Origin of the sequence: Bacillus sp. FSL W8-0770 (assembly GCF_038008705.1) — a bacterium.
GTDB classification, from domain to species: domain Bacteria; phylum Bacillota; class Bacilli; order Bacillales; family Bacillaceae_G; genus Bacillus_A; species Bacillus_A cereus.
The window spans coordinates 3,366,610-3,424,280 of record NZ_JBBOZR010000001.1 but is presented as its reverse complement, the minus strand read 5'-3'; the positions used below and the strand labels follow the sequence as shown (position 1 = coordinate 3,424,280).

Genomic DNA, 57,671 nt, shown 5'->3' with positions numbered 1-57,671 from the left:
TCTTTTTATAAATACGGTTTAAACGGTTCAGTTGAAAAAATACAATTAGCTGGTGATGATTTATACTTACCTAATGGCCCAAACGGGCAACGTGTATATTATTATAATCCTAATAAAAAAGATCTACAGAGTTTGAGTAATACTCTTAGAACACATCTAGGATTAAGTGAAAAGCAAATTGAGGAGAATTAAAGCAGACGAAATGTCTGCTTTTTTATTTTTGTAGAAAAGATGTTTTTAGATATATGCATTATTTATTAGCAATAATTAACAAGTATTCAAGCGGTAAATGAGATCGAAGTGATTAAAACAACGAATGTGTATGAATGCAAAATAAGGTTTGAACAACATATGGAATTTTTATGAATATTACTGTAAAAAAATAATTTTTTAAAAATTTTCAATAATAATACTTTACAAAAATTAAAAAATTAGTAGAATAAGAATTAGTAAGAATCGTCTGATAAATATATAGAGAAAAACAGAATTATCAGAAAATTCTTTAATAGCTATCGTTAAGAATTAGGGAGGGTACAAAATGAAAAAGAAACAAATGAAAAAACTAACAGCAGTTGTAGCACCGGTTTTAGCAATGAGCATGGCGTTAACAGCATGTTCTACATCAGGTGGAGATAAGAAGACAAGCACAAATTCTAACTCTAGTGGAGATAGTAAGTCAGGGGAAAAATTAGCAGCAAAACAAGTGCTAAACCGCACAGAAACAAATGAGATCCCAACAATGGATACTTCAAAAAATACAGATAATTTAGGTTCTCAAATTTTAGGAAACACAATGGAAGGTTTATATCGATTAGATAAAGATAATAAACCAATCCCAGCTGCAGCAGAATCTAGTACGAAAAGTGAAGATGGTAAAAAATATACATTTAAACTACGTAAAGATGCAAAATGGTCAAATGGTGATCCTGTAACAGCAAAAGACTTTGCTTATGCATGGCAACGATTATTAGATCCAAAAACAACTGCAGAATATGCGTTTATCGCATTCCCAATTAAAAATGCAGAGGCGATTAATAAAGGTGAAAAACCAGTAACTGAACTAGGAGTTAAGGCGGTAGATGACTATACATTAGAAGTTGAATTAGAACAAGCGGTACCATACTTCTTAAACTTAGTAGCGTTCCCATCGTACTATCCATTAAATGAGAAGTTCGTAAAAGAAAAAGGTGATAAATACGGTTTAGAGTCTGATACAACAGTATATAACGGACCATTCGTTCTTACTGATTGGAAGCATGAGCAAGGCTGGAAACTAAAGAAAAATGATCAATATTGGGATAAAAAGACTGTAAAATTAGATGAAATTAACTATAGTGTAGTAAAAGAAATAAATACAAGGGTAAACTTATTTGATACAGGTGCAATTGATTTCGCACTTCTATCAGGTGAATTCGTTGACAAATATAGAAATAACAAAGAGGAGTTTGGCACATACTCACAAGTAAGTACATTCTTCTTACGTATGAATCAAAAACGTGGTGGACAAGATACACCATTAAAGAGTCAGAAATTACGTGAAGCAATCGCGCTTTCTATCGATAAGAAAAATCTAGCAAACGTTATTTTAAATGACGGATCTAAACCAGCAGACTTCTTAGTACCGAAAGGGTTAGCGACTGGACCAGACGGAAAAGACTTCCAAGAAACATTTAAAAATGGTATCAAACCAGATGCGAAAAAAGCTGCTGCAGCCTGGGAAGAAGCGAAAAAAGAACTTGGAAAAGACCAAGTTACAATTGAGCTATTAAACTATGATACTGGTAATGCGAAAAAAGTTGGGGAATATGTAAAAGATCAAATTGAGAAGAACTTAAAAGGTGTAACTGTTAATATTAAACTTCAACCATTCAAACAAAAACTGAAATTAGAAACAGAGCAAGATTATGATTTATCATATGCTGGTTGGGGACCTGACTATGCTGACCCAATGACATTCTTAGATATGTTCCAGTCTAAACATTCTCATAACCAAATGAGCTTCGCTGATCCAAAGTATGATGATATGATCAAAAAAGCTGGCACTGAATTAATGGGTGACGCGAAGAAACGTTGGGAAGAGTTAGGGAAAGCTGAGAAATTACTTCTTGAGCAAGATGTAGCACTTGTACCTTTATACCAACGTGGTGATGCATATGTTCTAAAACAAAATATTAAAGGTATTGTAAAACATAATATCAGTCCGGAATATAGCTTTAAATGGGCGTATGTAACTGAAAAATAATAGAGTAAAAAAAGCATTTCAAAGTAGCTTAGCTACCTTGAAATGCTTTTTTGTATATTGCAAATTAAAATGTAAACTTGTAGTATAGCAAAATAAAGAAGAATAAGGAGCAAAGTATGCACATATGGTAGATGGGGGATAAGCTCTACCAAATTACAAAAAGTTAAAACCAGAATATTTAAAATAAAACTATTTACAAATACGAAAAAAAGAGTAGAATAACATTAGTTGTAATTTTCTGAAAAATAATTCTTTAGTAAGGGGTCTCTCAAGGGTTGGTAATGTACATATAATTAGGGAGGGTACAAAAATGAAGAGAAAAAAGATGAAAAAGTTAACGGCAGTTGTAGTACCAGTTTTAGCGATGAGTGTTGCATTGACAGCATGTTCTGGGTCAGGTGGGGAAAAGAAAACGACTACTACATCAAATAGTGGGGAAGAAAAAAAATCTGATATTAAATATGCAGCGAAACAAGTATTAAATCGTACGGAAAACCAAGAAATTCCGACGATGGATACTTCTAAATCTACTGATACATTAGGTTCGCAAATTTTAGGGAACACGATGGAAGGCCTATATCGCCTTGATAAAGATAATAAGCCAATTCCTGCTGCGGCAGAGTCTAGTACGAAAAGTGAAGATGGTAAAAAGTATACGTTTAAACTGCGAAAAGATGCAAAATGGTCAAATGGTGATCCTGTAACAGCGAAAGATTTCGTTTTTGCGTGGAAGCGCTTACTCGATAAGAATACTGCGGCAGAATATGCATTTATTGCTTACTATATTAAAAATGCAGAAGCGATTAACAAAGGAGAAAAACCTGTAACTGAATTAGGAGCGAAGGCGGTAGATGATTACACGCTAGAAGTAGAATTAGAAAAACCGGTACCGTATTTCTTAAATTTATTAGCATTCCCATCATACTATCCATTAAATGAAAAATTCGTAAAAGAAAAAGGTGATAAGTACGGTTTAGAAGCAGATACAACTGTGTATAACGGTCCATTCGTTATGTCTTCATGGAAACATGAACAAGGTTGGCAGCTAAAGAAAAATGATAAGTACTGGGATAAAAAGACTGTGAAATTAGAAGAAATTAACTACAGTGTAGTAAAAGAGGTTGCAACGAAAGTAAACTTATATGATACAGGATCAATTGATTTTACATTACTATCAGGAGAGTTTGTAGATAAATATAAATCGAACAAAGAAGAATATGGTGAGTATGCGGAATCAAGTACATTCTTCTTACGTTTAAATCAAAAACGTAACGGACAAGATACGCCTTTAAAGAGCAAAAAACTTCGTGAAGCAATTGCATTATCAGTTGATAAAAAAGGATTGGCGAATGTAATTTTAAATAATGGATCAAAAGCAACAGATCAATTGGTTCCAAAAGGACTTGCGACAGGGCCAGATGGTAAAGATTATCAAGATACATTTAAAAATGGTCTGAAATATAATCCGAAAAAAGGAGTAGCGGCGTGGGAAGAAGCGAAAAAAGAACTTGGAAAAGATCAAGTTACAATTGAATTGCTAAGCTATGATGATGGAACTGCGAAAAAGATTGCTGACTATGTAAAAGATCAAATTGAGAAAAATTTAAAAGGTGTAACGATTAATACGAAAATTCAGCCGTTCAAACAAAAATTAAAATTAGAAACTGCGCAAGATTATGAAATTTCTTATGCAGGTTGGAGTCCAGACTATGCGGATCCAATGACATTTATTGATATGTTTGAATCGAAGAGCCCGTACAATCAAATGAGTTATTCAAACCCAAAATACGATGAAATGGTAGGAAAAGCAGGTAATGAATTAATGAGTGATGCGAAAAAACGCTGGGAAACGTTAGGAAAAGCTGAAAAATTATTCCTTGAAGAAGATGCAGGGTTAGTACCTTTATATCAAACAGGAAGATCGTACGTAATGAAACCGAATGTAAAAGGAATTGTGAAACATAACATCAGTCCAGAATATAGCTTTAAATGGGCGTATGTAACTGAGGATGGCGGAAAAAAATAAAGTGAAAGCATTTCAAAAGTGGCTGAGCTGCTTTTGAAATGCTTTTTAGTATGTATAAGGGAATAAATCTCGTTAGTCTATTGAGAATCGGGTAGGTAATTAGGAAGGTTCTATCGGAGGAATTTAGAGAGGTCAGTAAGTAGTAAGACAGATGATAGTAAGAGACCTCATGCTAATAAGAAAAATATAGAACGTAGTAATAGAGTGGAATAAGGGGAGGGATGTTTACATATAGTAGACGGGGGATAATTCATATAGTAGTTAAAACAACAAGTTACTATAATAAAAAAATAAATATTTAGAAAATTTACAAAAATACTTTACAAAATTTAAAAAAACAGTAGAATATTAATTAATAAGAATTTTCTGATAACGAAAGTTAGTAGAGAATTTCTAAATGTTAATATCGTACATATAATTGGGGAGGGTACAAAAAAATGAAGAGAAAAAAGATGAAAAAATTGACAGCGGTCGTAGCACCAGTTTTAGTAATGAGTATGGCATTAACAGCTTGCTCTGGATCAGGAGATAAAGAGAAGGCAAGCACACCACCAAAAAGCGGTGAAAAAGAAGGTGGAAAGCTAGCGGCGAAGCAAGTGCTTAATTTAACAGAGTCTCAAGAGATTCCATCTATGGACTCTGCTAAAGCGACAGACCAAGTATCGTTTCTAGCTTTAAACAACGTAATGGAAGGTTTATATCGACTTGATAAAGATAATAAAGCAACACCAGGAGTTGCTGAATCATATAAAAAGAGTGATGATGGTAAAAAGTATACATTTACATTAAATAAAAATGCAAAATGGTCAAATGGAGAGCCTGTAACAGCGAAAGATTTCGTGTTTGCTTGGAAACGTGCGGTAGATAAAAATACAGCAGCAGAATATGCATACATTATGTTTGATTTGAAAAATGCACAAGCGATTAATGAAGGAAAAGCTGAACTAGATACGTTAGGAGTAAAAGCTGTAGATGACTATACGTTAGAAGTAGAATTAGAAAATCCAGTTCCTTACTTTGTAGAATTAACTTCATTTGGAACATTTTATCCATTAAACGAGAAATTTGTAAAAGAAAAAGGTGAAAAGTACGGTTTAGAATCAGATACGACGTTATACAACGGACCGTTTACATTGACAGACTGGAAACATGAAGAAGGTTGGAAGTTAAAGAAAAATGCACAATATTGGGATAATAAAACAGTTAAGTTAGATGAAATCAACTTTAACGTAGTAAAAGATAGCGGTACACGTGTTAACTTATATGAAAGTGGACAAATCGATCGTTCAGGACTTACATCTGAATTTGTTGACAAATATAAATCAAACCCCGACTTCTTTACACAAAAAACACCGTCAACGTACTTCTTACGCTTAAACCAAAAACGTGGTGGGCAAGATACGGTGTTAAAGAGCAAAGATCTACGTTTAGCGATTGCAAAAGCGTATGATAAAAAAGGCTTAACGAACGTTATTTTAAATGACGGATCTACACCGGCAGATTACTTAGTACCAAAAGAATTTGCTAAGAGCCCAGATGGAAAAGACTTCCGTAAAGAAAATGGAGATATTTTAAAAACAGATGTGAAAAAAGCAAAAGAGCATTGGGAAAAAGCGAAAAAAGAACTTGGAAAAGATGCAATTACAGTAGAACTATTAAACTATGATGGTGATGGTGCGAAAAAAGTAGGAGAATTCTTAAAAGGAGAACTTGAGAAAAACTTACCAGGTTTAACAGTGAATTTGAAAAACCAGCCATTTAAACAAAAGTTAAAGTTAGAATCAGATCTAGATTATGATTTATCTTACGCTGGTTGGGGACCTGACTACTTAGATCCAATGACATTCATTGATATGTTCGTTACAAATGGCCCTCATAACCAAACAGGATATTCAAATCCTAAATATGATGAAATTGTACAAAAAGGTAAAGGTGAGCTATTAACGAAAACGAAAGAGCGTTGGGATAGCTTACTGAAAGCGGAGAAAATGTTATTGGAAGATGCAGCAATTGCACCATTATATCAACGTGGTGATGCTATCGTTCAAAGACCTAAAGTAAAAGGTATTGTTCACCATCCAGTTGGTGGAGACTACAGCTATAAATGGGCATATATTACAGAGGATAAGTAAGATGAGGGGCGTACAATACGCCCCTTTTTCTATGCACTTTTCTTCCGTCCTCGAATATATAAAATAAAAAAGGGAGAATCCCATGAAGCGAAACACATACATCGATTTCCTAGCTTATTACGGAATAGGAAGTGCTCATCCTGGTGGTTTTACGTTAACAAAACAATTGTTAGCACAACTGCCTTTTAAATATGGAGCGAATGTCCTGGAGATAGGTTGCGGTACAGGGAAAACAGCGGCATATATGACAAGGGAATTTGGTTATAAAGTAACAGCGGTTGAAAAGAATGAAATTATGATTCAAAAGGCAAAAGATAGATGGTTGTTTGAAGGGTTAGATATACAATTAATTGAGGGGAATGTAGAGAATTTACCGTGTTTGAATAACTCATTTGAGTTCGTACTTGGAGAATCAATCATCGCTTTTACAGACAAAGAAAGGGTTATCTCGGAGTGTTATCGTGTATTACAGCAGGACGGTAAGCTTGTTGTCATTGAAATGATTATTGATAGGCACATTGATAAGGGTGAGGAAGAAAAAATCGCCCAATTATATGGTATGAAAGAACTATTAACTGAGAATGAGTGGGTACAATTATTTCAGAAAGCAAATTTTAAAAGAATTACAATTGCTGGTGGTGGCACGATTGCAGAAACAATCTCTGGCTATGTAGAAGAGCCAGAATGGAATGTATCCTCACATATTCCGAATGAGTTATATGAGGCGTGGGTACAGCATGAAAATGTCCGGCTTATGTACCAACACATTTTAGGGCATCGTATTTTTATATGTGAAAAATAAAGAAAAAGAGTTGGCTAAAGGTAGTCAACTCTTTACTATGTTAAATGAAAAACAATGCAGCTAATGTAATTCCGAAGATAAAACCAAATCCGAGTTCAACCCCCCAGCCATCGCAACCACAACTACTACAACCACGACCACCACATCCGCAGCTGCTAAATCCACCACCGCATCCAAATCCGCAACTATCACATCTGCTAAGGCCGCCGCAAAGGTCACAACCACCGTTTGCATAAGCGTCATAGTATCCGAATCCTGAATCAAAAGATGAGCGCTGTTGCACCGGTTCAATCCATACAGAGCTTTGTGTCACATCGATTATTTTCCCTAAATGTATACGGCCATCACGGTCTTCAATCCGAACAACTTTTCCGAAGTAACGTCGGCATGTATCATAACATTTTTGTCTATGCATGTTCTTTCCTCCTTCCCCATTACAGTAATACGATATGTAGAGGGGACAAGTGCGGCTTGTACGAATGCCCTATCTATCATAATTGTTGTAGGAAAGGGGAAATATAAGAAGAGGATATATAAGGAGGAAAAGGCATGAAATCTACAGATCAGTTTCAGACATACGAAGTACCATGGGAAGATTTTATTGAAGCGTTACGAGAGGAAATGAAGAAGCAAGTAGGAGCAGATATTATTGATACAGTAGTTTGCAATTTAGAAGATGGTTTTGAAGTGTACACATATGTGCAGGGGGATTTAGATTTTGAATATAAGGAAGCGCTTGAGAGAAAATACGGAAGTGATGCGAAGACACCTAATGTGTTAACGATAATGTTATTAGCTAGTATTTATAATACAGGTGAAGAGAATATACGCTTACATGCGGATCATAAAGAGAATCCGATTGTTGAAGTGTATGTAAAGCAATGAAACACGCTGTGGAAGGCGTGTTTTTTATTTGTCCCGCTATTTGTGGGCAGTAAGACCCCCACCTCAAAATTCAGCGGAAGCAAAGAAATTAGGTAGGGAATCTACTGACCGTAAATGCCCGGTTGGTGAAGGCTAATAATCAGTGGGGGATGAACAAAACCCCACTGATTCAAGTTTCACTTTATATGATAAAATATTAGAAAATTGAGAAAGAAGGTGAAGGATTGGGAATTAAACATCTTAATTTAACAGTTACAGATGTAACAGCAGCTAGAGAGTTTTTAGAGAAGTATTTTGGTCTAATTTGTAGTGGAACAAGGGGAAATGGCTTTGCAGTTATGCGTGATAATGATGGATTTATACTAACTTTAATGAAAGGAAAAGAAGTTCAGTATCCAAAAACATTTCACGTAGGATTTCCACAAGAAAGTGAAGAACAAGTAGATAAGATAAATCAAAGATTGAAGGAAGATGGATTTTTGGTCGAGCCTCCTAAGCATGTCCATGCGTATACGTTTTATGTTGAAGCACCTGGTGGATTTACAATAGAAGTGATGTGTTAAGTCAAAAATCAAACTTTTTGTTATGTGTTTTTAAAATAAAAAGTAGGAAAAGTCTGTTTTAAGTGTGGAGCTTAAACAGGCTTTTTTACTTATAGTATCGGATAGAAAACGCTAGAAGGAATAATATTCAGTTCTTATAACTGTTTACATAATAAAATTATGCTGGGTTCGTTGTCCTAAAATACAAGTCATATATCTTGTTTCCTCTCATAAATTTAAACATAGGAATTTGTCTACAAAGGTGGCGAAGCCTCATCATGAAAATCCGAATTTGTGCCACGTTCATGTTGTTTCTATTTATATGTTTACCTTTATCAGCTTTTGCAAAAGGAGAGGAGGCAAAGGAAAGGGTCGTTTCACTTGTATATGACGATTCGGGCAGCATGAGAAATAACGATCGCTGGAAATATGCCAATTATGCTTTGCAAAGTTTAGTTGCGCTATTGGATGAAAAAGATAAATTTTCTTACGTTCCAATGAGTAAGCCGAATGAGCCATTAAACATTTCGTTAACGAAGGATAAAAGGCAAACAGAAATTGAGGGAATTGGAGCATGGAAAACGTATTTAAATACTCCATTTAGCGCGGTAGAAACGGCGATGCAATCTATAAAAAAGGAAGCAGATATAGATGGAAAACGTGAATTTTGGCTTATTGTATTAACTGACGGGGCATTTAATGATTTAGAGAAAGATAAGGTTGGCGGAAAAGAACAAATTTTGCAGAAATTAGCCCAGTTTAAGAAAGAAATGGATGCAAAAAAGATATCGTTACATCCAGTCTTAATTACGATGGAAGAAGATTTAGGACAACAAGAAAAAGAACAACTAAATACGTTCAAGGAAATATGGAAGAAAGAGATAAATGGTGTTACGATGCCGTCAAACGGAGAAGATGGCATTGTAAAAAGTGTAAATCAAGTGGCAGCATTAGTTGCAAATCGTGATCCATTCTCCTCTGTTGAATCGATTGTAAAAACGAAAGTAGTGGGGAAAAGAGTAGAGATTACAACACCGTTTCCGTTAAAGCGTATGACGCTTGTACGACAATCGCCTTCTCTGCCCGATTATCAGGTCACACAAATTTCTAAACCATTACAATTACAATCTTCTTTTTCCATACATGCACCAGGAGAAGCAAAATTGTTCGGAAATATAGTTCATATAAGTACGGAAAATGAGGAAGTTATTAAACCAGGAACTTATACGATAGAAGTGGACCAGGACATTGAGAAAGAAGGACTACAAGTACTAGTTGAACCAGCGCTTAATTATACGGTTTCTACTTATGCCAAAGATGATAGTAGTCAAAAAAATGTAGAGAAAATGTATGAAGATGTTACTGCTGTTATTGAAGCAAAGCCTACGGAGTTGCCAGTTCAGTCTTCTTACTTTCAGGCAGAATTAGAAATAGAAGGAAAACAGTACCCGATGAAGTGGGACGATAAAAAACATGTATTTTACTACGAAATGAAGATTGCTAAAGGGCTAGTGCGTGGGAAAGTTCATATGAACATAAAGGGATTTTACAGACAGACGAAAGAATTTAAAATCGAAGTAACGGAAAAACCAAAATTATCACTACAAACGATTACGAAAGATTATGAAGAAAAAGTAACAAATTTAGAGAATAGTAAACCGTTTATTATACAACCACAGTTAGATGGTAAGCCGATGACAGAAGAGGCTGTAAAGAAACTATTAAAATCTACTGGTGTCACATCTAAACAATCAATCAACTATGAAATAAAGCAACATGGAAATCAAATCTATGTTTATCCTCGTCCCTATTACTCCGACACATTTAATTTTACAGATACCGGCACCGTAGAAGCTACCATCGTAATGCAGGATTCAAAGTTACAAGAAGTAAAGAAAAACATAACATTCCATATTCAAGATGCTCCGTTTTATGAAAAATATGCGCTTATTTTTAAGTTTGTCATTCCTATCACTTTATTACTACTAGTAGTAGGAATCATTGTTTTAGGATGGATTGTTCGGCCAAGATTTCACCGGAAAGCACTACTGTATTATGAATGGGATCAAGAGGTAGCGAAAGATTGGCTATATCAATCTGAACCAGAATTACTTCGAAATAAATGGTGGAACCATTATTTTGGTATCCCATTTAGAGCAGAAAGAAAAACAGTGCAATCCGTTACGTTTATAGCGAAGAAAGGTTCGAAATCTGTCTTTGTAGCGAAAGAATCACAAGTAGTTGGAATGATTATTGATGGGATGTTTATAACAAAGGATGAAGTAGGAATGGAACATAAGACACTATATCCAAATGAACTTTTACTAATTGATAGAGGATATGGTAAAGAGATTTACAAGTACGAATGTGAATAGTAGATAGGGAAAAGAAGGGGATGGAGTATTGATTCTCTTTCCCTTTTTTCAAACAAGCAAGAATAGGAAGGTGGTTCACATGACATTACAAGTTCCAACAATATTAATTGGTTTAGGTGGAATCGGTAGTACTGTGACGCATCAAATATATGAAAAATTACCTGAAGAGCGCCGGAAAAAGGTAGCAATGCACGTATTTGATACAGATGTGAATACATTGAGTAAATTTGATCATATTCGAAAGTTTAAGACACAAACGAGTTCTAGTAAAACGCCCAGGGAGTATATTGCAGGAGATCCAACAATCCCAGAGTGGTTTCCGATGGATCCGACTATACTTGATAAACCATTAACAGAAGGAGCAGGACAGTTACGCGTCATTTCACGTTTAGCGTTACGTGCTGCGATGAAAGAAGATAAATTAACGTCCTTTTGGCAAGAAATTGAGAAAATTTTTCCGGTTACAAGTGATCAAACAGAATATGGTGTGCGTGTCATTATAGTAACATCACTAGCAGGCGGAACAGGTTCGGGGATGTTTCTGCAAATTGCATTATATTTACGTGAAATGCTTCGGAAGAAATTGCAGCATCATAACATTTTAATACGCGGTGCGTTTTTAATGCCGGATGTTTTAGTAAAGACGAGAACAGTTAGTGGGAAAGAGTTTGAAACGGTGCAAGCGAACGGCTATGCATCGTTAAAAGAATTACATGCTATTACGCTCGGTTCTACTGGAGAATTATCAAAACGCGGCGGTGTAACAATTGAATTAGAGTATCGCCCTGATCAAGTAGATGAAGATGGAAGAACGAATCATACAATTAAACAACATCATTTACCGTACAATTATTGTTTCTTATACGATTATGAAAACCTACATGGACACCATTTACACAATTTATCAGATTATATGGAACAGATGGCAAATACAATTTATTTACAGTTATTTAGCCCGATGTCCACAAGTCATTTTGCACAAGAAGACAATCAAATTCAGCAATTAGCAGAATCAAGCGGAAAAGGACGATATTGCGGGGCAGGAACGGCAAAACTCATTTATCCGTATGAGCATGTGTTAAAATATTGTGCTTTAAAATGGGCTGTGCAAGGTTTAGATGAATCGTGGCTTCATTTAGATCAACTGTTTCAAGAGAAGAAGCAAAGATATGACCAAGATGTAAAACGTGGGATGCAGCGTGAAAAGCCGGAGAGAGGTAAAAGTTATTTAGAGGACTTGGAACATCTTGCTACCCGTCCAGAGCAAGCTCATATTTTCTATAGACAAATGTACAATGAAACACGTGAAGGAGCAGAGGGTGGTAAGCTCGGAGTTGCGAAATCAAAACTGTTTTTAGAAGCTGTAGAAAGTTATGTACAACGAACGGTGCAAAGAGATGAGGAATTAAATCGTTTGCAACATGAGTGTAAAATTTCAGCTGCGAAACTGAAAATGATGGAACAAATGAAAGGTGAAGTGGCAAGAGTGGATCATGCGGTTCGTTTATATGCGTATGCGATTCCGAGCCGTGTACATGAACATGTAACGACACTTTTATATGACATGATTGAATCAGACCGCTTTTCACCAAGTGGTTCTGAAGGGCAGTCCTATCAATTAAATACATGGTTTTTAAAGAAAACAGATCCAGTTCACCCAGTAGCAGCACGTTTTATGTTATATGAAATTCGAAAGCAGTTAGTGGAAAAAATGAATCGACTACATGAAAATAATGAACAAAAGCGTAATGTAATTCAAAACTACGATAAAAAATTTAATGTGGGTAATATCGATGGAACGGTAACGGCTGTACGCCGAGTAGAAATTGCTCAACAACAAGGCTGGTTTGGAAAAATGATTAATAATCAGCAACGTTTATTCAAAAGAGAATTTGAAGACATCATAACGCAATATGTACACAAATTAAATGAATATCGAAAAGAAATGCTATTAGAACTTGTATATCAATCGCTATATCAAGCAGTTAATAAAATGATTCAATATTGGGAAAGATTTTTTGATAATTTACATGAAACACGTGAAAATTTACTGTTTGAAATCCAAAAGCGCAGTAAGGAATTTGAAGGGAAAACAAACCCGACGAATGTATATGTATTAGCTGAGGAACAGCTGCAAGAAAAGATATGGCAAGATATGCAGCAACATTTAAATTTAGGTGTACTACCGAAAGATATATCAGCGGAAATTTATATGAGTTTGTACGGGGAATATTGTCGTGATGCGAAAACAGAAGAGATTCAGTCGAAAAAGGTAGAGGATTTCTATCGCGAACATATACTGAGCTATTGTTATGACGAACTGCAAGTACGCTATCGTGATAAATTAGAATTGAATATTATTGAAGCGTTGCGAAAAGAAGCAGATTATAAGAAACGTGATCGCGATGAATACGTGCGTGAAAAAATTGAAGACCTGTTCCATTTAGCAAGTCCGTTCATTCCGAAAGTTGCTCATCATAGGGAATTACAATATTGGGGTATACATCCTTCTTTAAAGAAAGAGCTGCAAGAGGAATTGATTCAAGAAATGTTTAAAGAAAAAGATACAGTACACGAAGCCTTTTCACCATTTGAAGTGATCTGTTATCGAGCACATTATGGCTTATCGCTGCAAGATTTTCCTAAATTATCATCAGGACATATTTCAAACGGATTTATGAATGATAAAGGTGACTATTTCCAATCGTATTATCGCCGTGTAAACAAATTAAATAGTAAAAAATCTAGTTTAACGCCGCATTTAGATAAGTATTGGCACTTACCAGCCTTTATGCCAGATTTGAATGCGACTCAAACAAAATTAGATTATGATAAATGTAATCGTGCATTACTATACGCATATATGTATCGCTGGATTAGTTTAGTTGCTGTTGATGGACAGTTTGTGTATCAATATAACGGTGTGGGACGTAGCTTTTTAATTCAGTCGATGGGAAAAAATATTTCAAGCGAAAGTTATAAATTACACAGAGCATTGCTTCATAATCCGTTTATTTATGAAAACATTTTGTCACGATTTGAAGAAGAGCAAGAAAAGGCGATGATACAAGGTGGACATTTATATACACATCCGTTCGTATTAGGAGCCCAAGATGTAAGATGGCTTAGAAAAGAACATGTCCACAATCTTTTAGACATGATTTTAATGTATGACCGTGAAGCGAAGTATGATCCGACATTAGAAGAAACATCAGATGAATTATTAAGACTATTCCTTGATGAAATCGAGTTGTATTTCCAGAACTATTACGGCACAGGTGCTGATATGGTTGCAAAGAAAGAGAAAGAAATGTTTATTAAACAATTGTGGGATCGCTCGCATGCGAAAGGATATGTAGATCCAAATAGCGCTCCGTATAAAAAATGGCAAAATTTATTAAGTATTCAAGATGAAGAAGAAACGCCAAAAACGAATGTATAGTGAATGAAAAGGGAATCCTTAAAAGTGGCAATACAACTTTAGAAAAGAGGGATTCTGATGCCGTTTTTAGGAAGTGTATATCAAATATTTGGGTTATATCCGGAACTTTATTATGGGATGATTTCAGCAGAGTTGCAAGAGGAAGCTCAGAAGGAGCATCTTGAAAATAGTAGTGCAGAAGCTGAAGTGGAAGAATAAAAAAAGTGCAGATGAAAATCTGCACTTTTTTGTTAGTATTAAAATGGTGAAATAACCTCAAATGAATTATTATTTTTGAATAATAATTCATTTGAGGTTATTATGATTTTCATTACATTGTATGTAATGAAAATTGTATGAAAATCAATGTAATAAAATGCATATGAATATTAAGGTGGAAAACAACAATGTTTTTGAGAAAATAATTATGTATAAAAATAACATTTGATACATAATCAGCCGATTATTTTTGAGTGATTTATTATTGACAATATAATTAATTGTATGATAAATTCAATCAGCATTCTTAATGGTTTTTTGGTATGGTTAATATTTTGAAAATTCAATACGGTATAAAGAGATTGATTTTTCTGTTTTTATTGAGACGGGTTACTAAGTCTATAGGGGAAGTGAACTATGTATATTTTTATTTTTAAAATAGAACAGTAATAAAGAATGTAACAAGTAAGAGATAAACTTGAAAAAGAGGTTTCAAAGAATGAGTCTTTTCATAAAGAAAGCAATGGATGAAGAAAAGAAAAAAGTATTGAATCAAACTTTAGGAGCGATTGATTTAACTCTTTTAGGTATTGGAGCAATTATTGGTACAGGTATTTTCGTATTAACTGGTATTGTAGCAGCGAAACATGCTGGTCCGGCGATTGTATTATCTTTTGTATTAGCGGCAATTATATGTGCATGTGTAGCTTTCTGTTATGCTGAATTTGCATCTACAGTTCCAGTTTCGGGAAGTGTATATTCATATACATATATGACACTAGGTGAGATTTTTGCATTTATAGTTGGCTGGTGTGTTATGCTGGAGTATTTATTAGCGACTTCTGCGGTTGCAGCAGGCTGGTCAGCATATTTTCAGTCATTGCTACTAGGTTTTAATATTCACATTCCTACGGTTTTTGCTTCGGCACCAGGAATGGGGAAGGGTGGAATCATTGATTTACCAGCAGTTCTTATTATTTTAGTTGTTACATTTTTATTAAGCCGTGGTGCAAAAGAAAGTGCACGAATTAATAATATAATGGTTATTATTAAACTGGCTGTTATTGTAGGATTTATTGTGGTAGGGACACAATATGTAAGACCAGAGAATTGGCAACCATTTCTACCGTTTGGTTTTCACGGTGTGGTAGGGGGCGCTGCTACTGTATTTTTTGCTTTTTTAGGATTTGATGCAGTTGCAACAGCCGCAGAGGAAGTGAAGCGTCCACAACGTAACGTGCCAATTGGGCTACTTGTTTCCTTGTTCATTTGTACAGTTCTATATGTAGGTGTTTCATTCGTGCTAACTGGAATGGTTCCGTTTACGGAATTAAATGTTGCTGATCCGGTTGCATATGCGTTGCGCACTGTAGGAGAAGATAGAATTGCTGGGTTGTTATCGGTGGGAGCGATAGCAGGGCTAACAACAGTTCTGTTAGTAGCTATGTTTGCATTTGTTCGTGTATCTTACTCGATGAGTCGAGATGGACTGTTACCAAAAAGACTTTCAAGTGTCCATAAACGTTTACAAACTCCATTTTTTAATACGTGGGTTACAGGTATACTAGCAGCTTTATTAGCGGGATTAGTGGATTTGAATTTATTAGCTAATTTAGTGAATATGGGAACGATAACAGCATTTGTGTTTGTATCTATAGCTGTCATTGTATTAAGAAAGACACATCCTAATATGAAGAGGCCATTCCGTGCCCCTCTAGTACCTTTTTTACCTATCGTTTCAATAGTAAGTTGTATATATTTGGCATTGAACCTTTCTAAGCTTACTTTAATTAGTTTTGTGGCATGGATTATAATAGGGGTTTTCATATATTTTGTATATGCTAAAAAACATAGTAATGTTAGAAATAGAAATAAAGTATAGTCCATTGAAATAATACTTGTAATGGAAATGAAAACACGCTACTTATTCATATAAGAACAAGTAGCGTGTTTTTTCTATTTAATAATCCCATTTTCTAAAATTTTAATAGTTGGTGCCACTTTCACATTAGCTTTTGAAAAGGCACTCGGCCAATCATCTTCGACTTGTTTCCATTCTTTATATTGAAACGCTCTCGCATAATCACCAAATCCGAATGGATCAAGTTGCTGTTTTTGAATGTTGTGGATTAAATCGTTCAAATCTTTGTTTAGTTGTTTTGTAATAAGAGAAGTTAATTTCTTTCTATCTTTGTCTATATCCATATTGAATGTAAGTTCAGAGACAGCAATTTTCAAATCCATTTTAACATGAAATTTGAAGTGGTTATCGCTATAATCTGTATGGATATCACGATCCATGCTAAGAACATTTATTGTTACGAAATCGCCGCCATCGGTATCTTTTAAATCACTATTACTTTCAACTGAAGTAGAAGGGATTTTCAATGTAAGCGAAACCGGTGTATTCGCTTTCTTTTGTAACAAAAGAAGAAGGGCGCTTTCATAACGATTTAATGACATTTTATAAATTCCGCGAGAAGTTAATAGCGCGGAACCGGTAACGATAACATCCTTTTTACCTTTTTTTATTTCTGAAATAGCAGGTGTTATACCTTTATTAAACGTTTGCCTGTGAAATTCATGGAATGTCGTAAAAACGGTCCGATTGTACAGTTTGTTCGTATTAATTAAATCTGTTAAATACTCGGGAAGGGCAGGCTTATCTTTAAAGTTATTATATATAACTGAAGAAATTGGACCGTCTACTGCAACCATGCGCATGTTTCCAGTGTTTTTAGGATCACGATACCAAACATCAAGGTAAGGCATAGCCCCTTCTTGTTTTAAAAAATTTGTGCTAAATAAAATGAGCTGTAACTTTTCTGTAGATACTAAACCGCCACTTGAACTATTAAACGTTGCTTTTGCTTCTCGAGGTGTACGTACTTTCGCTTCATGTGTTTCGTACTTTTTTTCTACGTCTTCATTAAAAATAGGATTTACGTGGTACACAATTAATTTTCCTTTTGCTTTTGCGTCAAAGCCGTAAATTAATGAAATTGATTGTTTTTCTAAGTCGAGTCGATCTCCACAGCCTGTTAAAAAGGTTATGAGAAAGTAAAGTATAGTGAAATGAATAAAGCGCCTCATTTAAACTCTTCTCCTTTTCCAATGCTGATAAAGTGTCATGTATAAGAGAAATACGACTGGGAATAGAAAAACGATAAAATAACTTGCAGTTCCCCAAAATTCTCGCAACGCACTTATTTGATAAGAGGAAGGGATATAAAAGAACAGAATGAAAGTACAACCGAATAATAAAAACCAAATAGGTAATGAACTCCCTTTTTTGTTAAGTAATTGATTGATTCCATCTGAAGCAGTAAAAATATAAGGAATGCAAGAATCAAAAATGATAAAGAGATAAAATGACAAAAAGATAATTTCAAATCGTTCCAGAAAAGAAAAGTGAAATGGTGTAACGAGAGAAAGGGTAGGCCATAAAAACTTAGTTATACCATCTGGGCTAAAATAAAGGAAAGAAACGAACGTCACTTGCAGGTAAACGAATAAAGTAATCATATTTGCAATAACAATCCCTTTTTTTGCAGATGATTTATTACTGAGATAAGGATAAAGGACGAATGCAAACTCAAATCCGAGAAAGGCAATAATAGTTGATTTTACTGTGTTGAAAACTGGTATCCATCCTTCTTTAAGGAGAGGAAGAAGATAGATCCAATGCCCATCTTTAAGTGGGATAAATAATAGTAATGGCATCCAGAGTGTAAATAAGACAGTAAAAACAGCATAGCGGCTAATAATAAGAACACCTTTACATGCGAGCATTACCATTGGAATAGATAATAGCATCATGATTAAAAACATTGGAGATCTAGGCAAAATCCAAATGTTAATAACGTATAAGAGGGAAAAAATTAAAGAAACCGCTGCAAGAACAGCATATAAAATCCAAAAAATCATTCCTACTCTTCCTAACCATTTTCCAAGATAACGAGTTAGCACATCAAGTAAATGGTAACCAGGATGCTTCTCCATGATTTTTACAATACATAGACTGACTAAAGTAGTGATAGCGCATCCTATAATAATAGACATCCAGCCATCTGTATTCGCCCCTTGGGCCACTTCACGTGGCAGTGTAAGTACACCGAATCCTACTTGAACACCACTAATCGTTAAAATGTATTGAAATAAACTAATCTCCCTCTTTACACGCTTTGTCACTTATCTTCCTCCTTTTCTTCTATATCCGGTTGTCGATTTTCTTGTTTTAAGTTAAGGGATAGTGGTCGTTTCTTCATTAGTTTCCATGGCAAACGCACAAGAACGTCTTTTAAATCCGTAGCAAATGATGGAGAAAAAGGACTACCGTAAGGAACACCAAGTGAGTCCATAGAAAGAATATGGATGATGATAACTGACATTCCAACCATAATTCCAATGACTCCGAATAAAGAAGCGATTATCATCATTGGAAAGCGAAGAATCCGAACTCCTGCTGACATTTCCAGATTGGGAATGATAAAAGAAGCGACTGCGGTAATAGATACGACGATAACCATAACATTACTTACGATTCCTGCTTGAACTGCAGCTTGTCCAATGACAATCCCTCCTACGACGCCAATTGTTTGTCCGACGGGACCGGGAAGTCGAACTGCAGCTTCGCGTAGCATTTCAAGTACTAATTCCATCAAAAGTGCTTCTAATATAGGCGGAAAAGGAATTTTGGCTCGAGATTCTCCAATTGTTAACAATAATTTAAGTGGAATTACTTCATAATGAAAGGAAATCATAGCAATATAAAGAGCAGGAGCAAATATTGCAATAAATAGTCCAGTGAAACGAAGGAGTCGTATAAAAGATGGAATCATAGGTCTGAAGCTGTAATCATCTATCGTCTGGAAAAAGGATGAAAAGGTCATAGGTCCTATTAATACGCCTGGTGAGCGATCTACAATAACGGCAATTCGCCCATCTAGAATATGATGTGCTGTTGTGTCAGGACGTTCAGTTATTGATAATTGCGGAAAGAGAGTAAAGGAATTATCTTCAACAAACCCCTCTAATTCACCAGTAGTAAGAATCGCATCAACTTTTACTGACTCGATACGGGATGCCATTTCTTTTACGACATTTTCGTTCGCAACATCTGCTAGATAAAGCAAAAAAACCTTTGAAGTAGCTCGTTCACCAACAGTGAATTCCTTCACTTTCAATTCGCGATTTGGAATATATCGACGAATAAGTGCAAGGCTATCGCTCGCTACTTCATTAAATCCTTCGTGTGAGCTTTTTATGGAGCTTTCTGTTGTAGGTTCTTCAATACTCCTTTTTGGTGCCGCTTGCGTATCAAGCTCTAAAGCGGATAGTTGCCCGTTTATAAATAAAATACTTTTGCCGTGTAAAAGAGATTGTTCAATGTCTGTCCACTGTTGAACTTTTTTTATATTTCCGATAGAAACAGAAGCTTCCCAAAAATCGTCTTCATTCCACTCTTTAAATAAGAGAGGACGAAGAATGTTTACGTTAATAACAGTTTTGTCTACAAGTCCTTCCATATATATAAGTGCAGCTTCCTGTCCGTTTTTTAATGGAAAAGTGCGTGTTATTAATTCTGGAATACCGCTAAACAGTTTGGACAAGTGCTTTAAATTAAGGGAAAGGGAAGAAGAGATAGATTTATTTAATGCGTAATCAGCTTGCTCTTGGGTAGAAAAAGATTTTTCACCACGCATCCATTTATTAAAAGACCCCATTTGTTCGCTTACTCCTTGTTATGTTTTATATGGGTTATTATGGATAGTTACAAGCTGACATATGCGTAGTTTAAATTTTATATTGTATATTTTTAACTTTAACGCTATAATTATAGTGTTAAAGATGGAATCGTGATATGACCTGTTATGACTCTATCGTTTTATTTATGAATAAATGGATTGGTATTTTAGCAAGATGTGCTAATAAACTACTCCACCATGATAATAACGTGCCGAAATATGGTGCGTATATTTTCGTGGTGGAGTTTTTTTATTCTCAAAAAGGGGGAAAGACCATGAATAACAACATGGTTCATATTACAATTGACGGAAAAAAGTATACAGCGGAGCCCGGTTCAACGATATTGGGTGTTATTAATGAGAACGGGATTGAACATCCGCAAATTTGTTATGTGCCAGAAGTAGATCCTATTCAAACATGTGACACTTGTATTGTAGAAGTTGACGGAAAGTTAATGCGTTCTTGTTCGACGATAGCAACGGAAGGTATGAGCATTGAACGTGCTTCTGTTCGCGCAAAAGAAGCACAAACAGAGGCGATGGATCGGTTACTAGAAAATCATTTATTATACTGTACAGTATGTGACAACAACAATGGGAACTGTAAACTGCATAATACAGCAGAATTAATGGAAATTGAACATCAAAAATATCCGTATGAACCGAAAGTAGATGTAAGTGAAGTTGATATGACGCATCCGTTTTATCGCTATGATCCTAATCAATGTATTGCATGCGGTCAATGCGTTGAGGTGTGTCAAAACTTACAAGTAAATGAAACGTTATCGATAGACTGGGAAGCGGAACGCCCACGAGTTATTTGGGATGAAGGAGTAAATATTAATGATTCTTCATGCGTTAGCTGTGGTCAATGTGTAACGATTTGTCCTTGTAACGCTTTAATGGAGAAAACGATGCTCGGTGAAGCTGGATTTATGACGGGATTGAAACCAGATATTCTTGAACCGATGGTAGATTTAATTAAAGAAGTTGAGCCTGGATATAGCGGTATTTTTGCAGTATCAGAAGTGGAAGCGGCCATGCGTGATACTCGTACGAAGAAAACGAAAACAGTATGTACATTTTGTGGTGTAGGTTGTTCGTTTGAAGTGTGGACGAAGGGGCGTAAAATCCTTAAAGTACAGCCATCTTCAGATGCACCAGTTAACGCAATTTCCACTTGTGTAAAAGGGAAATTTGGTTGGGATTTCGTAAATTCTAAAGAACGAATAACAAAACCTTTAATTCGTAAAAATGGAACGTTTGTTGAATCTACATGGGAAGAAGCACTGAATGTAGTTGCAAATAAATTAGGTACTATTAAAGAAGAGTACGGTAAAGGTTCTATCGGATTTATTTCTTCCTCTAAAATTACAAATGAAGATAATTATGTAATTCAAAAATTAGCTCGACAAGTATTTGGAACGAATAATATTGATAACTGCTCACGTTATTGCCAATCACCAGCAACGGATGGTTTGTTCCGTACAATTGGTATGGGCGGTGATGCAGGAACGATTAAAGATATTGCGCAATCTGGTCTTGTTATTATTGTAGGATGTAATCCGACAGAAGGTCATCCTGTTCTAGCTACACGTATTAAACGTGCACATAAATTACACGGACAAAAGTTAATTGTAGCTGATCTTCGTAAAACAGAAATGGCAGAGCGATCAGATGTCTTTATTAGTCCAAAACAAGGAACAGATCAAGTTTGGTTAATGGCTGTTACAAAATATATGATTGATCAAGGTTGGCATGATCAGGAATTTATTAATGAGAATGTAAACTTCTTTGAAGATTTCAAAGAAAGTCTAGAAGAATATACACTTGCATATGCAGAAGAAGTAACAGGTATTTCAAAAGAAACACTTATTCAAATGGCTGAAATGATTCGTGATGCAGATGGTACATGTATCCTTTGGGGTATGGGGGTAACGCAAAATACAGGTGGTTCTGATACTTCCGCTGCAATTTCAAACTTACTTCTTGCAACAGGGAACTATCGTCGTCCAGGAGCAGGTGCATACCCACTTCGAGGTCACAATAACGTACAAGGTGCTTGTGATATGGGTACTTTACCAGGATGGCTTCCAGGATATCAGCACGTTACTAACGAAATGGAACGTGCGAAATTTGAAACTGCTTACGGAGTGAAAATTGATAGTGAACCAGGTCTTAATAATATTGAAATGCTTCATGCAATTGACGAAGGAAAAATGAAAGCAATGTATCTTGTCGGAGAAGATATGGCTCTTGTAGATTCTAATGCAAATCATGTACATGAAGTGTTGTCGAGCCTTGATTTCTTCGTTGTGCAAGATGTTTTCCTTTCTAAAACTGCTCAATATGCAGATGTTGTATTACCAGCAGCGCCATCTCTTGAGAAAGAAGGTACTTTCACAAATACAGAGCGCCGTGTCCAAAGATTATATCAAGTTCTTCCTACGCTAGGAGATGCGAAACCAGACTGGTGGATCGTCCAGGAGGTTGCGAATAAACTAGGGGCAAACTGGAATTATAGCCACCCAAGTGAAATCTTTGCTGAAATGGCAAGTTTATCACCATTATTCTCGCAAGCGAACTATGAAGTTCTTGAAGGATGGAACAGTTTCCATTGGGGAAGTTTTGATGGAACAAATACACCACTTCTGTTCCAAGATGGATTTAACTTCCCAGATAAAAAAGCTCGTTTTGCGATTGCTGACTGGGTACGTCCAGCTGAATTTCCAGCCGAGTTTGACCTTCACATTAACAACGGTCGTATGCTTGAGCATTTCCATGAAGGGAATATGACAAATAAATCAACAGGTATTCAAACGAAAGTACCTGGTGTTTTCGTTGAAATCTCTCCAGACCTTGCAAAAGAACGTGGCGTAAAAACAGGTTCGTTAGTTCGTCTTGTCTCTCCTTTTGGAGCATTAAAATTACGTGCACTCGTTACGGATCGTGTAAAAGCGAATGAGTTATATTTACCGATGAACTCTACAGATAACGAAACGGCAATTAATTTCTTAACAGGCCCCGCTGTGGACGTACGTACGAATACACCTGCGTATAAACAAACGAAAGTACGTATGGAAGTGTTAGAAGTTGATGGCGAAAATCCGATGCCAAAAGCGAACCCACGCAATAAAAAACGTCACCCTCAAGCTGGAATTGAGGTACATCGTAAGTGGGCACGTCCAGGGTATGTGCATTTAACGGATAAGTAGGAGGAGAAAACTATGGCTGCACCTATAAAAATGATTCAAAAACAAGAATTAACTGAGGAAGAAATAAAACAGCAAAAATTAGATGATTTAAAGGAGCTTTTAACTAATAATGAAGAAGCTCTAAATCAGATGTTTAATATAGTAGGGGAATTAAATGACATTGGAATGCTAGAAGCTGCAAATTCTATGCTGAAAGCGAAAGAACCAATTGCAAAGATCGTTCTAGGTCAAGTAACTCGTGAGCCTGTTACAAATTTAATTAATAATATGATGGGTGCTGCAGGGGCGTTAACTGAACTTGACCCAGAACTTACGAAAAAGCTTATAGGTAGTTTATTAGTCGGGCTAGAAGAAGGTAATGAACATCTAGAAAGTAATAAAAAAGTAGGGGTATTCGATCTTATGAAAGTATTGAAAGACCCAGATATTAACCGTGCTATCGGGTTTGGGCTTCATTTCTTAAAAGGTATGGGGAAAGGGTTAAAAGACGAATAAACTTCATGAAGTGAACCTTTCCGCCTAAATATTTGTACGAAATAGTTTGGGCGGAAGGCTCATTTTGGTAAAATATATAATAAAGTAAAATGAGGCTTTTGGGAGGTATAATTGTATGTCAAAAAAAGTACATGAATTTAATGATATGATACGAAAACTTCGAAAAGAACTTTTCGGAAAAGGACCAGAACGAATTCATACTGTTTTTGCAGAAAATATGGCTATAGCGACTCTTTATGGAAACTTAACACCTACTGAAAAATTTATTTCAAGTACGATGGACGGTGCGGAAATGGTCCATATGGCTAGAACGAAAATGATTCAAGAGGTGTATGCTGCGAATTCCCGTGAACATTTGGAGGAACTTGTTGGAGCAAAATTAGTGAATTTGTTTTCAGATATGAAAGTAGAAGAAGATATTGCAGTTTCGGTATTTGTTTTCGATAAAAATATAACGTGAGAGAAGGATACTGATCGTGAAACCGATACAGGTAGAAAGAGAAATCTTTCGTTATGAACAAGGGGCGTTTAAGCATATAGAGGACAGCATTGTAACAGAGTTTCCTGTCACCATTAAAATGAACGGACAGGAGTTTGTTACAATGGTTAGTACTCCAGAATATATAGAAGATATGGTAATAGGATTCTTAGCGTCTGAAGGAGTCATTCGAAAGTATGAAGATATTGATAGTGTATGGGTGCAGGAGAAAGAAGGATTTGTACATGTAACAACGACAAAAGTAAATCCGTATTATGAACAAATGCAAAATAAACGATATATTACGTCTTGTTGCGGTATGAGTAGGCAAGGGTTTGTTTTTGCCAATGATGCACTAAGTGCAAAAAAAATGCAGGGTGTCCATGTACAGGTTGCGGCAGAGGATTGTTTTCGGTTAATGAAAGAAATGCAGCAATCTGCGGATACGTTTCATCATACTGGTGGGGTTCATAATGCAGCTTTATGTGATGTGAATGGTATTATTTTAAGCCGAATGGATATTGGTAGGCATAATGCACTAGACAAAATTTACGGTTATTGTTTAAGAAACGATATTTCTATAAAAGATAAAATCATTGTTTTTAGTGGTCGTATTTCTTCGGAAATATTATTGAAAGTTGCAAAAATCGGTTGTGAAATTATACTATCAAAATCAGCTCCAACTGAGTTAGCTTTGCAACTAGCGGAATATTTAGGTATTACGACAATAGGATTTATTCGTAATCACTCCTTAAATGTGTATACCCATCCAGAACGTGTTTTAAATATAAAATAAAAGTGAGGCAATGAAGATGAAATCAGTTACATTAGACAAGTTGCAACGTCCGTTAAAGGATTTACGTATTTCAGTTACTGATCGCTGTAATTTTCGCTGTCGATATTGTATGCCAGAAGAAATATTTGGTCCTGATTACTCGTTTTTGTCTAATGATAAAATTTTATCTTTTGATGAAATTGAAAGGATAACACGTATTTTCGTTTCTTTAGGTGTGAGAAAATTACGGATTACAGGCGGAGAACCGTTACTTCGAAGAGGGCTTCCAAAGCTTATTGAGCGCCTTAATAAAATTGATGGTGTAGAAGATATCGGTTTAACAACCAATGGATCGTTACTTAAAAAGTTTGCTCCTGATTTATATAAGGCGGGTTTATCACGTGTGACAGTTAGTTTAGATTCCTTAGAAGAAGAGCGGTTTTTCTATTTAAATGGTAATAGGAGCAAAGTGCAAAGGGTTCTGGAAGGAATACAGGCTGCAGCTGAAGTTGGAATGAAAATTAAAATAAACATGGTCGTTCAAAAGGGAAAAAACGAACAGGACATTTTGCAGATGGCGCAATACTTTAAGGAAAATAAGCATATTCTTCGTTTTATTGAGTATATGGACGTTGGAAATTATAATGGTTGGGATTTAAAAGAAGTCATTTCTAAACAAGAAATAGTAGATACGATTCATCAAGTTATGCCGTTAGAACGGATAGAAGCAAATTATTCTGGTGAAGTGGCTACTAGGTATCGTTATATAGGAAGTGATGAGGAAATAGGTATTATTTCATCAGTAACAGATTCTTTTTGCTCATCATGTACGAGAGCTCGTATTTCTGCAGAAGGAAAATTATATACTTGCTTATTTGCTTCTAAAGGAAATGATTTAAGAGAATTGCTTCGTTCTGAACATACAGATGAGGACATTACAGATGTAGTACGCGATATATGGAATAATAGGGAAGATCGTTATTCAGATGAACGCTTAAATCATACAAATAAGAAAACAATACCTAAAATTGAAATGTCACATATCGGTGGTTAATATATATAGCTAGCTTCATAGTGAAAAAATGGAAAATTTACAAGAGTTGTGGATTTTCTATTTTATAGTAAAAGTGATGATTGATATCTCTGTAAAAGATGTGCAGAGAAATTAAGCAGCATTCAAAAACCTTTATTTTGAGGAGGTTTTTTGAAGCTGCTTTTTTATTTGGAGAAAATGGAGGAATGGGTAATGGCATTTCATAAGCCGGAACAAATTGCTGAGCTTGTCATTGAGGCCGGTGTTCAAAAAGTAAGACAGACATTGCCAGCGATGCTTATTCTCGGTTTTTTAGGAGGAGCGTTTATTGCGATAGGTTTTTTACTTAACATTCGAGTTTTAGGGAATTTACCTGAGCGCTGGGGAAGTCTAGTGAATGTTTTAGGAGGAGCAGTATTTCCTGTTGGACTCATGCTCGTAGTATTAGCAGGAGGAGAATTAATTACGGGAAATATGATGTCACTGTCTATGGCGCTTTATGCAAAGAAAATTACATTGATAAGTGTACTGAATAACTGGGTTTGGATTACTCTCATGAATTTTATTGGGGCAATTTTCGTTGCGTATTGCTTTGGACATCTTGGCGGATTAACAGAGGGAGAGTATTTAAATAAAACGGTAGCGATAGCGGAAGGGAAGTTACATGAATCATTTGGGAGAACTTTAATTTTAGCAATTGGTTGTAATTGGCTCGTCTGTCTTGCTCTTTGGCTCGCTTACGGGACGAGTGATTTTGTCGGAAAAATCATCGGAATTTGGATTCCAATTATGGCATTTGTAGTGATTGGATTTCAGCAAGTAGTAGCAAATATGTTTGTCATTTCCGCTGTTATTTTTGCTGGTCATCTAACGTGGATGGATTTGGCTAAAAATTTTGTTCCTGTTTTTATCGGAAATGTAATTGGAGGAGCTGGGTTTGTTGGTTTTGCTTACTTTGCTTGTTATCAGAAACAACATTCTAATATGAAATAGAGTTCTTGAGAGGAAGGGTATGTAATGGCTGATCGGTATTCACGACAACAGTTGTTCAAACCAATTGGGAGTAAAGGACAAGAAAAAATTCGAAATAAACATGTGTTAATTGTAGGGGCAGGCGCATTAGGAAGTGCAAGTGCCGAAAGTTTCGTACGTGCAGGTGTTGGCAAGTTGACGATTATTGATCGTGACTACGTTGAATGGAGTAATTTACAAAGGCAACAATTGTACTCTGAACAAAATGCGAGAGAGAAAATGCCGAAAGCAATTGCTGCAAAAAATCGGTTAGAACAAATTAATTCGGAAGTACAAATACATGCTTTCGTAATGGATGCAACTTCAGAAAATATGGAAGGTCTATTAAAAAATGTAGATGTAATCATTGATGCAACAGATAATTTTGATATTCGATTTGTAATAAATGATTTATCACAAAAACATAATATTCCTTGGGTATATGGTTCTTGCGTTGGATCGTATGGTATGAGTTATACAATTATTCCGCAAGAGACACCGTGTTTACATTGTATGCTGAAAAATATTCCTGTTACAGGTGTGACATGTGATACCGCTGGAATTATTAGCCCGACTGTTCAAATCGTCGCAGCATATCAAGTGGCAGAAGCACTCAAAATTTTAGTGAAAGATTTCTCAGCAATTAGAAAAACATTTTTCATGTTTGATATATGGAGTAATCAAAATCATTTTATAAAATTAGGGAAAATAAAAACAGACGCTTGTCTCTCATGCGGTTTGAATCGAACTTATCCTTATTTATCATACGAAAATCAAACGAAAGCAGCTGTTTTATGCGGAAGAAATACAGTTCAAATTAGAACAGTAGACAATAGGAAATACAATTTTGATGATATAGAAAAAGTATTACAAAAACTGGGGAAAGTAGATCGGAATCCGTATTTACTATCTTGCCAATTCGATGATTACCGCGTGGTTGTTTTTCGAGATGGTCGTGTTTTTATTCATGGTACAAATGATATTTCGAAAGCGAAACAACTATATTATCGCGTATTCGGTTAATAGAGAGGGTGTCAACAATGGAAAGAAGAGTGCCAATTACGGTTGAAGAAGCTGTTCGTAAAGTGATGGGATTTGCTGATAAAGGCTTAAAGGAGCTATTACCAATTGAATTAGCTTATGGACGTATATTAGCAGAGGATTTAGTAGCTGACCATGATGTACCGTCATTTAATCGTTCACCATATGACGGATTTGCTATTCGAGCAGAAGATACTAATTTAGCAAGTTATGAAACGCCAATTGTATTTGAAGTAGTGGGTGAAATTGGTGCAGGATCGCTATTCCATGAGAAAGTAGCTCCGTTTCAAGCAGTTCGAATTATGACGGGAGCACAAATTCCGAATGGGTGTGATGCGGTTGTTATGTTAGAGCTGACTCGTCAATATGAGAAGAATGGCAACAATTATATGGAAGTGAAGCGATCATTCAAAAAGGGCGACAATATTTCTTTTCAAGGTGAAGATGCTCGTAAAGGAACGGTTCTTGCAAAGAAAGGATCGTACATTAATCCAGGTATTTCAGCTCTTCTTGCTACATTCGGTTATAGTGAAGTACCAGTTGCGAGAAAGCCTGTAATTGGACTGTTAGCGACTGGGAGTGAATTACTGGATGTCAATGATTCATTACAGCCAGGGAAAATCCGAAACAGTAATACGTACATGATATTGGCTCAAATTCGAAGAGCGGGCGGAAGAGTAAAATATTTTGGGAAGTTTAGTGATGATTTTAATACGTGTTTTACAGCTGTGAAAGAAGCGCTTGGCCAAGTAGATATGTTAATTACAACGGGCGGTGTATCAGTAGGAGATTATGATTATTTACCAGCTATTTACGAAAAGTTAGGTGCATCTGTTCTTTTTAATAAAGTTGCAATGCGACCAGGAAGTGTTACGACTGTAGCACAATTAAATGGCAAGTTATTATTTGGTTTATCAGGAAATCCATCAGCTTGTTATGTAGGGTTTGAATTATTCGTAAGACCGTGTATTCGGACGTATATGTTTAGTGAAAAAGTACATTTAAAAAGAGAAAAAACGTTATTAGGAGAAGATTTTCTAAAACCGAATCCATTTACAAGATTTGTACGAGCAAAATTGCAATATGATGAGGGGAAATTAATCGCTTATCCATCAGGGTTTGATAAATCTAGCTCAGTTTCTTCATTGGCAGAATCCAACGCGTTTATCGTATTGCCGGGCGGGACAAGAGGATATAAAAAAGATATGTTTGTCGATGTTCTTTTATTAGAAGATAACGAAGGTAGTGAATGGCCTTGGACATTTCATAAAGTGAGAGGTGGTTTTAATGGAACAAGTGCTATTTGAGATTGTAGATAATCCGATTTTAGTTGAAGAAGTAACGAATAAAGTCGCAAGAAGAGAAGCAGGTGCGATTACAATATTTATTGGTACGGTGAGAGAATTAACAAAAGGAAAACGAACGCTACATTTAGAGTATGAAGCATATAAACCGATGGCAGTAAAACAACTTATGAGAATTGGAGAAGAAATTTGTGAAAGATGGCCGGATACAAAAGTAGCAATTACGCACCGTGTAGGGCGGCTAGAAATAATGGATATTGCGGTAGTCATTGCAGTGTCATCACCGCATCGTAAAGTAGCTTATGAAGCGAATGAGTACGCGATTGAACGTATAAAACGAATTGTTCCAATTTGGAAAAAAGAATTTTGGGAAGATGGAACGATGTGGATTGGAGATCAACTTGAAAATACACCATATCCAGAAGGAAAACCAAAGAAGGAAGAATGAGAAAATGATTATAATTTTATTGTTTGCAAATTTGCGTGAGGAAGTTGAATCGGATCGATTAGTGATTTCAGAAAAGCAAGAAATGACAGTGCAACAATTAAAAGAATGGCTCAAAGCCAGCTATTGTTTACAATCGTTGGAGAAAGTGATGGTCGCTGTTAACGAAGAGTTTGTAATGAATGAAGAGATGATAAAAGCTGGAGATATAGTCGCATTAATCCCGCCTGTTAGCGGTGGATGATAAGCTTTTTCACCAGATGAAGCGCCAAGAAAATGTTGTATATAAATTAGAATAAGAGAAGGGATGAGTTCTATGCTTACTCAAGAACAAATAATGAATGCATTAAAACATGTAGAGGATCCAGAGTTACACAAAAGTGTTGTAGAATTAAATATGGTTAGAAATATACAAATGAACGGAACAGAGGTTAAACTTGAAGTAGTACTAACAATCCAAGGTTGTCCGTTAAAAGCAAAAATTCAACAAGATATTGAAGAATCACTTCACGCAATTGGTGCCTCTAAAGTGGAGGTAACATTTGGTTCTATGACACAAGAAGAACGTACAGCTTTAACAGAGAAATTAAAGAAAAATACTAGAACAGAAACTGGTATGCCGAGCATGCTTCGCCCGGATTCAGGAGTACGTTTTATTACTGTAACGAGCGGAAAAGGCGGAGTTGGAAAGTCAACGGTGACAATTAATCTTGCAACTGCACTAGCGCGTATGGGCAAAAAAGTGGGGATATTAGATGCAGATATATATGGTTTTAGTATTCCAGCTATGATGGAAACGAATAAGAAACCAACGATGATTGATCAAACGGCAATTCCAGTCATTAGTCACGGTGTTAAAATCATGTCGATGGGATTTTTTACAGAAGGAAATAACCCAGTTATGTGGCGCGGACCGATGCTAAATAAATGGATTCAAAGTTTTCTTACGAATACGCACTGGGGAGAATTAGATTATTTATTACTTGATTTACCACCAGGTACAGGAGATGTTGCGATCGATGTTGCGGCGATGATTCCGCAAGCGAAAGAAATAATTGTTACAACTCCGCACAATGTAGCTTCATTCGTTGCTTCAAGAGTCGGTGTAATGGCAAAACATACGAAGCATGAGATTTTAGGTATTGTGGAAAATATGGCTTATTATGAAGAACAAGATGGATCGAAAAATTATCTCTTCGGAAAAGGCGGCGGCGAAATGCTTGCAGAACAATTGCAAACAGAAGTAATTGCCCAAATACCTTTTGCGAAACGTGAAGAAAATAATGGTTCATCTGTATATGATGAAGATTCTCTTGTTGGAGAAGTGTTTACATCGTTAGCTGAGGATATTATTTATAGAGGATAGAGGGGGAAGTTTAGTATGGCATGTAACATTGATCATTCTATTGAAGATGTGATGAATAAGCTTGAAAGTCAAAAGAATTTTTTATCAGAAGAGATTTTTAAAGGGTTAAAAAATTTTTTACAAGGTAATCATTCACAAGAAATATTAAATGATGTATTTCATCTTTTAAAAAAGTATGACTTAGTAAGTGAAGAAGAAAGAGAGACGAGAAATAATCAATTATTGTTGATTATAAAATAAGTATACTTTGGCTTTTGTTTTGTAACAGGAGGGGTAAATGGAATGGATATGAAAAAGATGATTGAAATGATAGAAGCAACAAAAGTGACTAAAGAAGAATTATCAATTTCTACTTTACATCAAGAGCTTGTGAAGTTATATAGTCAAAAAAATGTTGCTCATTATACCGAGTTATTAAAGTATATTTTATCATTATCCGTGCAGCTCAACCTACATCTTGTATTGAAATATTTTGGCGTGCGACCGGTTGTTGCGACAGATGAGCGTATGCAATTTCAAGAGATATTTAAATGCTTAGCTAAGAAAGATGAGAATGGGGAATGGTTTCTAAATTTTGTTTCTTTATATGTAGGGCTAATTGTAGTTCTTCGTTTTGATGAGAAAGTGATTGAGAGCAATTTTTTTGATGATATGGTAGTGGATGAATGTAATGAAATATAGGATTCTGCTCATAACATTTTTCTATATTAAATGCTTTAACTGCGATTTTAGTTGGTTATGTAAATATGAAGGTAACTAATTAAGAAAAAGGAATGAAACTAGTTGGATAAAAAGAGTTCTTCAGTTGTTTCCGTCGTTTTTTCGTGTTACCATTAAGCGAATTTTTCATAAGGAGAGAAAGCGATGAAATGGATTTATTTTCTTATTATTAACATTATAGCTTTTAGCCTTATGGGGCTTGATAAACGAAAAGCGAAGAAGAAACAGTGGAGAACGCCAGAAAGTACGTTGTTTTTATCAGCGGCAGCTGGGGGAGCAGTTGGAGCTTGGATTGGCATGTATATGTTTCATCATAAAACTCATAAAAAGAAATTTGTTTTCGGCATACCGTTACTTGTTGTAATAACGGTATGTTTATTATTCGTTGTATGAGAAATGTCGAAAGAAATGCAGATTGATTATTGGTAAAGTGAGCATGTGAGACCGTATAATGGAGAAAAAATGAGAAGAGGAGAAAAAGGAAGATGGGGAGTCAATCAGCAGAGCAAAAAAAAGGGATACTATATGCGGCTGGTGCTTATACGATGTGGGGAATACTACCAATCTATTGGAAATGGGTTGAGGAAGTTCCAGCAGATGAAATATTAGCACACCGCATCGTTTGGGCGTTTGTTTTTATGTTACTCGTATTAGGTGTTACGAAGAGGTTTCGCCAGTTTATTGGGGAATTTGTGAATCTTTTTAAACGACCTAAATTATTAATGTCATTAACAATAGCTTCAGTCTTGATTAGTGGAAACTGGTTTGTTTACATATGGGCCGTTAATCATAATCATGTTATTGAAGCGAGTCTTGGCTATTATATTAATCCGCTTATTAGTATTTTACTTGGTACAGTCGTTTTAAAGGAAAAGTTAAACTTCTGGCAATATGTTGCAGTTGGTTTAGCTGGAGTGGGGGTTATCATTTTAACAGTACGTTTCGGGGCTATCCCGTGGGTTTCTTTATCACTTGCCCTTTCATTTGGATTATACGGATTAACGAAAAAATTGTTAAACTATGATGCGACAATTGGACTTACGATGGAAACGATGTTAGTAACGCCGTTTGCGATTATTTATCTAGTAATGACAGGAGTACATGGTTTCGGCTCATTTGGCTCTATCTCAATGTTATCGACATTACTATTAATAGGAGCGGGTATTGTTACAGCTCTACCACTTTTTTATTTTGCAAAAGGAGCCCAACTTATTCCGCTTTATATGGTAGGTTTTTTACAATATATTGCACCAACAATTAGCTTAATTTTAGGTGTATTCGTATTTGGTGAACATTTCACATCTACTCATATGATTGCATTTTTCTGTATATGGGTTGCATTATTTGTATTCTCGGTAGCGAAGACTAAGTTTTTAGTGCAGAAACAACCGAAATTTATAAAAAATAAATCAGCAAAAGTATCATAATGCGTAGTATTTTCTACGCATTTTTCTTTATACTGATACTATATAGGATTTCCATTATAGCTAGTAAGGAGCTGAGAACATGGAAACAATTTTACATAATGATCCGCTTATGGCAGCTGTAATTTCATGGTTTTTAGCACAATTAACGAAAGTAGTCTTTAAATTAGTTAAAACAGGTGAATTTGATTTTGCAAAGTTTTTTGCTTCAGGTGGGATGCCAAGTTCTCATGCTTCAACAGTTACAGCGCTTGCTACAGGAGTTGGAGTAGTGGAAGGTGTGGAAAGCTCGATGTTTGCGGTTGCTACTATTTTTGCCATTATTGTTATGTATGATGCTTCAGGAGTAAGGCTTGCAGTAAGTAAACAAGCAAAAATATTGAATGACTTTTTTCACGGTAGAGAAACAGAATATAAGAAGTTAAATGAACTTGTTGGGCATACACCGTATGAGGTAGTAGTCGGTGCTTTATTAGGAATTATTGTCGGAGTAGGGTATTGTTTATGAGCAGAACATTTTATATGTTCTGCTTTTCTTTGTTTTTATACATATTCAGCTACCTTTTTGAATATCGTTATACGGATTTCGAAAGGGTGGGTGAGTAACTTGTTATTATATGAAAAAGTGCATGAAGAAATAGCGAGAAGAACAACTGCACTTCAAACAATGCAACGGCAAGATGGTACGTGGCGGTTTTGTTTTGAAGGAGCTCCATTAACAGATTGCCATATGATTTTTTTATTAAAATTATTAGGTAGAGATAAAGAGATAGAACCGTTTGTGAAAAGATTAGCATCACTTCAAACAAATGAAGGAACATGGAAATTGTATGAAGATGAGGTGGGAGGTAATTTATCAGCTACCATTCAATCTTATGCCGCCTTACTTGCATCGGAAAAATATACAAAAGAAGATGCGAATATGAAGCGAGCGGAAATGTTTATAAATGAGCGCGGTGGGGTAGCACGTGCTCATTTTATGACGAAGTTTTTATTAGCGATTCATGGAGAATATGAATATCCTTCTCTTTTTCATTTGCCAACACCAATTATGTTTCTGCAGAATGATTCCCCTCTCAGTATATTTGAATTGAGTAGCTCAGCACGTATTCATTTAATTCCAATGATGTTGTGTTTAAATAAAAGGTTTCGAGTAGGGAAAAAGTTATTGCCAAATTTAAATCACATTGCAGGCGGGGGCGGAGAATGGTTTCGAGAGGATCGGTCTCCAGTTTTTCAAACGTTAGTAAGTGACGTGAAGAAAATTATAACGTATCCACTTTCTTTGCATCATAAAGGATATGAGGAAGTAGAACGTTTTATGAAAGAGCGTATTGATGAAAATGGAACATTATATAGCTACGCAACTGCCTCGTTTTATATGATTTATGCTTTACTTGCATTAGGACATTCTATTCAATCACCAATTATTGAGAAGGCTATAATGGGAATTACATCTTATATATGGAAGATGGAGAGAGGGAGCCATTTGCAAAACTCTCCATCAACTATATGGGATACAGCTTTACTCAGTTATGCTTTGCAAGAAGCTCAAGTTCCGAAAGCAAGTAAAGTGATTCACAATGCATCAGCATATTTACTAAGAAAACAGCAAACGAAGAAAGTAGATTGGAGTGTACATGCACCGGATCTCTTCCCGGGTGGTTGGGGCTTTTCGGATGTGAATACGACGATTCCAGATATTGATGATACAACTGCTGTGTTAAGAGCATTGGCGCGAAGTAGAGGGAACGAAAATGTAGATAATGCTTGGAAGCGAGCGGTTAATTGGGTTAAAGGATTGCAAAATAATGATGGTGGTTGGGGGGCTTTTGAAAAAGGGGTAACGAGCCGTATATTAGCAAATTTACCAATCGAAAATGCAAGTGATATGATTACAGACCCTTCTACACCAGATATTACAGGAAGAGTGTTAGAATTTTTCGGAACGTATACGCAAAATGAATTGCCCGAGAAACAAAAACAAAGTGCGATAAATTGGTTAATGAATATACAAGAGGAAAATGGATCGTGGTATGGGAAATGGGGAATTTGTTATATATATGGTACGTGGGCAGTGTTGACTGGTTTACGGTCACTAGGAATACCATCTAGCGATCCATCATTGAAACGAGCAGCTTTATGGCTTGAACATATACAGCATGAAGATGGTGGCTGGGGAGAATCTTGCCAAAGTAGTGTAGAAAAAAGATTTGTTACTTTGCCATTTAGTACACCATCCCAAACAGCATGGGCGTTAGATGCCCTCATTTCTTACTATGATAAAGAAACGTCAGTTATTCGAAAAGGTATTTCATATTTGCTCTCCAACCCTTATATAAATGAAAAATATCCTACTGGAACAGGGTTACCAGGTGGGTTTTATATTCGTTATCATAGTTATGCTCATATATATCCGTTGCTTACTTTGGCTCATTATGCAAAAAAATATAGAAAATAAACCGAGAGATGTCTCTCGGTTTATTTTGTTGGGTAGTAGGTCCCTTTTGAAAAGAATAAGGTTGTGATGTACCTTATTTTTCGGTTGGTTGGCGCTTTTGACGTGCATCAGCGGCATTTGCACGTGCGTTTGCTTCTAAGTCATTGTGGTCAGCGAGTTCGCGAGAGAACTCAACATCAATGCCATCCGTTGCTTTGCTTTGTTTGAAATTCTTTTTATTCATTCGACACAATCTCCTTGCACTTTATCCCGCATAACGGGTAGTAAAACTCCAACCTTAAAACTCAGATGGAACAAAGAAGCTAGGTGGGAGATTAACTGCCCGTAAATGCCCGATTGGTGAGGGCTGATAATCAGTGGGGGATGAACAAACTTCCCACTAATTAAAGTTTCACTTTATGCGACGTTGCAAAGTTAGTTTGACACAAATAGACTTTTTTATACAAAGAGGAATTGAAAAGCAAAAAGCCGAAATATACAGTATAAGTAATAGAAATGGGGGATAGGAATGGAGTTTTTAAATGGGAAAACAGCTGTTGTAACAGGAGCTGCACAGGGAATTGGAAAAGAGATTGCAAGGGTTTATGCAAAACTAGGGGCGAAAGTATTAATTAGCGATGTAAATGAAGAGAATCTACAAAAAACGACACGTGAGTTATCAGATGAAGGATATGAAGTGTGCTCATATCGATGTGATGTGAGTAATCAAAATGAAGCGAAGTCGTTAATTGAATATGCGGTTCAAAAATTCGGTACATTACATATTTTGGTGAATAACGCCGGAATTACAAGAGATGCAATGTTACATAAAATGGAGAAGTCTGCTTGGGAACAAGTATTACAAGTGAACTTAACTGGTGTTTTTTATTGTATGCAACCAGCGCTTCTTTACATGAGACAACAAGGGTATGGACGCATTATTAATATATCTTCAATTAGTAGAGAAGGAAACATAGGTCAAGCAAATTATGCGGCTACAAAGGCAGGAGTTGTCGGTTTAACGAAAACAGCAGCGAAAGAAGTTGGAAGCTTCGGTATTACTTGTAATGCGATTTGTCCGGGTTTTATGGATACAGATATGACAAAAACGATACCAGATAAAGTGAAAGAAAAGATGGTTGGCGCTATTCCAGTTGGTAGAATTGGAACGCCAGAAGATATTGCGAACGCAGCAGCTTTTTTAGCATCAGAATACGCATCTTATATTACAGGTGAAGTATTAAATGTGAGCGGAGGACTGCAAGTTTAAAGGAATACATAATGAAAAGAACCTGACCGGATAGGTCAGGTTCTTTCTCATTAATTTAAGTTAAGCCAAACGCTCTTTACTTCTGTATAGTTATTTAATGCATAAGATCCCATTTCACGGCCAAGACCAGATTGTTTAAATCCTCCAAATGGAGATGCTGCATCAAACACGTTATAACAGTTTACCCACACTGTACCTGCACGTACTTTACTTGCAACATAGTGTGCTGTTTTAACATTTTCTGTCCACACACCAGCCGCTAAGCCGAATTGTGATTTATTTGCACGTTCAATTACTTCATCAATATCGTTAAATGGTATTGCAGAAATAACTGGACCGAAAATTTCTTCTTTTGCGATCGTCATTTCATCATTTACGTCAGCGAATACTGTAGGAGAAACGAAGTAGCCTTGATCGAATGGATTACTTCCTCCGCAAAGTACTTCAGCGCCTTCTTCAATCCCTTTTTCAATGTAGCCCATTACACGTTTTTGTTGTTCTTCAGAAACGAGAGGACCAATTGTTGTTTCAGGGTTAAGACCGACACCTTGATTTAGTTTTTTAGAATAGAGGACGAGATCAGCCATGACATTATCATACATTTTCTTCGGAACAAATAAGCGTGATCCAGCAGAGCATACTTGTCCTTGGTTAAACATAACACCAGAAAGTGCACCAGGAATCGCGCGAGATAAATCAGCATCCGGCAAGATGATATTTGGTGATTTACCGCCTAACTCAAGTGTAACGCGTTTTAATGATTCGGATGCTTGTCGCATAATTTGTTTACCGACAGGAGTAGAACCGGTAAATGCAATTTTATCAACGAGTGGATGATTAACGAGAGCTTGTCCAGCTGATTCACCGAATCCAGGTACGATATTAATAACACCTTTCGGGAATCCAGCTTCTTCAATTAATTCAGCTAAGTATAAAGCAGATAGTGGAGTTTGTTCTGCAGGTTTTAAAACGATTGTACATCCTGTAGCAAGCGCTGCTCCCATTTTCCACATTGCCATAAGAAGCGGGAAGTTCCAAGGAATAATTTGACCAACGACACCAACAGCTTCATGGCGTGTATAGTTAAAGTAATCACCGGAAACAGGAATTGTTTGACCAACGATTTTCGTAGCCCAGCCAGCGTAATAGCGCATATGCTCAATTGCAAGTGGGATGTCTGCTGCCATTGTTTCACGGATTGGCTTTCCGTTATCTAATGTTTCGAGCTGTGCAAGCTCTTCTTTATGTTCTTCCATTAAATCAGCTAACTTGTACATGAGACGGCTTCGCTCAGCAGTGCTCATACGAGACCAAGGACCTTCGTCAAAAGCCATACGAGCTGCGACTACAGCTTTATGAATATCTTCGCGACCAGCTTCAGAAACGACGGCAAGTGTTTCGCCAGTTGCTGGGTTAGGTGTTTTAAATGTTTTACCGGAAGCGCTTTCAATGAAAGATCCATTCACATATAACTTTTTTGTACCTTGAAGAAACTTCGCTACCTTTTCATGAAGATTTACAGCTAGTTGACTCATTGTATAACCCCCTTGAAAATATAATGTAAACGCAGTACGAGACGGCGCTTATTCCGAAATCAAGGATGTGGAAACTAGATGGAAAGCCTCTAATTAAAATCATAATTAATAAATACTGAAAATTCAAATTTCATTTGTGTTACAATTGTAAAAAATATGTAATGTAAGAGAAGCTTCTATATGATTATAAAAAATCCTGCTTGTTTTTGCTTTCTAGTAGGAAAAACTAGAAGAACAATGGTACAATAATACATCGTGAGAGGAGGGGGAAAAATGAAAGATTATCATGATGATCCACGCTTTCGAATAGCCCATAGAGAAGCGTTAATTGGTCTTGGACTTGCTATTATTAATTTTATAATTTGGTATGGATTTGCTTATGGGCTTGGTAGTAAAAATCCGAATGAATATACATATGTATTAGGTTTTCCCGCATGGTTTTTTTATAGCTGTATCGTTGGATTTATCGTTATGGTTATTTTACTTAGTTTAGTTGTTCGTTTTGTATTTCAAGATATTTCACTCGATGAGGAAGAAAAAAGTGAGGAATAATAGATGAATTGGTATGTAATCATTCCAATGATAATTTCGTTTATCGTTGTATTTTTAATTGGTGTATATGCTTCAAGACGCGTGCAAGCAACTGCTCATAATAAATTTTTGCAAGAATATTTTCTTGGTGGGCGTGAGCTAGGCGGTTTATTATTAGCGATGACAATGATTGCTACGTACGGTAGTGCAAGTAGCTTTATTGGTGGCCCTGGTATTGCTTACAATATGGGTCTTGGATGGGTACTGTTATCTGCGATTCAAGTTGTAACAGGGTATATCGTTTTAACGGTTATCGGTAAAAAGTTTGCAATTATCGCTAGGAAGATGGAAGCAATTACTCTTATCGATTATTTAAAAGGGAGATACAATAATAAAGCAGTTGTTATACTTTCTGCGTTATGTATTATTATCTTTTTATTTTCAGCGACAGTAGCCCAGTGGGTCGGTGGTGGACGATTAATCGAGTCACTAACGGGGCTATCGTATACAACAGCACTATTTTTATTTACTTTTTCTGTACTTGTGTACGTATTAATTGGTGGATTTCGTGCAGTTGCTCTATCAGATACATTATTAGGAATCATTATGTTAGTTGGAACAACAATCATTTTAATTGCTACTGTCATTGCTGGTGGTGGAATTGAAAAGATTATGCAGGAACTTGTTCAAATTAATCCAAAGTTAATTACACCATTCGGAGCAGATGGCAGTTTAACGAAATCATATGTTACATCATTTTGGATTTTAATTGGAATTGGCGTTGTTGGTTTGCCGCAAATTAGCGTGCGTGCCATGTCTTATAAAAATTCAAAAGCGATGCATCAAGCGTTAATAATTGGGACGATTGTTGTAGGTACAATTATGATCGGTATGCATTTAACGGGTGTATTTGCAAGAGTAGTACTTCCAGGTATAACGGTACCAGATAAAGTAATGCCGCTACTTGCGATGGAAGTGTTGCCACCTTGGTTAGCTGGAGTTTTCTTAGCTGCACCGATGGCAGCGATTATGTCTACAGTAAATTCTTTATTATTACTTGTAAGCTCGTCAATTATTAAAGATATATACGTAAATTACATAAATAAAGATGCAGCAGACAGTACGATAAAAAAAGGAAGTTTGTGGATTACTGGTATTGTAGGACTACTCGTTTATGCAGCGGCAATTAAACCACCAGATTTTTTAATATGGCTAAATTTATTTTCTTTCGGTGGATTAGAAGCTGCATTCATTTGGCCAATCGTATTAGGGTTATATTGGAGGAAAGGAAATGCTACAGGAGCGCTTGCGTCTATTTTAGTTGGGGTAGGCTCATATATGTGTATTCATCTTTTCTATCCAAATCCGTTCGGTATACATACAGTTGTCTTCCCGATTTGTTTTGCGTTTATCGCTTACATCATTGGAAGTATGAGTGCTGTAAAAAAAACAGTATAGGTTAGCTGAAGAACGTAGTCCTTATAAGACTGCGTTTTTTTGTGTGAATTTGTTCATTTTTTATTCTGTATATCCACGGTTATTCATAAATTAATAACAACTGAGGGGATGGAGTTGAGGTCGATGAAAAAAGTATTATTTTTAGGAGACCCAGGAATTGATGACTCTTTAGCAATTATGTATGGATTGTTGCATCCTGATATTGATATTGTTGGTGTAGTTACAGGATATGGAAATGTAACGCAAGAAAAGGCGACAAGTAATGCGGCATATTTATTACAGTTAGCAGGTAGGGAAGATATACCTGTTATTAATGGTGCGAAAATCCCTTTATCTGGAGATATTACAACGTATTATCCAGAAATTCATGGGGCGGAAGGTTTAGGACCAATTCGACCACCGAAAAATCTTTCTCCAAATATAAAGCCTTTTTGTGAGTTTTTTGACATTCTTGAAAAATATAAAGGAGAATTAATAATAGTCGATGCTGGTAGATCAACAACATTAGCGACAGCATTTATTTTAGAAAAGCCAATGATGAAGTATGTAAAAGAATATTATATAATGGGGGGTGCTTTCTTAATGCCAGGCAATGTTACACCAGTCGCAGAGGCGAATTTTCATGGTGATCCGATTGCGTCGCAATTAGTCATGCAAAATGCCAAGAATGTGACACTGGTGCCGCTCAATGTTACATCTGAAGCTATTATTACGCCGGAAATGGTAAAGTATATTACGAAACATTCTAAAACAAGTTTTAATAAATTAATTGAACCGATTTTTACGTATTATTATAAAGCTTATAGAAAATTAAATCCGAAAATAAAAGGAAGTCCAGTACATGACGTCGTTACAATGATGGTTGCCGCAAATCCTTCAATATTGGATTATGTGTATCGCCGTGTCGATGTAGATACAGTGGGAATAGCAAAAGGAGAAAGTATTGCAGATTTCCGTCCTCAACCTGATGCAAAAGCATTAAAAAATTGGGTGCGAATTGGTTGGTCATTACATTATAAAAAATTCCTTGAGGATTTTGTGAAAATCATGACGTAGACATAATAGGAGTATACAAGTTAAAATAATGGAGATGGTTATTTAAATAACCATCTCCATTATTTTGTTTTTTAAAGATAGAGAGAAGAGTTACACAATAGGAGAGGAATTTTACTTGAAAAAAACTATAGTATGCGCAGTGGTTGTGGGTATTTTCGTTTTGCTAATATCGGGTAACTTTTTAGTGAAAAAAGTGTGGAGTTCAAATAATGATGATGCACAGTATATTGCATCTTTTATTGAAGAACATAAAGATGAAAAAAATAGTGCGCTTCTAGTAAAGAGAAATGATAAAGTTGTCTATTCTGTAAACCCAAATGTTGTATTGCCAGTTGCTAGTACGATGAAATTAATTGTGGCGCTTGAATATACGAAACAAGTTACTGAAGGGAAAATTGATTCGTCTAGTTTCGTATCGATTAATGATGTGAATCGCTATTATGTACCGAATACAGATGGTGGTGCACAAGATAGATGGCAAAGGTATTTGGAGAAGACGGGCAAGATAACTGAAGGAGCGGTTTCTTTAGAAGAAGTGGCAAAAGGAATGGTTAAGTTTAGTTCGAATGCAAATGCTGAATACTTAATGGAATTGTTAGGATTAGATAACATCAATCGAAATTTACAAAGTTTATCACTTCCTGCACATCAACCACTATTTCCAATCGTTTCATCTTTGTATATTCCGGGATATTTGCATAAAGAATTACATGTTCCAAAATATAAAATAGAGAAAAAGTTAAAAGAAATGTCTCAAGAGCAATATCGTGAATATGCGATGGTTATTCATGAACGCTTAAAGAAGAAGGGACCATTATTACAGAAGGAAATTCCGCTTTATTTAGAGGAACGTTACGACAAAATTTGGTCAGATAGATTACCAGCAGCTTCTGCAAATGATTATATGGTATTACTTCAAAAGGCAAACCATAAAGGTGGCTTGACAGAGGCTGAAGAAAAAGTGTGGGCAAATATCGTTGAAACAGACATGAGTGCCAAAAAATACCGTAAAACATTCAGACATGCTGGGCAAAAGAATGGTTACACACCTTGGACGGTTACAAAAGCAGTTTACGCTATGGATAAACGTGGAAACTGTACGGAGATTGTGTTTTTGGCGAATAATTTAAATGAAGACGATAGTGCAGAAATACGGAAACATTTAGCAAACTTACATTTCCAAGTGTTGCAAAGTGATAAGTATGATGCGACTTTTATTAAATAAACTCGGTGCAGAGAGCACCGAGTTTATTTTTATGTACAAGCACTTTTTTTCTATCTCTGGGTATGATGGGTAGTAATACTTAGGTGAGAGGGGAAAAGGTGATGAAACAGAGTAAAGAAGAGTTTATAAAGAGTGAAGGCGCTGATTTCCCTGGAAAAACATATGTGGATTGTGTATTACAACATGTATTTAATTTTCAACGAAATTACTTATTGAAAGATATGTTTCAAGTGCATAAAGCACATATTGCGATGCTGACGGAAGAAAATTTAATGAAAAAGGAAGAAGCTAAAGTTATATTACACGCATTAAAAAAGGTAGAGGGAATTCCAGAAGAGCAATTGCTCTATACAGAGCAGCATGAAGATCTCTTTTTTTTAGTCGAACATTTAATTTCTCAAGAAGCGAAATGCGATTTTGTAAGTAATATGCATATTGGTAGAAGTAGAAATGATATGGGTGTAACGATGTATCGCATGAGTTTAAGGCGATATGTATTACGATTAATGGAACATCATTTGTTATTGCAAGAAAGTGTACTACAACTTGCTGCTGATTATAAGGAAACAATCATGCCAGCTTATACACATACACAACCGGCACAGCCAACAACATTTGGTCATTATACGTTAGCAATTTATGATACGATGCAAAGAGATTTAGAACGAATGAAAAAAACGTACCAGCTTTTAAATCAGTCTCCAATGGGGGCGGCTGCACTCTCTACAACAGGTTTCCCGATTAAACGAGAACGAGTTGCTCATCTACTTGGATTTGCAAATGTAATTGAGAACTCATATGATGCTGTTGCTGGAGCGGATTATTTATTAGAAGTTAGCTCGCTACTTATGGTAATGATGACGAATACGAGTAGATGGATTCATGACTTTTTGTTGTTAGCAACGAAAGAATATGACGGTATTACTGTTGCAAAGCCATATGTACAAATCAGTAGTATTATGCCGCAAAAACGAAATCCGGTTTCAATTGAGCACGCTCGTGCAATTACGAGTAGTGCTTTAGGAGAAGCATTTACAGTATTTCAAATGATTCATAATACACCATTTGGTGATATTGTCGATACGGAAGATGACTTGCAGCCATATTTATATAAAGGGATTGAAAAGGCAATTCGTGTTTTTTGTATGATGAATGCAGTGATCCGAACGATGAAAGTAGAAGAAGAAACGTTAAAAAGTCGTTCATATAAACATGCAATAACGATAACGGATTTCGCCGATGTTTTAACAAAAAACTATGAAATTCCATTTCGGCACGCTCATCATGCAGCAAGTGCTATTGCAAATATGTCATTGGAACAGAAAAAAGAACTACATGAATTACACTTCAAAGAGGTAAATATGTACTTGCAAGAACATTTTAAAATAAATTTATTAGAAAAAGAGTGGAAAGAAATTATATCGCCAGAAGCTTTTATTCAAAAAAGAAATGTATACGGTGGACCGAGTAAAAAAGAAATGAATCGTATGATTCAAAATCGAAAAGAGTCATTTCGAAAAGAAGAAGATGTATTTGAAAAGGAAAAACAGAGGATTTTACAAACTGAAAATGATTTGAATATATTAGTTTCTAATATTATAGAATTGTAAAAGAAGGATTTAATGAATTAATCGCCAATATTTAATTAAAATATAAATAGAGAGAAGAGATTGTCGATGATTCAATTACATGTATATGAAGAGATTCTTCATTTTAAAGAAGATGTTACACTATTTCTAGAAAAGAATGAGCAGGAAAACAATCTCATATTAGGTGTATTACAAATGGTCCAAGAACCGATATTTATGGGGATAGCGAAACAAGGAGAAGAAATTGCGGTTGTATTTCTACAAACAGAAGAGAAGAAACAAATCATTGTTGCAACTTCTGAAATTTCGGGAGTAGCTATTGAGGAACTTGCAAAAGAGTTAACGAAAGTATACCCGGATATTCCTGGATTGATCGGTAATAAGAAAATTGTACAGAAATTAGCGGAAGAGATTGCGGTATTAGAAAATAAGAAAACGAATATTACAATGGAACAAGGTGTGTATGAGCTCAACAGAGTAAAGAAGAAGTGTAATGCGGATGGACTTTTCCGGGCGGTAAATAATGATGAATTACCGTTAATAGAACAGTGGATATATCAATTTTGTGAAGACGTAAAGCTTCCTAATACGAAAGAAGAAGCAAAACAAACTGCGTATACATTAATAACTACAAATCGACTGTTTGGTTTGGAAGTGGATGGGAAACTCGTTTCTGTAGCTGCAAAAACGAGACCAACTAAAAATAATATAACAGTCAATTTCGTATATACGCCGAAAGAAGCAAGGAAAAAAGGGTATGCATCTCATTGTGTAGCAGCACTTAGTCAACGTATGTTAGATGAAGGCTACCAGACGACTACGTTATATACTGATTTAGCGAATCCGACATCTAATAAAATTTATCAAGAAATTGGTTATGAACAAATTGCGGAATCTGTGATCATATTTTTAGAGAAGTAAAACAAAAAGGCGTGCTATTTTAGCACGCCTTTTTGTTATTCATCAATTCTAATAACCTCGCCTTGAGGGAATTCCTCAGTTTCTAGTAAGTTACGAATAGCTTTCGCAACATATTCAGGTGATAATAGCTTTCCTTCTTCTTTTAATGCAATGAAGCGGTCTAAATTTGTGAAGTCTTCTTTATTTGTTTCACGAATTTGTGCTTGCATATTTGTATCAACAACACCGGGGGCAAAAGCGACGATTTTTACTGGATACTCTTTTTCCACTTCTTCAGTTGCTACGCATTGTGTAAACATATTTACACCAGCTTTCGTCGTACAATAAGCGCCCCATCCGAAATAAGGATTTTTTCCTGCACCAGATGAAATATTTATAACGCGTTTATCTACTTTCCATTCTTTCGTATGTTTCATAAACGTAGATGTAAGAATCATAGGTGCAAGTAAATTAATGTGAACGTTCGTAATGAATTGTTCACTTTCTGCTTTTTCAATCGGCTTCATAGGTGCAACTGTACCTGCATTATTAATTAAATGAATAGAGGATACATTGTCTTCTTTAATGGATGAAATGATTTCTTTAAAGTTAGTTTCTAAGTTATGTACATCTTGAAGATCTAAGGAATGAAAAATGCAATTGCTGTTATATTGCTCTGCAAGTTTAGTAAGTTCTCTATTTTCTCTTCTAGAAATAGAGATGACAGTTGTACTTTCTTCTAACAATTGAGTGGCAATAGCCTCACCTAAACCTTGTGAAGTTCCTGTTATGATAACGTAGCGCATAGTTTTATAAACTCCTCTCGTATGTGCGGAATTTTGTTGGACAACGTACATTGCATAGTTTGTCTACATTTTATAGTATAGAGCACTTTTTACTATAAATGAAATGAGATGATTGTGTGCCTTTTATAAACCGTTTTACAACAACAGTACCTGGTGCCGTCACGTTCACTGGGAACACGTTAGGGCTTAGCCCTACATCACCTGCGCCAGGTAATATTTTTGGTACACTTGCTGTATTTACTACGGTAAATACAGCGCTGCAAGTACCAGGGTTCCCAGCAGGAACGACGGATGAATGGCAATTGAATTCTTCAAGTGCAATTTTAAATCTTCCGGCGGGGAGTAGTGTGCTATATGCAGAGTTAGTTTGGGCTGGTACTTTTCGGACTGATACGGAAGATGTTTTACCATTTTTAAATGATGATATTACATTTACAACACCATCAGGGACGTTTGCTGTTACGCCAGATCCCGCTACCGCGCAGCAAGGTTCAGTAGGAAATCAGTTTTATTATGCTCGCTCTGCTAATGTAACGAATCTTGTTAGTGCAGGTGGGGCAGGCACATATACAACAGGTGCTGTGCCCGCTGCAAGAACTTCAGCTGATCCAACAATCAGTCGTTCAGCTGGCTGGACGCTTGAGGTTGTATATCAAAATGCAAGTTTACCTCTTCGGAATTTGTCAGTTTATGCAGGCCAAGAAATTATTGATGCTTCATCCCCGCCTGTTGATGCTACTATTTCAGGATTTGCTACGCCGGCAACAGGAGCTGTTACAGGAAGAGTGCTCGTAACTGCTCAAGAAGGCGATTCTAACATTGTTGGAGATCAACTTCGCTTTGGACCGAATGCAAATGCTACAGTTGCATTATTCGGACCGAGAAACCCTGCGAATAATTTCTTCCAGTCTCAAATTTGTAATGACATTGGAGAGTTAGATACAACCGGGACATTTGGAGATTTGAATCAGCCGTTAGGGATAGCTTTAGCTGTCCGAAGACAAGGGTGGGATATTACGAATGTAAATGCCTCTGCATCATTAGTAAATAATCAAACGTCAGCAACGGTTCGATTTGTTACAAATGGAGATGGATACGCTGCAGCTGGTTTTGGTGTTCAAATTGATGCAACAGGTCCAATTATTAATCCTGTTAAATCAGTTAATAGAACAATCGCAGGGGTAGGGGATACCCTCACTTATACGATTACGGTCCCAAATACAGGAACAGGAAGTGCAGAAAACGTTGTATTACGTGATAGTATTCCGAACGGAACGACGTTTGTTGCAGGTAGTGTTACGGTAGGGGGAGTAACACAGCCGAATGCAAACCCTGCTAATGGAATTAATTTAGGTACAATCCCAAATAACACGCAAAGAATTGTTACATTTCAAGTTCGAATAACATCATTCCCGAATCCCAATCCTATTTTAAATCGTGCAATGGTGTCATATCAATTTCGTCCTTTCGTTGGTAGTCCTCCTATTACAAGTACGTCTTCTTCAAACACAGTACAAACGACAGTGAATCAAGCAACTATAAGTATGCAGAAATCTGTAGATTTACAGACGGCAACGCTTAATGATGTATTAACGTACACAGTTAATGTCACAAATAATGGAAATGTCACTGCGAGCAATGTTATTTTTGTTGATAGTATCCCTGCTGGAACAACATTTGTCGCAAATAGCGTTACGGTAAATGGAGTAGCACGTCCAGGAGCGAATCCAGCAAGTAGTATTAATCTAGGAAGTATTAATGCTTCGCAAACGACTGTAGTGCGCTTTCAAGTTCGAGTAACATCGAACCCTCTTGTCAATCCAATTCCAAACCGTGCAAGTGCAACATTTACTTTTACCCCAGTGCCTGGTCAACAACCAGTTTCAGGGCAAGCGACAAGTAATACTGTAGTTACGACAATTAATATAGCTGATATAACAACGAGAAAAACAGTGGATAAAGCTTTTGCAACGGTTAACGACGTTCTTACGTACACGGTAACAATTCAAAATACAGGAAATGTACTTGCAACGAACGTTATTTTTCAAGACCCAATCCCAATTGGAACGACTTTTATCGCAAATAGTGTGACTGTGGACGGGGTTTCACAACCTGGGGCAAATCCAGCGAGTGGGTTTACGGTAGCTAATATATCTCCTGGCGGAAGTAGGACTGTTACATTTCAAGTACGAGTAACATCTACGCCGTCAGGAGGTACGATTCCGAATCGCGGAAATGTGTCTGCTAATTTTGTCGTTATTCCAAATCAGCCACCGATAACAATTAATAGACTAACGAATACAGTTGTGACACAAGTTAATACAGGTGGTTTGAATGTAATAAAAGAAGTGAATACAATGCAAGCAGCAGTAGGGGATACTTTAACATACACAATTGCCGTCCAAAATACAGGGAACGTTCCGTTAACAAATGTATTTTTCCAAGACCCTATTTCTTCTGCTGTTTCATTTGTTGCAAATTCTGTAACAATTAATGGAGTACAGCAAAGTGGACTAAATCCGAATACAGGATTTTCTCTTCCGAATATTCCTGCGGCTCAAACAGTTGTAGTCACATTTGACGTGTTAATTGTACAGGATCCAGAAAATGAAGATATTTTAAATCAAGCGAATGTAACAGCAAGCTTTCAAGTGAATCCGAGTGAACCACCAGTGACAATTAATGTTCCGAGTAATGTTGTGAATACGACAGTACAATCAGGAAACTTTGAAGTTGTGAAATCAGTGAATACAGATGTTGCGACGGTAGGAGATGTTTTAGTATATACAATCGAAGTTATAAATGCAGGTAGTGTACCAGCTACAAATGTATTTTTTCAAGATTCAATTCCACAAGGGACATTATTTATTGAAAATAGTGTATTGGTTAATGGTGTTTTACAAGAGGGGGCAGATCCAGGACTTGGATTCCCATTAAATGATTTACCTACTGGCGCCAGTGTTATTGTTACGTTTGAAGTATTAATTGATGAAATTCCCCAAGGAAATAATGTCGTAAATAATGCGAATGTAACTGGAGATTTCCTTGTAAATCCAACAGAGCCACCGATTACTGTAACAGTACCAAGTAATACTGTTATGACGGTCGTGAATTCTTCAGGGTTAAATGTAAGGAAAAGTGTAAGTGCTACTGAAGCCGGTGTAGGAGATACGTTAACGTATACAGTCCGTATACAAAATAGTGGAACGGTGGCAGCGACAAATGTATCATTCCTTGATCCGATTCCAGTTGGAACCACTTTTGTAGCGAATAGTGTAACAATAAACGGGACACCTCAACCAGGTTTAAACCCGACAACTGGATTTCCACTTGCTAATATTCCAGTAGGAGGTATGGTGACGGTCACTTTTCAAGTGACAATCACGAGTATACCACCAAATAGAGTTCTTCCGAATAATGCGAATGTCACTGCTGATTTCCAAGTAAGTCCTCTCCAGCCACCAATTACAATTGTAACGATTAGTAATATTGTTGTGACGCGAGTGAATGTAGGATCACTTAATGTAATGAAGAGTGTAAATACACCACAAGCCGGTGTAGGAGATACGTTAACGTATACGATTCTTATTCAAAATACAGGAACTGTTCCTGCAACGAATATTGTTTTTCAAGATCCAATTCCGTCTGGTACTGCCTTTGTATCAAATAGTGTGACGATAAATGGAGTCGTTCAGCAAGGTGCGGATCCTATGGTAGGTTTCCCAGTACCAAATATTCCGGTCGGGCAAACATCTACGATTACGTTTCAAGTTACAGTGACGAGTATTCCGAGCGGTGGAAATATAAGAAACCAATCGAACGTTACTGCAAGTTTTCTTATAAATCCAGCAAACCCTCCAATAACGACTGTTACAAATAGTAATTTTGTAGTGACGCAAGTAAACACAGCACAGTTAAATATACAAAAATCTTCATCTGTACAACAAGCAGCACTTGGAGAAACTTACACGTATTCTGTTGTCATTCGAAATAACGGTACAGTAACAGCAACGAATGTCTCTTTCCTTGATCCAATTGCTTTAGAAACACCATTTGTAGCAAATAGTGTAACGATAAATGGAACGCCTCAACCTGGATTTGATCCAAATATTGGTTTCCCGCTTCCTAATATTGCAGCTGGAACATCATTGACAGTAACGCTCCAAGTTACGGTAGTTGCACCGTCTACACGTGGAGCAGTATTAAATACAGCATCTGCTACAGCTACTTTCTTATTGAATCCTTTACAACCACCTGTAACAACAACGAATTCAAGTAATACAACGGTAGTTACAATACCGTTACCTCCTCCTGGTGAAGTAACAGCAACAAAAACAGTTGATGTTGCAACTGGGGCTGTCGGGGATGTATTAACGTATACAGTGCTAATAACGAATGTAGGAATTATCCCTGTTACAGATGTACTCTTCCAAGATGTCATTCCAGAAGGGACGACGTTTGTTGACAATAGTGTAACGATAGGTGGAGTGCAGCAACCAGGATTAAATCCAGAAATAGGATTTACAGTTACTCCATTATTAATCGCTGGTGGAAGTATTGAGGTCACATTCCAAGTGACGATTACAGAAATTCCAGATAATGAAGTCATATTAAATGATGCAGATGTTACATTTACTTCACAACCAAATCCGCAGGAACCACCGATTACGGAAACGATATTAACAAATTTAGTCGTTACGACAATTAATATAGCGTTTATTTTTCCATTGAAACTAGTAGATAAAGAAGTAGCGACGGTAGGAGAAATATTAACGTATGATGTATTGATTTTTAATTTCGGAACAGTGCCAGCGACGAATGTTCAATTTATCGATACTACTTCCGCGGGTGTAGCATTTGTACCAGGAAGTGTGAGCATAAACGGGGTACCAGCACCAGGATTAAATCCTTTCATTGGTTTTACAGTTCCAGATATACCTGTCGATGATTTTGTACTTGTCACATATCAGGAAGTGGTTACAAGCATACCAGAAGGTGGAACGATTGTTAATTTTGTAGACGTTACAGCTACATTTGCTGTAAGTGAAACAGAACCGCCTATTACGGAAACAACGACAAGTAATACGACATTAACAGAAATCAATGAATCTGGTTTGAATGTTTTAAAATCAGTAAGTCAGCCGGTTGTTGCAGTAGGCGATACAATCACATATACAACAGTAGTTCAAAATACGGGAACAGTGATAGCGACGAATGTTCAATATAGTGATGTATTACCATCCTCTATAACATTCGTACCAAATAGTGTAACGATAAACGGTGTGTTACAGCCTGGATTAGACCCTAACACTGGCTTCTCACTTCCCGATATAACTCCAGGTGAAAGTGTAGAAGTCACATTCCAAGTAACAGTTGTTAGCGTTCCGTCAAACGGAACAATTGCCAATACGGCAAATGTTACTGGAAGCTTTATTTTAGTACCAGGAGAACCACCAGTTATAGTAAATCAGCCAAGTAATACAACACTCACAACTGTAAATAGAGGACGCTTTAATGTTATTAAACAAGTAAATAGAGCCGCTACTCTAGTTGGAGATGTATTGACGTATACAGTGCAAATAACGAATACAGGAACAGTAACAGCTAACAATGTTCAGTTTATTGATACGATTTCAACAGGTGCGTCATTTTTACCAAATAGTGTAACAATAAATGGAGCCCCGCAACCAAACTTAAATCCGATTACTGGATTTGGAGTTGGAGATATTCCAGTTGGTGAAACAGTTATAGTGACGTTTCAAGCGACAGTTACAAACATACCGTCATCAGGAACAATTACGAACGTTGCAAATATAACAGGAAGCTTTACTTTAGTGTCAGGAGAGCCACCGGTTATAGTAACAGAGCCGAGTAATACGACGATAACTAGAGTGAATAGAGGACGATTCAGCGTTATAAAATCTGTAAATAAAGAAGCGACACGATTAGGAGATACGTTAACGTATAGTGTGCAAGTTACAAATACGGGAACGGTAACAGCGACGAACGTTCAGTTTAGCGATGTTCCATCACCTAGTTTAGAATTCGTTCTTGGAAGTGTACAAATAAATGGGATTCCGCAAGTAGGTTTAGATCCATTTATAGGCTTTGCATTGCCTAATCTTGCAGTAGGGGATAGTGTATTAATTACATTTGAAGTAAATATAATCGCAGTTCCGCCTTCTAGTAGCATTATGAATACAGCAAGAGTAACGGGTGATTTCGAATTGATTCCAGGAGAACCTCCGTCTACAATTACAAATTCAAGTAATACGACAGTCACACCAGTAAATAGAGGCAGTTTAGATATGCAAAAAGAAGTAGATCATTCAATTGTTGGAGTAGGAGAAACAGTAAAGTATACGGTTCGAATATTAAATACTGGTACTGCTGATGCGATGAATATTCAATTTATCGATGTCCTATCTCCGGAAGCTGTTTTTGTACCAAATAGTGTAACTGTAAATGGAGTAGCTCGTCCGGGAGTGAATCCGCAGGTTGGATTTACGATTGTAGACATTCCAGTCGGTGAGACGGCGATTGTAACATATGAAGCTACGATTACGAGCTTTCCAGATGGTGGTACAGTAGTGAACGTTGCTGGGGCGTTAGCAGAATATATTTTAGTACCAGGGGAGCCGCCAGTTACAGTGATGGATACGAGTAATACAGTTATAGTGACGGTAAATACTGCAATCTTATTTGTTGCAAAAGGAGCAAACTTTGAAGTAGCAATGATAGGGGATGTTGTCACTTACGGAATCGCTGTTATAAATGATAGTACAGTTCCTGTGACCAACATTGTGTTAACAGATATCATTGATCCGAATACGCTATTTATAAATGGCACGGTAACGGTAAATGATGTACCTCTTCCATTTGCTAATCCGAATACCGGTATTCCGTTAGGTGATTTTCAGCCAAATGACGCAGCAATTATTAATTTCCAAGTTGTAATAACAGGAGGACAAATAAATAATTTAGTTACAAATACTGCTATAGCAAATGGGCTCGCAACTGTAAATCCGAATGAGCCGCCAGTAGTAGTTGAAGGTGATAGCAATACAGTTGTTATCCCGTTTATTCCTCAAAATGTCTCAACGACAGTCGTAAAAACGGCAAATTTACAGGCAGCAACAATTGGCGATGTTATTACGTTTACGACAGTTATTACAAATACGGGGGATACAGCAATACAAAATATTCGTTTTCAAGATATGTTAGATAGTAGTGTTCAATTTGTCCTTGGAACTGTAACGATTGATAATACGCCAGTGCCAAATGTAAACCCAGTATCAGGTTTTATTATAGGAAATTTAAATCCAGGTGAAGCACGGACAGTTTCGTTCCAAGTAGTAGTGCAGAGCGCGCCAAATGGTTCAGGAAATTATATAAATCAAGCGAGTATTCGTTTCGAACATCAAGTAGGCACAGTATTGCCACCTGTTACACAAATGGTAGAAAGTAACATAGTTGTCATTCCATTTGTTCCAACGATAGAACAAATTTGTGAAACGAATCTTAATTGCTTAAGGAAAATTCCTTTTCAATGTTCTCCGTGTAATCATTTGCAAATAAATAAAAAATAAATACAGAAAGAGCATCCGGAAAAAAGGATGCTCTTTCTGTATTTATCATGTAGATTCTTTTTCGGGTGAGGTGAAAAATTCGTCGATTTTGTCGGAGAGTAGTAATGGAATGGCTCCTTTTATAACAGAAATGTCCCAGTCCCACCATGCGAGATTCTCTAGTTTGTCAATCGTTTCTTGTGGGAAACGATATCGAACAAATTTTGCAGGATTACCAGCCACAATTGCATATGGAGGGACGTCTTTTGTAACAACACTTTTTGCACCAATAATGGCACCGTTACCAATTGTAACACCAGATAAAATGCAGGATTGATAACCAATCCATACATCATTGCCGACTACGATATCACCTTTTGAAGAAGGGTGACCAGTAATATGTGCTCCTTCATCAAAAAGTGCATTAAATGGATAAGTTGTTATCCAGTCTGCGCGATGTTCACCGCCAAGTATGAAAACGACTTCTTCTGCTAATGAACAAAACTTACCTATTTTTAATTTTGTTTCATCGTTCCAAGAAAAAATGGTTGGCCCTACTTTACTATAAGTATAATCACCAATATCATATTTATTATATTCAGGTTTTTGATTTAAATATAACATGCTTCTTCAGCCTCCTTTCTCAATTAAGTGATACGTATGGAATATTATATGCAAGATGTAGTAATGTGAACTGTATTAATAGGTGAAATGAACAAAAGGAAGTGGGATGTATGCGATACGAAATGGGTCTATATAATAAACCGTTTCAGTCAATTCAATCAGGAAAAAAAGTATATGAAGTACGCCTATACGATGAAAAACGTCAACTAATAAACAAAGGCGATGAAATCGTATTTACGAATCTTACGACAAAAGAAATGATGACGGTAAAAGTAACGGAAATAAAGCGATACGAGAGCTTTAAAGCCATGTATGAACAAATCGATAAAAAATTATTGGATTGTGAAAATGATAGTTTAGAGGAAATGTTAGAAAGTACATACAAAATATATACGAAAGAACAAGAAAAAGAGTGGGGAACAGTTGCGATTTGTATTGAGGTAATAAAATGATAAGAAATCGCGGGGCGGCTATCATTGTACAGGAAGGAAAAATCGCTCTTATAAAACGTATTCGAGAAGAGGAAACATATTATGTTTTTCCGGGCGGAGGGATTGAGGAAGGTGAAACGCCTGAAGAAGCAATGAAAAGAGAGGTATACGAAGAATTAGGGGTACATATAAAAGTGGAGCACCTCATTGCAAAGGTAAAATATAAAGGAAATGAATATTATTATGCTGCCTATATTACAGGCGGAGTGTTCGGAAGCGGAACAGCTGAGGAATTTCAGTGGGAAGGTAGAGGAAGTTATATTCCGTTATGGCTACCGATAAACGAGTTGGAAAAAGTGAATATAAAACCTTATGAAGTGGTCGAAAATATATTTAGTCATTATAAAATATAACGTCTGACAACATACAAAAAAAACCATTGACATAGGCTTCTGATTTAAGTATTGTATTCGAGTATGTTTATAATCAGGAGGTTTATATGAGCAATCAAACTACTACACATCATGTGAAAATGACAACAGCGGATCCATCTGGAATTGGTCTATTTGGATTAGCGATGGTAACACTTGTAGCATCATCTCAAAAGTTAGGCTTAACAGATGGCGTTTCACTTGTATTACCATGGGCAATCTTTTTAGGAGGATTCGCACAAATCTTTGCTTGCATTCACGATGCAAAGCATAACAATACATTCGGTACAACAGCATTCGGTGCGTACGGTCTATTTTGGCTAGGTGTTGGAATGACTTGGTTAATTCAACTTGGAGTATTTGGCGAAAAATTAGCACAAGCTGCAGATTCAAAACAGCTTGGTGTAGCCTTTATCGGATATTTGATTTTCACAATCTTTATGACAATTGGTGCAATGGAAACACATAAAGTATTATTTATGATCTTCGTCCTTATTGATTTCTTATTTATCGGTCTTTCATTAAGTACTTTAGGTGTTATGCCGCATGCAATGCATAATTTAGCAGCATATTCTGAACTTCTTATTTCATTATTATCTTTCTATGGTTCAGCAGCAGCAGTGTTAAACACACACTTTGGAAAAGTTGTTTTACCAGTTGGAAAGCCGTTTGGTATTTTTAAAAAGTAATAAAAAAGCACAGATGATTGTATAGTCATCTGTGCTTTTTTATTTATTCCGCTCTTTGTGGGCTGTCTGAAAAAGCTTGATTGGTGAGGACTCATTAAACTTTCACTTTATTTGAAATAAGTAATGTGAAATGTAAATAAAAGTAGAAAAAAATAATTGAAATTGATTCTCATTATTAATATAATGAGAATGAGAATCATTTATTGTTAGAGGGGGATGCCAAAGTGGCAAAGATTTTAATAGCTTATGCAAGTATGTCAGGAAATACAGAGAGTATTGCTGATTTAATTAAAGTTAGTTTAGATGCTTTTGATCATGAAGTAGTATTGCAAGAAATGGAAGGCATGGATGCTGAAGAATTATTAGCTTATGATGGAATCATTTTAGGATCTTATACGTGGGGCGATGGTGAATTACCATTTGAAGCGGAAGATTTTCATGATGACTTAGAAAATATAGATTTAGCTGGGAAAAAGGTAGCGGTATTCGGATCGGGTGATACGGCGTATGAACTGTTTTGTGAAGCGGTAACGATATTTGAAGAACGTCTTGTGGAACGCGGTGCAGAGCTTGTACAAGAAGGGCTGAAAATTGAATTAGCTCCAGAAGATGAAGAGGATGTTGAAAAATGCAGTAATTTTGCAATTGCATTTGCTGAGAAGTTCTAAGAATGGGAGTGTCAACGTGGAGACAATGTTAAGTGCAACTGCTATTACAAAGTTAAGAGATGGAAAACTGTTGTTAGCTACTACATATAATGGCTTATTTGTTGAACAAGACGGAGAATGGAAACGAATTTTAAATGGTTTTCAAAAACGAATTAGGGATTTACATAGCGAAGATAATGTAGTTTATGGTGTAGGTGACGAAGGGATTTTTATTCGTAGTATGAATGGTGGAGAGAATTGGACAATTCAGCGTTTTCCAACAAAAGCAACGAGTTGGAATGTATGTAGCAATGTACAAGGAACTGTTGTTGCTCATGGAGAAAAAATGCTGTATCTTTCTAATAATTTCGGTTCGACATGGGAAACTATTCATCCGTTTCTTGAGTATGGCAGTGCGGCACCGTCTATTCGATCGTTATTTTTATATAAACATTACTTATTTATTGGTACGAAAATTCATGCTAAATATGGTGGTGTTTGGCTCTTTGATTTGAAGACACGTAAATTAAAGAGGATTAAAATTGCGATGAATCAAATGATCTCTGCGTTGACTTTACACAATTCTTATTTAGTAGCGGCAAGTGGATCGTGCAAGGGAGTTAGCGGGAATATTTCTTATTGTAAAATAGATGAAAGTATTGCAAGTGAAAAAATATATTGGCACACATGTCAAAGTGAGCAGAAAGCAAGTAGTTATTTAGACTTAAGTGTAGATCAACATATTTTATATACAACTTCAACGCAAAATAAGG

At 36.3% G+C, this 57,671-nt stretch carries 49 protein-coding genes (2 of these 49 only partly in view); 41 read left to right on the top strand and 8 right to left on the bottom strand.

All coding sequences use genetic code 11. The features are described from left to right. From NST27_RS17535 to NST27_RS17515, 5 genes are all read left to right on the top strand, one after another. Nucleotides 1-192, top strand: partial view of an LCP family protein gene (locus tag NST27_RS17535; RefSeq protein WP_000526724.1) — the 3' portion only. Its footprint begins 846 nt before the window's first position; 192 of the gene's 1,038 nt are visible here — the last part of the coding sequence; its start codon lies off the left edge, out of view; its stop codon occupies nucleotides 190-192. 346 nt (nucleotides 193-538) lie between these two features. Then, nucleotides 539-2,242 (top strand): peptide ABC transporter substrate-binding protein, encoded by a 1,704-nt coding sequence (locus tag NST27_RS17530; protein WP_000730149.1) that lies wholly within the window; start codon nucleotides 539-541, stop codon nucleotides 2,240-2,242. A 310-nt stretch (nucleotides 2,243-2,552) separates the two neighbouring features. After that, nucleotides 2,553-4,268, top strand: coding sequence for a peptide ABC transporter substrate-binding protein (locus tag NST27_RS17525; protein WP_000823474.1), 1,716 nt, complete (start codon nucleotides 2,553-2,555; stop codon nucleotides 4,266-4,268). Between the two features lie 437 nt (nucleotides 4,269-4,705). Then, nucleotides 4,706-6,400: a peptide ABC transporter substrate-binding protein gene (locus tag NST27_RS17520; RefSeq protein WP_000823437.1), complete on the top strand. Its 1,695-nt coding sequence runs from the start codon at nucleotides 4,706-4,708 to the stop codon at nucleotides 6,398-6,400. A gap of 82 nt (nucleotides 6,401-6,482) precedes the next feature. After that, nucleotides 6,483-7,202: a class I SAM-dependent methyltransferase gene (locus NST27_RS17515; protein WP_000828242.1), complete on the top strand. Its 720-nt coding sequence runs from the start codon at nucleotides 6,483-6,485 to the stop codon at nucleotides 7,200-7,202. Between the two features lie 40 nt (nucleotides 7,203-7,242). Here the strand turns inward: NST27_RS17515 and NST27_RS17510 are convergent, their stop codons facing one another. Beyond that, entirely contained in the window at nucleotides 7,243-7,617 is a 375-nt protein-coding gene (locus tag NST27_RS17510; protein WP_000554996.1) for a hypothetical protein, read from the bottom strand. 134 nt (nucleotides 7,618-7,751) lie between these two features. Between NST27_RS17510 and NST27_RS17505 the strand changes: the two genes are divergently transcribed. The 6 genes from NST27_RS17505 to NST27_RS17480 all read left to right on the top strand — a co-directional run bounded on the left by NST27_RS17505 (nucleotide 7,752) and on the right by NST27_RS17480 (nucleotide 16,526). Then, nucleotides 7,752-8,087, top strand: coding sequence for a hypothetical protein (locus NST27_RS17505; protein ID WP_000842883.1), 336 nt, complete (start codon nucleotides 7,752-7,754; stop codon nucleotides 8,085-8,087). Between the two features lie 224 nt (nucleotides 8,088-8,311). Continuing rightward, complete coding sequence (locus NST27_RS17500) at nucleotides 8,312-8,650, top strand: VOC family protein (protein WP_000511520.1); 339 nt, start codon at nucleotides 8,312-8,314, stop codon at nucleotides 8,648-8,650. A gap of 257 nt (nucleotides 8,651-8,907) precedes the next feature. Further along, complete coding sequence (locus NST27_RS17495) at nucleotides 8,908-11,004, top strand: vWA domain-containing protein (protein ID WP_000702074.1); 2,097 nt, start codon at nucleotides 8,908-8,910, stop codon at nucleotides 11,002-11,004. 79 nt (nucleotides 11,005-11,083) lie between these two features. Then, nucleotides 11,084-14,446 (top strand): tubulin-like doman-containing protein, encoded by a 3,363-nt coding sequence (locus NST27_RS17490; protein ID WP_000175129.1) that lies wholly within the window; start codon nucleotides 11,084-11,086, stop codon nucleotides 14,444-14,446. A gap of 57 nt (nucleotides 14,447-14,503) precedes the next feature. Further along, complete coding sequence (locus tag NST27_RS17485) at nucleotides 14,504-14,644, top strand: hypothetical protein (RefSeq protein WP_001116193.1); 141 nt, start codon at nucleotides 14,504-14,506, stop codon at nucleotides 14,642-14,644. A gap of 499 nt (nucleotides 14,645-15,143) precedes the next feature. Then, nucleotides 15,144-16,526, top strand: coding sequence for an APC family permease (locus tag NST27_RS17480; protein WP_000051665.1), 1,383 nt, complete (start codon nucleotides 15,144-15,146; stop codon nucleotides 16,524-16,526). 74 nt (nucleotides 16,527-16,600) lie between these two features. On the opposite strand, the gene gerSC is transcribed toward NST27_RS17480, so the two are convergent. The 3 genes from gerSC to NST27_RS17465 are packed head-to-tail and all read right to left on the bottom strand — an operon-like array spanning nucleotide 16,601 to nucleotide 20,370. Next, nucleotides 16,601-17,737 (bottom strand): spore germination protein GerSC, encoded by a 1,137-nt coding sequence (gerSC, locus tag NST27_RS17475; protein WP_001252211.1) that lies wholly within the window; start codon nucleotides 17,735-17,737, stop codon nucleotides 16,601-16,603. Beyond that, nucleotides 17,738-18,835, bottom strand: coding sequence for an endospore germination permease (locus NST27_RS17470; RefSeq protein WP_000167070.1), 1,098 nt, complete (start codon nucleotides 18,833-18,835; stop codon nucleotides 17,738-17,740). Further along, on the bottom strand, nucleotides 18,832-20,370 hold the full coding sequence (locus NST27_RS17465; protein WP_000534528.1) for a spore germination protein: 1,539 nt from the start codon (nucleotides 20,368-20,370) through the stop codon (nucleotides 18,832-18,834). Before NST27_RS17465 ends, NST27_RS17470 begins: the two co-directional genes overlap by 4 nt. Nucleotides 20,371-20,666: 296 nt before the next feature. Between NST27_RS17465 and fdhF the strand changes: the two genes are divergently transcribed. From fdhF to NST27_RS17380, 17 genes are all read left to right on the top strand, one after another. Further along, nucleotides 20,667-23,606 carry a formate dehydrogenase subunit alpha gene (gene fdhF, locus NST27_RS17460; RefSeq protein WP_001063642.1) on the top strand — a complete coding sequence of 980 codons (2,940 nt, stop codon included), beginning with the start codon at nucleotides 20,667-20,669 and terminating at the stop codon, nucleotides 23,604-23,606. Between the two features lie 12 nt (nucleotides 23,607-23,618). Further along, nucleotides 23,619-24,101 (top strand): DUF1641 domain-containing protein, encoded by a 483-nt coding sequence (locus NST27_RS17455; protein WP_000729897.1) that lies wholly within the window; start codon nucleotides 23,619-23,621, stop codon nucleotides 24,099-24,101. A gap of 115 nt (nucleotides 24,102-24,216) precedes the next feature. Further along, entirely contained in the window at nucleotides 24,217-24,561 is a 345-nt protein-coding gene (locus tag NST27_RS17450; protein WP_000039582.1) for a DUF2294 domain-containing protein, read from the top strand. 16 nt (nucleotides 24,562-24,577) lie between these two features. Continuing rightward, nucleotides 24,578-25,375, top strand: coding sequence for a formate dehydrogenase accessory sulfurtransferase FdhD (gene fdhD / locus NST27_RS17445; protein WP_000802691.1), 798 nt, complete (start codon nucleotides 24,578-24,580; stop codon nucleotides 25,373-25,375). A gap of 16 nt (nucleotides 25,376-25,391) precedes the next feature. Continuing rightward, complete coding sequence (gene moaA / locus NST27_RS17440) at nucleotides 25,392-26,408, top strand: GTP 3',8-cyclase MoaA (protein ID WP_000844120.1); 1,017 nt, start codon at nucleotides 25,392-25,394, stop codon at nucleotides 26,406-26,408. Between the two features lie 192 nt (nucleotides 26,409-26,600). After that, on the top strand, nucleotides 26,601-27,380 hold the full coding sequence (locus NST27_RS17435; RefSeq protein WP_000863998.1) for a formate/nitrite transporter family protein: 780 nt from the start codon (nucleotides 26,601-26,603) through the stop codon (nucleotides 27,378-27,380). Nucleotides 27,381-27,404: 24 nt separating this feature from the next. After that, complete coding sequence (locus NST27_RS17430; protein ID WP_000785271.1) at nucleotides 27,405-28,421, top strand: molybdopterin-synthase adenylyltransferase MoeB; 1,017 nt, start codon at nucleotides 27,405-27,407, stop codon at nucleotides 28,419-28,421. A 17-nt stretch (nucleotides 28,422-28,438) separates the two neighbouring features. Further along, nucleotides 28,439-29,746 carry a molybdopterin molybdotransferase MoeA gene (locus NST27_RS17425; protein ID WP_000442195.1) on the top strand — a complete coding sequence of 436 codons (1,308 nt, stop codon included), beginning with the start codon at nucleotides 28,439-28,441 and terminating at the stop codon, nucleotides 29,744-29,746. After that, complete coding sequence (gene moaE, locus NST27_RS17420; protein ID WP_047386602.1) at nucleotides 29,727-30,191, top strand: molybdopterin synthase catalytic subunit MoaE; 465 nt, start codon at nucleotides 29,727-29,729, stop codon at nucleotides 30,189-30,191. The genes NST27_RS17425 and moaE overlap by 20 nt, the downstream gene beginning before the upstream one ends. Nucleotides 30,192-30,195: 4 nt before the next feature. Continuing rightward, nucleotides 30,196-30,432 carry a molybdopterin converting factor subunit 1 gene (gene moaD / locus NST27_RS17415; protein ID WP_000583942.1) on the top strand — a complete coding sequence of 79 codons (237 nt, stop codon included), beginning with the start codon at nucleotides 30,196-30,198 and terminating at the stop codon, nucleotides 30,430-30,432. A 72-nt stretch (nucleotides 30,433-30,504) separates the two neighbouring features. Then, nucleotides 30,505-31,554: a P-loop NTPase gene (locus NST27_RS17410; RefSeq protein ID WP_000957511.1), complete on the top strand. Its 1,050-nt coding sequence runs from the start codon at nucleotides 30,505-30,507 to the stop codon at nucleotides 31,552-31,554. Between the two features lie 15 nt (nucleotides 31,555-31,569). Beyond that, on the top strand, nucleotides 31,570-31,794 hold the full coding sequence (locus NST27_RS17405; RefSeq protein WP_000752377.1) for a hypothetical protein: 225 nt from the start codon (nucleotides 31,570-31,572) through the stop codon (nucleotides 31,792-31,794). Nucleotides 31,795-31,836: 42 nt separating this feature from the next. Continuing rightward, on the top strand, nucleotides 31,837-32,235 hold the full coding sequence (locus tag NST27_RS17400; RefSeq protein WP_000367289.1) for a hypothetical protein: 399 nt from the start codon (nucleotides 31,837-31,839) through the stop codon (nucleotides 32,233-32,235). Between the two features lie 183 nt (nucleotides 32,236-32,418). Beyond that, nucleotides 32,419-32,667: a DUF1294 domain-containing protein gene (locus NST27_RS17395; RefSeq protein ID WP_000871346.1), complete on the top strand. Its 249-nt coding sequence runs from the start codon at nucleotides 32,419-32,421 to the stop codon at nucleotides 32,665-32,667. Between the two features lie 92 nt (nucleotides 32,668-32,759). Beyond that, the gene (rarD, locus tag NST27_RS17390) at nucleotides 32,760-33,701 is read left to right on the top strand and encodes an EamA family transporter RarD (protein WP_000535537.1); all 942 of its coding nucleotides are present in this window, start codon (nucleotides 32,760-32,762) and stop codon (nucleotides 33,699-33,701) included. A 79-nt stretch (nucleotides 33,702-33,780) separates the two neighbouring features. Then, the gene (locus tag NST27_RS17385; RefSeq protein ID WP_000447820.1) at nucleotides 33,781-34,206 is read left to right on the top strand and encodes a divergent PAP2 family protein; all 426 of its coding nucleotides are present in this window, start codon (nucleotides 33,781-33,783) and stop codon (nucleotides 34,204-34,206) included. 99 nt (nucleotides 34,207-34,305) lie between these two features. After that, nucleotides 34,306-36,159, top strand: coding sequence for a terpene cyclase/mutase family protein (locus NST27_RS17380; protein ID WP_000928150.1), 1,854 nt, complete (start codon nucleotides 34,306-34,308; stop codon nucleotides 36,157-36,159). Nucleotides 36,160-36,232: 73 nt separating this feature from the next. Here NST27_RS17380 and NST27_RS17375 read toward each other — a convergent pair whose 3' ends face one another. Beyond that, complete coding sequence (locus NST27_RS17375; protein ID WP_001035813.1) at nucleotides 36,233-36,382, bottom strand: YfhD family protein; 150 nt, start codon at nucleotides 36,380-36,382, stop codon at nucleotides 36,233-36,235. A gap of 285 nt (nucleotides 36,383-36,667) precedes the next feature. Here NST27_RS17375 and fabG point away from each other — a divergent pair, with 285 nt between their 5' ends. Further along, complete coding sequence (gene fabG / locus NST27_RS17370; protein WP_000395038.1) at nucleotides 36,668-37,408, top strand: 3-oxoacyl-ACP reductase FabG; 741 nt, start codon at nucleotides 36,668-36,670, stop codon at nucleotides 37,406-37,408. A gap of 50 nt (nucleotides 37,409-37,458) precedes the next feature. On the opposite strand, the gene dhaS is transcribed toward fabG, so the two are convergent. Then, nucleotides 37,459-38,943, bottom strand: coding sequence for an aldehyde dehydrogenase DhaS (gene dhaS, locus NST27_RS17365; protein WP_000080265.1), 1,485 nt, complete (start codon nucleotides 38,941-38,943; stop codon nucleotides 37,459-37,461). Between the two features lie 273 nt (nucleotides 38,944-39,216). Here dhaS and NST27_RS17360 point away from each other — a divergent pair, with 273 nt between their 5' ends. From NST27_RS17360 to NST27_RS17335, 6 genes are all read left to right on the top strand, one after another. After that, a complete protein-coding gene (locus tag NST27_RS17360; protein WP_000656239.1) occupies nucleotides 39,217-39,495 on the top strand; it encodes a YhdT family protein in 279 nt (92 codons plus the stop codon). A gap of 3 nt (nucleotides 39,496-39,498) precedes the next feature. Beyond that, nucleotides 39,499-40,932 carry a sodium/pantothenate symporter gene (gene panF / locus NST27_RS17355; RefSeq protein WP_001104815.1) on the top strand — a complete coding sequence of 478 codons (1,434 nt, stop codon included), beginning with the start codon at nucleotides 39,499-39,501 and terminating at the stop codon, nucleotides 40,930-40,932. Between the two features lie 108 nt (nucleotides 40,933-41,040). Continuing rightward, on the top strand, nucleotides 41,041-41,988 hold the full coding sequence (locus NST27_RS17350) for a nucleoside hydrolase (RefSeq protein WP_080451403.1): 948 nt from the start codon (nucleotides 41,041-41,043) through the stop codon (nucleotides 41,986-41,988). 115 nt (nucleotides 41,989-42,103) lie between these two features. After that, nucleotides 42,104-43,213 carry a serine hydrolase gene (locus tag NST27_RS17345; RefSeq protein ID WP_000751377.1) on the top strand — a complete coding sequence of 370 codons (1,110 nt, stop codon included), beginning with the start codon at nucleotides 42,104-42,106 and terminating at the stop codon, nucleotides 43,211-43,213. Nucleotides 43,214-43,314: 101 nt separating this feature from the next. After that, on the top strand, nucleotides 43,315-44,823 hold the full coding sequence (gene argH / locus NST27_RS17340) for an argininosuccinate lyase (RefSeq protein WP_000813991.1): 1,509 nt from the start codon (nucleotides 43,315-43,317) through the stop codon (nucleotides 44,821-44,823). A gap of 66 nt (nucleotides 44,824-44,889) precedes the next feature. Beyond that, complete coding sequence (locus tag NST27_RS17335; protein WP_000615387.1) at nucleotides 44,890-45,723, top strand: GNAT family N-acetyltransferase; 834 nt, start codon at nucleotides 44,890-44,892, stop codon at nucleotides 45,721-45,723. A 35-nt stretch (nucleotides 45,724-45,758) separates the two neighbouring features. Here NST27_RS17335 and NST27_RS17330 read toward each other — a convergent pair whose 3' ends face one another. After that, the gene (locus NST27_RS17330; RefSeq protein ID WP_001271050.1) at nucleotides 45,759-46,508 is read right to left on the bottom strand and encodes a (S)-benzoin forming benzil reductase; all 750 of its coding nucleotides are present in this window, start codon (nucleotides 46,506-46,508) and stop codon (nucleotides 45,759-45,761) included. Between the two features lie 116 nt (nucleotides 46,509-46,624). Here NST27_RS17330 and NST27_RS17325 point away from each other — a divergent pair, with 116 nt between their 5' ends. Then, a complete protein-coding gene (locus tag NST27_RS17325) occupies nucleotides 46,625-54,097 on the top strand; it encodes a DUF7507 domain-containing protein (RefSeq protein ID WP_047386596.1) in 7,473 nt (2,490 codons plus the stop codon). 45 nt (nucleotides 54,098-54,142) lie between these two features. On the opposite strand, the gene NST27_RS17320 is transcribed toward NST27_RS17325, so the two are convergent. Further along, nucleotides 54,143-54,700: a CatB-related O-acetyltransferase gene (locus NST27_RS17320; protein WP_000966304.1), complete on the bottom strand. Its 558-nt coding sequence runs from the start codon at nucleotides 54,698-54,700 to the stop codon at nucleotides 54,143-54,145. Between the two features lie 110 nt (nucleotides 54,701-54,810). On the opposite strand from NST27_RS17320, the gene NST27_RS17315 reads away from it, so the two are divergent. From NST27_RS17315 to NST27_RS17295, 5 genes are all read left to right on the top strand, one after another. After that, the gene (locus NST27_RS17315) at nucleotides 54,811-55,152 is read left to right on the top strand and encodes an ASCH domain-containing protein (protein ID WP_001268347.1); all 342 of its coding nucleotides are present in this window, start codon (nucleotides 54,811-54,813) and stop codon (nucleotides 55,150-55,152) included. Next, nucleotides 55,149-55,544 (top strand): NUDIX hydrolase, encoded by a 396-nt coding sequence (locus NST27_RS17310; RefSeq protein WP_000620827.1) that lies wholly within the window; start codon nucleotides 55,149-55,151, stop codon nucleotides 55,542-55,544. The genes NST27_RS17315 and NST27_RS17310 overlap by 4 nt, the downstream gene beginning before the upstream one ends. Nucleotides 55,545-55,630: 86 nt before the next feature. Continuing rightward, nucleotides 55,631-56,251 carry an acetate uptake transporter gene (locus NST27_RS17305; protein ID WP_000070938.1) on the top strand — a complete coding sequence of 207 codons (621 nt, stop codon included), beginning with the start codon at nucleotides 55,631-55,633 and terminating at the stop codon, nucleotides 56,249-56,251. 224 nt (nucleotides 56,252-56,475) lie between these two features. Next, nucleotides 56,476-56,919, top strand: coding sequence for a flavodoxin (locus NST27_RS17300; protein WP_001062752.1), 444 nt, complete (start codon nucleotides 56,476-56,478; stop codon nucleotides 56,917-56,919). Nucleotides 56,920-56,935: 16 nt separating this feature from the next. Beyond that, nucleotides 56,936-57,671, top strand: the 5' portion of a protein-coding gene (locus tag NST27_RS17295; protein WP_000449493.1) for a WD40/YVTN/BNR-like repeat-containing protein. Its footprint extends 164 nt past the window's final position; the window shows 736 of its 900 coding nt (coding positions 1-736); its start codon is at nucleotides 56,936-56,938; the stop codon falls past the right edge of the window.

Excerpts from the sequence above, each read along its gene's own strand:
- NST27_RS17385 (WP_000447820.1), top strand. The coding sequence starts at position 33,781 with ATGGAAACAATTTTACATAATGATCCGCTTATGGCAGCTGTAATTTCA.
- gerSC (WP_001252211.1), bottom strand. The coding sequence starts at position 17,737 with ATGAGGCGCTTTATTCATTTCACTATACTTTACTTTCTCATAACCTTT.
- NST27_RS17305 (WP_000070938.1), top strand. The coding sequence starts at position 55,631 with ATGAGCAATCAAACTACTACACATCATGTGAAAATGACAACAGCGGAT.
- NST27_RS17450 (WP_000039582.1), top strand. The coding sequence starts at position 24,217 with ATGTCAAAAAAAGTACATGAATTTAATGATATGATACGAAAACTTCGA.
- NST27_RS17465 (WP_000534528.1), bottom strand. The coding sequence starts at position 20,370 with ATGGGGTCTTTTAATAAATGGATGCGTGGTGAAAAATCTTTTTCTACC.
- NST27_RS17430 (WP_000785271.1), top strand. The coding sequence starts at position 27,405 with ATGGCTGATCGGTATTCACGACAACAGTTGTTCAAACCAATTGGGAGT.
- NST27_RS17330 (WP_001271050.1), bottom strand. The coding sequence starts at position 46,508 with ATGCGCTACGTTATCATAACAGGAACTTCACAAGGTTTAGGTGAGGCT.
- NST27_RS17335 (WP_000615387.1), top strand. The coding sequence starts at position 44,890 with ATGATTCAATTACATGTATATGAAGAGATTCTTCATTTTAAAGAAGAT.
- NST27_RS17515 (WP_000828242.1), top strand. The coding sequence starts at position 6,483 with ATGAAGCGAAACACATACATCGATTTCCTAGCTTATTACGGAATAGGA.
- NST27_RS17495 (WP_000702074.1), top strand. The coding sequence starts at position 8,908 with ATGAAAATCCGAATTTGTGCCACGTTCATGTTGTTTCTATTTATATGT.
- NST27_RS17360 (WP_000656239.1), top strand. The coding sequence starts at position 39,217 with ATGAAAGATTATCATGATGATCCACGCTTTCGAATAGCCCATAGAGAA.
- NST27_RS17520 (WP_000823437.1), top strand. The coding sequence starts at position 4,706 with ATGAAGAGAAAAAAGATGAAAAAATTGACAGCGGTCGTAGCACCAGTT.
- rarD (WP_000535537.1), top strand. The coding sequence starts at position 32,760 with ATGGGGAGTCAATCAGCAGAGCAAAAAAAAGGGATACTATATGCGGCT.
- moaE (WP_047386602.1), top strand. The coding sequence starts at position 29,727 with ATGGAACAAGTGCTATTTGAGATTGTAGATAATCCGATTTTAGTTGAA.
- NST27_RS17455 (WP_000729897.1), top strand. The coding sequence starts at position 23,619 with ATGGCTGCACCTATAAAAATGATTCAAAAACAAGAATTAACTGAGGAA.
- NST27_RS17425 (WP_000442195.1), top strand. The coding sequence starts at position 28,439 with ATGGAAAGAAGAGTGCCAATTACGGTTGAAGAAGCTGTTCGTAAAGTG.
- NST27_RS17395 (WP_000871346.1), top strand. The coding sequence starts at position 32,419 with ATGAAATGGATTTATTTTCTTATTATTAACATTATAGCTTTTAGCCTT.
- argH (WP_000813991.1), top strand. The coding sequence starts at position 43,315 with ATGAAACAGAGTAAAGAAGAGTTTATAAAGAGTGAAGGCGCTGATTTC.
- NST27_RS17525 (WP_000823474.1), top strand. The coding sequence starts at position 2,553 with ATGAAGAGAAAAAAGATGAAAAAGTTAACGGCAGTTGTAGTACCAGTT.
- moaA (WP_000844120.1), top strand. The coding sequence starts at position 25,392 with ATGAAATCAGTTACATTAGACAAGTTGCAACGTCCGTTAAAGGATTTA.
- NST27_RS17405 (WP_000752377.1), top strand. The coding sequence starts at position 31,570 with ATGGCATGTAACATTGATCATTCTATTGAAGATGTGATGAATAAGCTT.
- NST27_RS17350 (WP_080451403.1), top strand. The coding sequence starts at position 41,041 with ATGGAGTTGAGGTCGATGAAAAAAGTATTATTTTTAGGAGACCCAGGA.
- NST27_RS17400 (WP_000367289.1), top strand. The coding sequence starts at position 31,837 with ATGGATATGAAAAAGATGATTGAAATGATAGAAGCAACAAAAGTGACT.
- NST27_RS17480 (WP_000051665.1), top strand. The coding sequence starts at position 15,144 with ATGAGTCTTTTCATAAAGAAAGCAATGGATGAAGAAAAGAAAAAAGTA.
- NST27_RS17375 (WP_001035813.1), bottom strand. The coding sequence starts at position 36,382 with ATGAATAAAAAGAATTTCAAACAAAGCAAAGCAACGGATGGCATTGAT.
- fdhF (WP_001063642.1), top strand. The coding sequence starts at position 20,667 with ATGAATAACAACATGGTTCATATTACAATTGACGGAAAAAAGTATACA.
- NST27_RS17510 (WP_000554996.1), bottom strand. The coding sequence starts at position 7,617 with ATGCATAGACAAAAATGTTATGATACATGCCGACGTTACTTCGGAAAA.
- NST27_RS17485 (WP_001116193.1), top strand. The coding sequence starts at position 14,504 with ATGCCGTTTTTAGGAAGTGTATATCAAATATTTGGGTTATATCCGGAA.
- NST27_RS17435 (WP_000863998.1), top strand. The coding sequence starts at position 26,601 with ATGGCATTTCATAAGCCGGAACAAATTGCTGAGCTTGTCATTGAGGCC.
- NST27_RS17315 (WP_001268347.1), top strand. The coding sequence starts at position 54,811 with ATGCGATACGAAATGGGTCTATATAATAAACCGTTTCAGTCAATTCAA.
- NST27_RS17410 (WP_000957511.1), top strand. The coding sequence starts at position 30,505 with ATGCTTACTCAAGAACAAATAATGAATGCATTAAAACATGTAGAGGAT.
- NST27_RS17320 (WP_000966304.1), bottom strand. The coding sequence starts at position 54,700 with ATGTTATATTTAAATCAAAAACCTGAATATAATAAATATGATATTGGT.
- moaD (WP_000583942.1), top strand. The coding sequence starts at position 30,196 with ATGATTATAATTTTATTGTTTGCAAATTTGCGTGAGGAAGTTGAATCG.
- dhaS (WP_000080265.1), bottom strand. The coding sequence starts at position 38,943 with ATGAGTCAACTAGCTGTAAATCTTCATGAAAAGGTAGCGAAGTTTCTT.
- fabG (WP_000395038.1), top strand. The coding sequence starts at position 36,668 with ATGGAGTTTTTAAATGGGAAAACAGCTGTTGTAACAGGAGCTGCACAG.
- NST27_RS17505 (WP_000842883.1), top strand. The coding sequence starts at position 7,752 with ATGAAATCTACAGATCAGTTTCAGACATACGAAGTACCATGGGAAGAT.
- NST27_RS17530 (WP_000730149.1), top strand. The coding sequence starts at position 539 with ATGAAAAAGAAACAAATGAAAAAACTAACAGCAGTTGTAGCACCGGTT.
- NST27_RS17490 (WP_000175129.1), top strand. The coding sequence starts at position 11,084 with ATGACATTACAAGTTCCAACAATATTAATTGGTTTAGGTGGAATCGGT.
- NST27_RS17310 (WP_000620827.1), top strand. The coding sequence starts at position 55,149 with ATGATAAGAAATCGCGGGGCGGCTATCATTGTACAGGAAGGAAAAATC.
- panF (WP_001104815.1), top strand. The coding sequence starts at position 39,499 with ATGAATTGGTATGTAATCATTCCAATGATAATTTCGTTTATCGTTGTA.